This window comes from Mycobacterium sp. NPDC050551 (assembly GCF_040674075.1).
Lineage (GTDB): Bacteria > Actinomycetota > Actinomycetes > Mycobacteriales > Mycobacteriaceae > Mycobacterium.
The window spans coordinates 340,283-394,966 of the sequence record NZ_JBFARC010000002.1; the positions used below are offsets into that span (position 1 = coordinate 340,283).

General features: G+C 67.9%; 57 protein-coding genes and 1 pseudogene (2 of these 58 only partly in view). 26 read left to right on the forward strand and 32 right to left on the reverse strand.

From position 1 onward, the window contains the following. Both AB0K11_RS08260 and AB0K11_RS08265 read right to left on the reverse strand, forming a co-directional pair. On the reverse strand, nucleotides 1-324 hold the 5' portion of the coding sequence (locus AB0K11_RS08260; RefSeq protein ID WP_364974569.1) for a hypothetical protein. The gene continues 1,032 nt to the left of window position 1, outside the view; 324 of the gene's 1,356 nt are visible here — the first part of the coding sequence; it begins with the start codon at nucleotides 322-324; the stop codon falls past the left edge of the window. Nucleotides 325-376: 52 nt separating this feature from the next. Further along, nucleotides 377-1,168 (reverse strand): (2Z,6E)-farnesyl diphosphate synthase, encoded by a 792-nt coding sequence (locus AB0K11_RS08265; RefSeq protein WP_364974572.1) that lies wholly within the window; start codon nucleotides 1,166-1,168, stop codon nucleotides 377-379. Between the two features lie 55 nt (nucleotides 1,169-1,223). Here AB0K11_RS08265 and AB0K11_RS08270 point away from each other — a divergent pair, with 55 nt between their 5' ends. Continuing rightward, nucleotides 1,224-1,961, forward strand: coding sequence for a hemolysin III family protein (locus tag AB0K11_RS08270; RefSeq protein ID WP_364974574.1), 738 nt, complete (start codon nucleotides 1,224-1,226; stop codon nucleotides 1,959-1,961). A gap of 39 nt (nucleotides 1,962-2,000) precedes the next feature. Here the strand turns inward: AB0K11_RS08270 and AB0K11_RS08275 are convergent, their stop codons facing one another. The 7 genes and pseudogenes from AB0K11_RS08275 to mca form a co-directional block, all read right to left on the reverse strand. After that, nucleotides 2,001-2,795, reverse strand: a complete 795-nt coding sequence (locus AB0K11_RS08275; RefSeq protein WP_364974577.1) for a secretion protein EccK — start codon at nucleotides 2,793-2,795, stop codon at nucleotides 2,001-2,003. Nucleotides 2,796-4,291: 1,496 nt separating this feature from the next. Then, nucleotides 4,292-5,497: a hypothetical protein gene (locus AB0K11_RS08280; protein WP_364974580.1), complete on the reverse strand. Its 1,206-nt coding sequence runs from the start codon at nucleotides 5,495-5,497 to the stop codon at nucleotides 4,292-4,294. A gap of 31 nt (nucleotides 5,498-5,528) precedes the next feature. After that, a complete protein-coding gene (locus AB0K11_RS08285) occupies nucleotides 5,529-6,320 on the reverse strand; it encodes a type VII secretion target (RefSeq protein WP_364974582.1) in 792 nt (263 codons plus the stop codon). Nucleotides 6,321-6,548: 228 nt separating this feature from the next. After that, the gene (locus AB0K11_RS08290; protein WP_364974585.1) at nucleotides 6,549-6,920 is read right to left on the reverse strand and encodes a nuclear transport factor 2 family protein; all 372 of its coding nucleotides are present in this window, start codon (nucleotides 6,918-6,920) and stop codon (nucleotides 6,549-6,551) included. 10 nt (nucleotides 6,921-6,930) lie between these two features. Then, nucleotides 6,931-8,901, reverse strand: a pseudogene (locus AB0K11_RS08295) (thioredoxin domain-containing protein); the annotation flags it as partial. Nucleotides 8,902-8,905: 4 nt separating this feature from the next. Then, nucleotides 8,906-9,181: a hypothetical protein gene (locus tag AB0K11_RS08300; protein ID WP_364974588.1), complete on the reverse strand. Its 276-nt coding sequence runs from the start codon at nucleotides 9,179-9,181 to the stop codon at nucleotides 8,906-8,908. After that, nucleotides 9,178-10,050: a mycothiol conjugate amidase Mca gene (mca, locus tag AB0K11_RS08305; RefSeq protein WP_364974590.1), complete on the reverse strand. Its 873-nt coding sequence runs from the start codon at nucleotides 10,048-10,050 to the stop codon at nucleotides 9,178-9,180. Before mca ends, AB0K11_RS08300 begins: the two co-directional genes overlap by 4 nt. A 114-nt stretch (nucleotides 10,051-10,164) precedes the next feature. Here mca and AB0K11_RS08310 point away from each other — a divergent pair, with 114 nt between their 5' ends. From AB0K11_RS08310 to AB0K11_RS08320, 3 genes are all read left to right on the forward strand, one after another. Beyond that, a complete protein-coding gene (locus AB0K11_RS08310) occupies nucleotides 10,165-10,587 on the forward strand; it encodes a DUF4307 domain-containing protein (protein WP_364974593.1) in 423 nt (140 codons plus the stop codon). 232 nt (nucleotides 10,588-10,819) lie between these two features. Continuing rightward, entirely contained in the window at nucleotides 10,820-11,314 is a 495-nt protein-coding gene (gene greA / locus AB0K11_RS08315; protein WP_364974596.1) for a transcription elongation factor GreA, read from the forward strand. Between the two features lie 60 nt (nucleotides 11,315-11,374). Then, a complete protein-coding gene (locus AB0K11_RS08320) occupies nucleotides 11,375-12,037 on the forward strand; it encodes a GPP34 family phosphoprotein (protein WP_364974599.1) in 663 nt (220 codons plus the stop codon). Here the strand turns inward: AB0K11_RS08320 and AB0K11_RS08325 are convergent. Next, nucleotides 12,029-13,180 (reverse strand): cystathionine gamma-synthase, encoded by a 1,152-nt coding sequence (locus tag AB0K11_RS08325; RefSeq protein WP_364974602.1) that lies wholly within the window; start codon nucleotides 13,178-13,180, stop codon nucleotides 12,029-12,031. The genes AB0K11_RS08320 and AB0K11_RS08325 overlap by 9 nt on opposite strands. Nucleotides 13,181-13,236: 56 nt before the next feature. Between AB0K11_RS08325 and AB0K11_RS08330 the strand changes: the two genes are divergently transcribed. Then, nucleotides 13,237-14,403, forward strand: coding sequence for an acyl-CoA dehydrogenase family protein (locus tag AB0K11_RS08330; RefSeq protein WP_364974604.1), 1,167 nt, complete (start codon nucleotides 13,237-13,239; stop codon nucleotides 14,401-14,403). Nucleotides 14,404-14,413: 10 nt separating this feature from the next. Here AB0K11_RS08330 and AB0K11_RS08335 read toward each other — a convergent pair whose 3' ends face one another. The 4 genes from AB0K11_RS08335 to AB0K11_RS08350 all read right to left on the reverse strand — a co-directional run bounded on the left by AB0K11_RS08335 (nucleotide 14,414) and on the right by AB0K11_RS08350 (nucleotide 18,545). Beyond that, on the reverse strand, nucleotides 14,414-15,232 hold the full coding sequence (locus AB0K11_RS08335; protein ID WP_364974607.1) for an RDD family protein: 819 nt from the start codon (nucleotides 15,230-15,232) through the stop codon (nucleotides 14,414-14,416). Nucleotides 15,233-15,245: 13 nt separating this feature from the next. Then, nucleotides 15,246-15,911: an RDD family protein gene (locus tag AB0K11_RS08340; protein WP_364974610.1), complete on the reverse strand. Its 666-nt coding sequence runs from the start codon at nucleotides 15,909-15,911 to the stop codon at nucleotides 15,246-15,248. 157 nt (nucleotides 15,912-16,068) lie between these two features. Then, entirely contained in the window at nucleotides 16,069-17,463 is a 1,395-nt protein-coding gene (locus AB0K11_RS08345) for a cystathionine beta-synthase (protein ID WP_364974613.1), read from the reverse strand. Between the two features lie 29 nt (nucleotides 17,464-17,492). Then, nucleotides 17,493-18,545, reverse strand: coding sequence for an alpha/beta hydrolase (locus AB0K11_RS08350; protein ID WP_364974615.1), 1,053 nt, complete (start codon nucleotides 18,543-18,545; stop codon nucleotides 17,493-17,495). A gap of 193 nt (nucleotides 18,546-18,738) precedes the next feature. Here AB0K11_RS08350 and AB0K11_RS08355 point away from each other — a divergent pair, with 193 nt between their 5' ends. Together AB0K11_RS08355 and AB0K11_RS08360 are read left to right on the forward strand one after the other, a co-directional pair. Continuing rightward, nucleotides 18,739-19,701 carry an SGNH/GDSL hydrolase family protein gene (locus AB0K11_RS08355; protein WP_364974618.1) on the forward strand — a complete coding sequence of 321 codons (963 nt, stop codon included), beginning with the start codon at nucleotides 18,739-18,741 and terminating at the stop codon, nucleotides 19,699-19,701. Between the two features lie 33 nt (nucleotides 19,702-19,734). Next, on the forward strand, nucleotides 19,735-20,952 hold the full coding sequence (locus AB0K11_RS08360) for an acetyl-CoA C-acetyltransferase (RefSeq protein WP_364974620.1): 1,218 nt from the start codon (nucleotides 19,735-19,737) through the stop codon (nucleotides 20,950-20,952). Nucleotides 20,953-21,022: 70 nt separating this feature from the next. Here AB0K11_RS08360 and AB0K11_RS08365 read toward each other — a convergent pair whose 3' ends face one another. Both AB0K11_RS08365 and AB0K11_RS08370 read right to left on the reverse strand, forming a co-directional pair. Then, nucleotides 21,023-21,868: a DUF559 domain-containing protein gene (locus AB0K11_RS08365; RefSeq protein WP_364974622.1), complete on the reverse strand. Its 846-nt coding sequence runs from the start codon at nucleotides 21,866-21,868 to the stop codon at nucleotides 21,023-21,025. A gap of 164 nt (nucleotides 21,869-22,032) precedes the next feature. Continuing rightward, nucleotides 22,033-22,872 carry a Bax inhibitor-1/YccA family protein gene (locus AB0K11_RS08370; protein WP_364974624.1) on the reverse strand — a complete coding sequence of 280 codons (840 nt, stop codon included), beginning with the start codon at nucleotides 22,870-22,872 and terminating at the stop codon, nucleotides 22,033-22,035. A gap of 172 nt (nucleotides 22,873-23,044) precedes the next feature. Here AB0K11_RS08370 and AB0K11_RS08375 point away from each other — a divergent pair, with 172 nt between their 5' ends. From AB0K11_RS08375 to AB0K11_RS08390, 4 genes are all read left to right on the forward strand, one after another. Beyond that, nucleotides 23,045-24,094 carry an enoyl-CoA hydratase/isomerase family protein gene (locus tag AB0K11_RS08375; protein ID WP_364974626.1) on the forward strand — a complete coding sequence of 350 codons (1,050 nt, stop codon included), beginning with the start codon at nucleotides 23,045-23,047 and terminating at the stop codon, nucleotides 24,092-24,094. After that, nucleotides 24,091-24,867: an enoyl-CoA hydratase gene (locus AB0K11_RS08380; protein WP_364974629.1), complete on the forward strand. Its 777-nt coding sequence runs from the start codon at nucleotides 24,091-24,093 to the stop codon at nucleotides 24,865-24,867. The genes AB0K11_RS08375 and AB0K11_RS08380 overlap by 4 nt, the downstream gene beginning before the upstream one ends. Nucleotides 24,868-24,876: 9 nt before the next feature. Continuing rightward, on the forward strand, nucleotides 24,877-26,577 hold the full coding sequence (locus tag AB0K11_RS08385; RefSeq protein ID WP_364974632.1) for an alpha/beta-hydrolase family protein: 1,701 nt from the start codon (nucleotides 24,877-24,879) through the stop codon (nucleotides 26,575-26,577). A 101-nt stretch (nucleotides 26,578-26,678) separates the two neighbouring features. Further along, a complete protein-coding gene (locus AB0K11_RS08390; protein ID WP_364974635.1) occupies nucleotides 26,679-27,881 on the forward strand; it encodes a hypothetical protein in 1,203 nt (400 codons plus the stop codon). Here the strand turns inward: AB0K11_RS08390 and AB0K11_RS08395 are convergent. Then, nucleotides 27,878-28,252 carry a rhodanese-like domain-containing protein gene (locus tag AB0K11_RS08395; RefSeq protein ID WP_364974638.1) on the reverse strand — a complete coding sequence of 125 codons (375 nt, stop codon included), beginning with the start codon at nucleotides 28,250-28,252 and terminating at the stop codon, nucleotides 27,878-27,880. The genes AB0K11_RS08390 and AB0K11_RS08395 overlap by 4 nt on opposite strands. Before the next feature lie 2 nt (nucleotides 28,253-28,254). Beyond that, nucleotides 28,255-28,809 (reverse strand): cysteine dioxygenase family protein, encoded by a 555-nt coding sequence (locus tag AB0K11_RS08400; protein WP_364974640.1) that lies wholly within the window; start codon nucleotides 28,807-28,809, stop codon nucleotides 28,255-28,257. Between the two features lie 287 nt (nucleotides 28,810-29,096). Here AB0K11_RS08400 and AB0K11_RS08405 point away from each other — a divergent pair, with 287 nt between their 5' ends. The 3 genes from AB0K11_RS08405 to AB0K11_RS08415 are packed head-to-tail and all read left to right on the forward strand — an operon-like array spanning nucleotide 29,097 to nucleotide 30,931. Beyond that, the gene (locus AB0K11_RS08405) at nucleotides 29,097-29,369 is read left to right on the forward strand and encodes a hypothetical protein (protein ID WP_364974643.1); all 273 of its coding nucleotides are present in this window, start codon (nucleotides 29,097-29,099) and stop codon (nucleotides 29,367-29,369) included. A gap of 47 nt (nucleotides 29,370-29,416) precedes the next feature. After that, complete coding sequence (locus tag AB0K11_RS08410) at nucleotides 29,417-29,848, forward strand: lipoprotein LpqV (protein WP_364974645.1); 432 nt, start codon at nucleotides 29,417-29,419, stop codon at nucleotides 29,846-29,848. A 33-nt stretch (nucleotides 29,849-29,881) separates the two neighbouring features. Beyond that, a complete protein-coding gene (locus AB0K11_RS08415) occupies nucleotides 29,882-30,931 on the forward strand; it encodes a patatin-like phospholipase family protein (RefSeq protein WP_364974647.1) in 1,050 nt (349 codons plus the stop codon). On the opposite strand, the gene AB0K11_RS08420 is transcribed toward AB0K11_RS08415, so the two are convergent. Then, complete coding sequence (locus AB0K11_RS08420; protein WP_364974649.1) at nucleotides 30,928-31,782, reverse strand: patatin-like phospholipase family protein; 855 nt, start codon at nucleotides 31,780-31,782, stop codon at nucleotides 30,928-30,930. The two genes, AB0K11_RS08415 and AB0K11_RS08420, sit on opposite strands and share 4 nt — an antisense overlap. Before the next feature lie 39 nt (nucleotides 31,783-31,821). Between AB0K11_RS08420 and AB0K11_RS08425 the strand changes: the two genes are divergently transcribed. Next, nucleotides 31,822-32,862 carry a zinc-binding dehydrogenase gene (locus tag AB0K11_RS08425; RefSeq protein WP_364974652.1) on the forward strand — a complete coding sequence of 347 codons (1,041 nt, stop codon included), beginning with the start codon at nucleotides 31,822-31,824 and terminating at the stop codon, nucleotides 32,860-32,862. Nucleotides 32,863-32,871: 9 nt separating this feature from the next. Here the strand turns inward: AB0K11_RS08425 and AB0K11_RS08430 are convergent, their stop codons facing one another. Further along, nucleotides 32,872-33,927 (reverse strand): dihydrodipicolinate reductase, encoded by a 1,056-nt coding sequence (locus AB0K11_RS08430; protein ID WP_364974655.1) that lies wholly within the window; start codon nucleotides 33,925-33,927, stop codon nucleotides 32,872-32,874. 80 nt (nucleotides 33,928-34,007) lie between these two features. On the opposite strand from AB0K11_RS08430, the gene AB0K11_RS08435 reads away from it, so the two are divergent. Further along, nucleotides 34,008-35,198: a lipid-transfer protein gene (locus AB0K11_RS08435; RefSeq protein WP_364974658.1), complete on the forward strand. Its 1,191-nt coding sequence runs from the start codon at nucleotides 34,008-34,010 to the stop codon at nucleotides 35,196-35,198. 18 nt (nucleotides 35,199-35,216) lie between these two features. On the opposite strand, the gene AB0K11_RS08440 is transcribed toward AB0K11_RS08435, so the two are convergent. Then, entirely contained in the window at nucleotides 35,217-36,848 is a 1,632-nt protein-coding gene (locus AB0K11_RS08440; protein ID WP_364974661.1) for a long-chain fatty acid--CoA ligase, read from the reverse strand. Between the two features lie 153 nt (nucleotides 36,849-37,001). On the opposite strand from AB0K11_RS08440, the gene AB0K11_RS08445 reads away from it, so the two are divergent. Continuing rightward, on the forward strand, nucleotides 37,002-37,322 hold the full coding sequence (locus tag AB0K11_RS08445) for a hypothetical protein (RefSeq protein WP_364974664.1): 321 nt from the start codon (nucleotides 37,002-37,004) through the stop codon (nucleotides 37,320-37,322). A 9-nt stretch (nucleotides 37,323-37,331) separates the two neighbouring features. Here the strand turns inward: AB0K11_RS08445 and AB0K11_RS08450 are convergent, their stop codons facing one another. Together AB0K11_RS08450 and AB0K11_RS08455 are read right to left on the reverse strand one after the other, a co-directional pair. Further along, nucleotides 37,332-37,658: a hypothetical protein gene (locus AB0K11_RS08450; protein ID WP_364974666.1), complete on the reverse strand. Its 327-nt coding sequence runs from the start codon at nucleotides 37,656-37,658 to the stop codon at nucleotides 37,332-37,334. Between the two features lie 101 nt (nucleotides 37,659-37,759). Continuing rightward, a complete protein-coding gene (locus AB0K11_RS08455) occupies nucleotides 37,760-39,139 on the reverse strand; it encodes a cation:dicarboxylase symporter family transporter (protein WP_364974668.1) in 1,380 nt (459 codons plus the stop codon). Between the two features lie 104 nt (nucleotides 39,140-39,243). Between AB0K11_RS08455 and AB0K11_RS08460 the strand changes: the two genes are divergently transcribed. Genes AB0K11_RS08460 through AB0K11_RS08470 form a run of 3 tightly spaced genes read left to right on the forward strand, consistent with a single transcriptional unit; the run spans nucleotide 39,244 to nucleotide 42,402 of the window. Then, nucleotides 39,244-40,146, forward strand: coding sequence for an alpha/beta hydrolase (locus AB0K11_RS08460; RefSeq protein ID WP_364974671.1), 903 nt, complete (start codon nucleotides 39,244-39,246; stop codon nucleotides 40,144-40,146). 58 nt (nucleotides 40,147-40,204) lie between these two features. After that, on the forward strand, nucleotides 40,205-41,716 hold the full coding sequence (locus AB0K11_RS08465; RefSeq protein ID WP_364976685.1) for an ATP-binding protein: 1,512 nt from the start codon (nucleotides 40,205-40,207) through the stop codon (nucleotides 41,714-41,716). After that, nucleotides 41,713-42,402: a response regulator gene (locus AB0K11_RS08470; RefSeq protein ID WP_364974673.1), complete on the forward strand. Its 690-nt coding sequence runs from the start codon at nucleotides 41,713-41,715 to the stop codon at nucleotides 42,400-42,402. The genes AB0K11_RS08465 and AB0K11_RS08470 overlap by 4 nt, the downstream gene beginning before the upstream one ends. A 6-nt stretch (nucleotides 42,403-42,408) precedes the next feature. On the opposite strand, the gene AB0K11_RS08475 is transcribed toward AB0K11_RS08470, so the two are convergent. The 3 genes from AB0K11_RS08475 to AB0K11_RS08485 form a co-directional block, all read right to left on the reverse strand. Further along, a complete protein-coding gene (locus AB0K11_RS08475) occupies nucleotides 42,409-43,464 on the reverse strand; it encodes a YncE family protein (RefSeq protein WP_364974675.1) in 1,056 nt (351 codons plus the stop codon). Nucleotides 43,465-43,911: 447 nt separating this feature from the next. Further along, nucleotides 43,912-44,796: a peptidoglycan-binding domain-containing protein gene (locus AB0K11_RS08480; RefSeq protein ID WP_364974677.1), complete on the reverse strand. Its 885-nt coding sequence runs from the start codon at nucleotides 44,794-44,796 to the stop codon at nucleotides 43,912-43,914. Between the two features lie 57 nt (nucleotides 44,797-44,853). Then, complete coding sequence (locus tag AB0K11_RS08485) at nucleotides 44,854-45,153, reverse strand: hypothetical protein (RefSeq protein WP_364974679.1); 300 nt, start codon at nucleotides 45,151-45,153, stop codon at nucleotides 44,854-44,856. 159 nt (nucleotides 45,154-45,312) lie between these two features. On the opposite strand from AB0K11_RS08485, the gene AB0K11_RS08490 reads away from it, so the two are divergent. After that, nucleotides 45,313-45,993, forward strand: a complete 681-nt coding sequence (locus AB0K11_RS08490) for a VTT domain-containing protein (protein WP_364976687.1) — start codon at nucleotides 45,313-45,315, stop codon at nucleotides 45,991-45,993. Here the strand turns inward: AB0K11_RS08490 and AB0K11_RS08495 are convergent. Together AB0K11_RS08495 and AB0K11_RS08500 are read right to left on the reverse strand one after the other, a co-directional pair. Next, nucleotides 45,970-46,425 carry a cupin domain-containing protein gene (locus AB0K11_RS08495; protein WP_364974682.1) on the reverse strand — a complete coding sequence of 152 codons (456 nt, stop codon included), beginning with the start codon at nucleotides 46,423-46,425 and terminating at the stop codon, nucleotides 45,970-45,972. The genes AB0K11_RS08490 and AB0K11_RS08495 overlap by 24 nt on opposite strands. Before the next feature lie 56 nt (nucleotides 46,426-46,481). Beyond that, a complete protein-coding gene (locus tag AB0K11_RS08500; protein ID WP_364974684.1) occupies nucleotides 46,482-47,117 on the reverse strand; it encodes a cutinase family protein in 636 nt (211 codons plus the stop codon). An 89-nt stretch (nucleotides 47,118-47,206) separates the two neighbouring features. Here AB0K11_RS08500 and AB0K11_RS08505 point away from each other — a divergent pair, with 89 nt between their 5' ends. Next, nucleotides 47,207-47,470, forward strand: coding sequence for a hypothetical protein (locus AB0K11_RS08505; protein ID WP_364974686.1), 264 nt, complete (start codon nucleotides 47,207-47,209; stop codon nucleotides 47,468-47,470). Between the two features lie 11 nt (nucleotides 47,471-47,481). Here AB0K11_RS08505 and AB0K11_RS08510 read toward each other — a convergent pair whose 3' ends face one another. After that, nucleotides 47,482-48,807, reverse strand: coding sequence for an MFS transporter (locus tag AB0K11_RS08510; protein WP_364976689.1), 1,326 nt, complete (start codon nucleotides 48,805-48,807; stop codon nucleotides 47,482-47,484). A gap of 210 nt (nucleotides 48,808-49,017) precedes the next feature. Between AB0K11_RS08510 and AB0K11_RS08515 the strand changes: the two genes are divergently transcribed. Next, nucleotides 49,018-49,515: a hypothetical protein gene (locus AB0K11_RS08515; RefSeq protein ID WP_364974688.1), complete on the forward strand. Its 498-nt coding sequence runs from the start codon at nucleotides 49,018-49,020 to the stop codon at nucleotides 49,513-49,515. 19 nt (nucleotides 49,516-49,534) lie between these two features. Here AB0K11_RS08515 and cynS read toward each other — a convergent pair whose 3' ends face one another. Further along, nucleotides 49,535-49,972, reverse strand: coding sequence for a cyanase (cynS, locus tag AB0K11_RS08520; protein ID WP_364976691.1), 438 nt, complete (start codon nucleotides 49,970-49,972; stop codon nucleotides 49,535-49,537). An 8-nt stretch (nucleotides 49,973-49,980) separates the two neighbouring features. After that, nucleotides 49,981-50,847: a formate/nitrite transporter family protein gene (locus tag AB0K11_RS08525; RefSeq protein ID WP_364974690.1), complete on the reverse strand. Its 867-nt coding sequence runs from the start codon at nucleotides 50,845-50,847 to the stop codon at nucleotides 49,981-49,983. A 172-nt stretch (nucleotides 50,848-51,019) separates the two neighbouring features. Here AB0K11_RS08525 and AB0K11_RS08530 point away from each other — a divergent pair, with 172 nt between their 5' ends. Beyond that, nucleotides 51,020-51,820 (forward strand): M15 family metallopeptidase, encoded by an 801-nt coding sequence (locus tag AB0K11_RS08530; protein WP_364974693.1) that lies wholly within the window; start codon nucleotides 51,020-51,022, stop codon nucleotides 51,818-51,820. On the opposite strand, the gene AB0K11_RS08535 is transcribed toward AB0K11_RS08530, so the two are convergent. Beyond that, nucleotides 51,807-52,082, reverse strand: coding sequence for a hypothetical protein (locus AB0K11_RS08535; RefSeq protein WP_364974695.1), 276 nt, complete (start codon nucleotides 52,080-52,082; stop codon nucleotides 51,807-51,809). The genes AB0K11_RS08530 and AB0K11_RS08535 overlap by 14 nt on opposite strands. Before the next feature lie 210 nt (nucleotides 52,083-52,292). Between AB0K11_RS08535 and fucP the strand changes: the two genes are divergently transcribed. Both fucP and AB0K11_RS08545 read left to right on the forward strand, forming a co-directional pair. Beyond that, nucleotides 52,293-53,624 carry an L-fucose:H+ symporter permease gene (gene fucP / locus AB0K11_RS08540; RefSeq protein ID WP_364974698.1) on the forward strand — a complete coding sequence of 444 codons (1,332 nt, stop codon included), beginning with the start codon at nucleotides 52,293-52,295 and terminating at the stop codon, nucleotides 53,622-53,624. Beyond that, nucleotides 53,621-54,684, forward strand: partial view of an ABC transporter substrate-binding protein gene (locus AB0K11_RS08545; RefSeq protein ID WP_364974701.1) — the 5' portion only. The gene runs 205 nt beyond the window's last position; the window shows 1,064 of its 1,269 coding nt (coding positions 1-1,064); its start codon is at nucleotides 53,621-53,623; the stop codon falls past the right edge of the window. The genes fucP and AB0K11_RS08545 overlap by 4 nt, the downstream gene beginning before the upstream one ends.

Consider the following 54,684-nt stretch of genomic DNA (forward strand, 5'->3'; position numbering starts at 1 on the left):
GTCGGCGCCGACGAAGGCGAGCGCGGTGATCACCGTGACGGCGGCGAATTCACCGGCGCGGCCGCGCCAGGTCTCGATCGGGCGGGACAGTTCGACGAGAACAGCGAACCAGGCGATGCCGGGCAGGGCGACGAGGTAGATCTCGATGCGGCCGAGTAGTTCGGAACCGGTGACGACGCGGACAGCGTCGAGGGCGACGACGACGGCGAAGCTGGTGAGGCCGAGGGCGGCGAGCACGAGAACCGGCTTGCGGGGGTCGCGGGCGAGCAGGTACAGACCCAGCCACCAGCTCAGCGAGAAGACCACTGCCGACAGCGCAGCCATGTGATCAGTGTGTCACGGCGATGAGCGCCTGCGCGAAGAGCGGACCGCCGGGTTACTTGCCGTAGCGGCGGTGACGCTGGGTGTAGTCGCGCAGGGCGCGCAGGAAGTCGACGCGGCGGAAGGCCGGCCAGTAGGCCTCGGTGAACCACATCTCGGAGTAGGCGCTCTGCCAGAGCAGAAAACCGGAGAGCCGCTGTTCGCCGGAGGTGCGGATGACGAGGTCGGGGTCGGGCTGACCGGAGGTGTAGAGGTTCTCGGAGATGGCGTCCGCGGTGACGGCCTCGACGAGTTGTTCGCCGTGGGCGCCGTTGGCGAGTGCCTTGCCGAGCAGGGCGCGCACGGCGTCGACGATCTCCTGGCGGCCGCCGTAGGCGACGGCGACGTTGACGTGGAAGCCGCTGCCGTTGCCGTTGGTGGATTCGACGGCGTCGCGCAGGCGGCGGGCGGCGTCGTCGCCGAGCAGTTCGAGGTCGCCGACGGTGCGGACGCTCCACTTGTTGGCGGGCGCGCAGATCTCCTCGACGACGTCGGTGATGATCCCGATGAGCTCGCCGAGCTCGTCGGGATCCCGTTGGAGGTTCTCGGTGGAGAGCAGGTAGACGGTCGTCATCTCGATGCCTGCGGCCTGGCACCAGCGCAGCATCTCGGCGATCTTGGCGGCGCCCATGCGGTAGCCGTAGCTGACGTCATCGTGACCCTCGTCACGGGCCCAGCGGCGGTTGCCGTCGCACAGAACGGCGATGTGGCGGGGCAGTTGGGATTTGGACCGCGCCAGCTCCTGGCGCAACCGCATCTCGTAGACCCGGTAGGCCGGCTCCTTGAGACGCGGGGGAATGATGTCCACGACGATCAAGACTACTGTGACGTTCGGGTACTCCAATGGCATTGGTGGAGGTGAGATGGCTCAGATCGATACCGCTGACGAAGCCCAGCAACAGCCGCCGCGGGTGTACGCGGAGGACTTCCCTGAGGCTGTCGTCGATCATGTCGCGCAGTTCTTCGGGAAGCCGAGGGCGCGCGGGTGGATCCACGTGTACTCGGCGATCGTGGCGCTCATCGCCGGAGCGGCGCTGGTATCGGTGTCGTGGTCGGTGGAGTCGCAGCGGGCCGGGATCGCGACGCTGATCTACACGTTCACGATCGTGGCGATGTTCGCGGTGAGTGGGACGTATCACCGGGTGAACTGGACGTCGCCGTCGGCTCGCAAATGGATGAAGCGCGCCGACCATTCGATGATCTTCATCTTCATCGCGGGCAGCTACACGCCGTTCGCGATGCTGGCGCTGCCTGAGCGCAGTGGCGTGGTGCTGCTGGCGATCGTGTGGGGCGGGGCGCTGGCCGGGGTGCTCTTGAAGATGTTCTGGCCGTCGGCGCCGGCGTGGGTCGGGGTGCCGCTGTACATCCTGTTGGGCTGGGTGGCGGCGTGGTTCATCGGGCCGATCATGGACGGCGCGGGGGTGGCGGCGGTGGTGCTGCTGATCGTCGGCGGAGCGCTGTATTCAATCGGTGGGGTGCTCTACGCGGTGAAATGGCCGAACCCTTGGCCGACGACGTTCGGGCATCACGAGTTCTTCCATGCGTGCACGGCCGTGGCCGCGATATGCCACTACATCGCGATGTGGTTCGCGGTCTTCTAGGGAGCGGCTAGGGCTTGCGCAACCTGTAGTCCGCCGGGGTCACGAGGGCTGAAGTTCGGACAGAGCATCCGACGTAAGCACACCGAGGTGCTGCCAGTAGATCCAATCGGCGATCGCGGCGCGCAATGTTGTGGCGTCAGCGGCGGTGTGCGCCGCGTATAAAGCTCTCTCCTGTGAGTAGTTCGCGTACTCGATGAAGGCCTTCAGGTGGAATTGCCCGCGCTCGTCGGACTGGCTCATCATCGGCTTCATCACGTTGAACCACTTCTGGAAGGTCTCGTCGGCAGGAGGTGTCCGGTCGGCCGGCGCGACGGGCAACAACTCAGGAAGGTCCGCGTCGCTGACCGCCGCCAACTGCGCCGCCGCTTGAGGCGCGATCACTTCGAGGCGCGAGCGGCCCTGCATCTGTCCGTTCTCGGGGATGTCGTCGGGTTGCAGAATCATCTTTGCCGCACCGGGGTCGAAGCCCTGGAACTGTGACTCAGTCGCGATGACCATCCGCAGAGTCGTACTGTGCTGCTCTGCCCAGCCCTTGAGGGTCAACATCGGATAGGTCGCCCACTTGCCGCGATCGACCGCCGGGATCGACTCGTCGGCGCTGGCCATTTTCACCTGGTCGGGCAGGTTGACGCCCTCGGGGATGTAGCCGATCCCGTAGCTGTTCGCGACCACGACCGTCCCGTCGACCGTCAGTGCCGTCACCCAGTAGAAGCCGAAGTCTTGCGTCGGAATCGCGTTGAGCGCAGCAGCGATTCGCATCGCGCCTTGGGAGGGGTCGCTGCCGCGGCGACTAGCCGCTGCGATGGCGTCGCGTTCGCGCCGAGCGGTCGACACCGGGATGGGCGCGGCAGCCGCGGCTCCGGCCGGTGCCGCAGGGGCCGGCGCGACGGGTGGCGGAGCCATCGGCGGCGGCGCAGCGGGTGAGACTGTAGGAGGTGGCGCGAGCGGCATACCGCCCATACCGCCACCAGACATCGGCGAGCCAGCGTTCAGAGGCGCGGCAGGTGCCGACTGATTAACGGGTGCAACGTTGCTCGGCTGGCTGGCCGACGGGTTGTGTCCAGCCGCTTGCGTCGAGGTGTTCGTCAGATCTGGCGCAACTGGTGCGGCCTGAGCGACCGGTGCGGTCGGGGAACTGCCCGCCGAGGCAGGGTTCATCGACGGCTCTGCCTCCGCGTACCCCTGCATGAATGCTTCGACGGGATTCGTCGGCGTATGCGCGGCTTGGCTTGCGTTGGACGATGATTCCGCGGTTGAAGATTCGGGCCCTGTTGCGGTATCGGACCAAGAAGCGTCAGGTGTCTGGCTTCCACTAACTGACGTGCCGCCCGCATTAGTGGCGGCTATGCCCGGATTACTTGGCGTTGCGGGATTAGACCCGTTCCCCGCCGCCGAATCTCCGGAGACGGATACCGGCGGAGGTGAATTCCTAGCAGGATTTGATCCGGCCGTTTGTTGCCCAGCCGCGGGAGCTACGATCCCGGGCGTCATTTGGGTCTGGTCGGTTCGTGTTACTTCTACTGCAGCGTTCGGCTGGGATTCTTCTGTTGTGACAGAAACACCAGTCGTCCCCCCGGAGGATTGATCAGTTCGAACTGAGTTTGAAGCTGTAACAATTTCGCCCTGCCCGTCCGGCGCGCCTGGGGGCGTCGAGAAAGCTGCGTCCGCGACATCCAAGCCTGGCTTATCGCCGATCGCCCCAGCGGGCTGATCCGTTCGACTCATAGTCGAAAACGGCGCGCTTTCACCGGCATCATTCGCTGCCGCTTCATTCGAGTCGGCGTCGTCCGGGTACGGCGGTGCTTGAGGTTCACCGGTCCGCCCTCCAAGGCTCACTGCCGCGTTATCAACAGTGCCCTTGTTGGCCGCCCATGTTTCGTTGACGATGGCGTGGATGGCGTCGGTTGGATCCGCTTCATCCTCTGCGGCGTTGTTTCGGACCGTGTTTATACGGTTCTGCGCGCCTTGGACGGCGCTCCAAATTGCATCCTTCGCGTTAGAGATGGTAGTTGCTGCGTTCTCGCAGGAGGCAATAGCCCCTTCAAGTTGGGTTTTGTGCTTTGACAGAGCCTGAGAGACTGCGCTGACAACCCCCGCGGCGCTGACGGAGCTTGGCCCGGACCAAACGTAGGAACCATTAAAAATTAGAGCCTGTTGGGCGCTCCACGAAGACATTGCAGCATTGAGTTTCGTCAGATTTGCCCTATGCTGATCTGCTTGTTTTTGGAATGCTGACTCGTCCGCTTCGGGCCAAGCGCCCGCACTCGTCATATCGTCTGCGTACTCGCCCGACGGCTTCTCGCCGTTCGCACGCGAAATTCCGGCACCGATCATTGTGCCGCCCTACATGACCAGTCGATTGTCTTCGCTAGAAATACTGAGGTCTCTGATAAGAAGTTGTCCGTTGCAGCATAGTCGGGAATTGCGACGGCAAATCCGCGACGATACTGTGCGGCAAGCAATGCGATGTCCTCCACAAGGGGATTTCCGCTGTCGCGCGCTAGGCGCTCCATCTCGTCAGCGTTCGCCGACATCACCGACGCCGCCGCGTTGTTAATGTTGCGCTGTTCTGTCGTCCACTGGCTTGCTGGGATTTTAGGATCCAAGGCACGCCACGCCGCCGTGTCCTCGCTGAAACGGACACCCAATTGCTCCCACTCGCCGCAGACTGTGTTCTGCCCCTGAAGCAACGGCTCCACGTCATCGGTGTTGCTGGGCGGAGGAACAGTCGCGGGACCTTCCGCAGCGGGAATCAGAGGCGCAACCGCATCAGCCGAATTACTATTGATCGCCGAGCATGCATTAGCGAGAGCGTTGGCTATCGAATGAGCCACGTCTGATAACGGTCCATCCGCGGGAGTGTACGACGGAATTTTTTCGATGAAAGCCCGCGAATAGACAATGAATTGTTGATATAGTTCACGCACTGTACGATGTGGAGTCTGCTGAGCAAGGCGAACGGTAGAAGCGGCGGCCTCCGATAACGCAGTACTGGCCGTCTCGTACATTGCTCTTTGTTCTGGCGACCAACTGCTGGCCGGCACAGACTGGTCTCGGTCAATCCATTTCACCGCTGCGGTCTTTTCGGCGTAAGCCCGGGCGATTTTTAGCCAAGCCGCACAAGTCGGGTCTTCCGTAATGATGTTCACCGGCCCGGTGTCGTCCGCGCTCGCAAACTCCGAGTCGCCGTTCTGCTGCGTCGGGTCACCATTACCACCGCCACCGTCGGCGGGACGCACGACGAGCACCGTGATCACCACCGCCAGAGCGATCGCCAACACGACAGCGATACCCCCGAGGATCCACTTCCCCTTGCCGCCCTTCGGCGGCTGGCCACCCTGTCCACCCGCGCCGCCCGGCCACTGCTGCTGCGGTCCCCACTGCCCCTGTGGCGGCGGGCCATAGCCGCCGCCGAACCCCTGCGGTGGCACCCCGCCCTGCTGACTCACCCACTGCGGGGGCACCCCACCGCCCGGCTGGCCTCCGCCTTGCGGCGGCTGCGAACCGTACGAATCCGGCGGGGGAGGCAACGTCATCGGCACACCTTCTCGTCGATCGGCATCACGGTCACACGATTATTGGAGCATCCGAGCCCGCCGGGCGGGTCGGCGCCGGTTTGGGCGGCGGAGCCGCCTCGGGCACGGCACCCTGCTGCGGCGCGCCCTGCCGAGGACTCGGCTGCGGGTCTCCCACCGGCGCTTTCTCCGCACCTGGCTCTCCAGGCGCACCCGCCTGCGGATCCTTCTTCTCTTTGTCCTCGTCGCGATCGCCTCGGCGCTCGTCCTCGGACCGCTCGTCGCCGGGTGCCGCACCTTCCGCGCCGGGCAATTTGCCCGCCTCGCCGAGGTCGCCGCCGCCCTTGCCGCCTGCACCGGCAAGCTGACTGATCTGCTGCATCCCCTGCGACACACCCTGCGCAATTCCCTGGGGAATCGACACGGCCATCTGCGCCATCTGCGCACCCATCTGGCCGGCCATCTGCGCCATCTGCATCGGCATGCTCATCATCTGACTGAGCTGGCCTGACGCGTCACCACCCGCCGGCGACGACCCACTCGAGGCGGTCCCCGACGACGCCTGTTGCACGCCCTCGGCGCCCAGCTGATCTGCCTGCTCGTACAGGCCTGCGGCCCTGAGGATGTTCTGCGCGGCCGTACGCGCCTCTTCCTTGGTGCGCGGCAGATTCTCCGCAATGGGCGCTTCGAAGCCTTGGACATAACTGGTTGCGGCAGTCGACAGCGCATCGCTTCCACCACCACTGAACTGCGGCAGCGGGTCCGGGATGCCGTCCGCGGCGCTTTCCAGTCCGGTGGCCCCGTTCCTCAGCTCCCCCGGGTTGACCCTGAGCTCACCGGACACCGATAGTCCTCGCCTTCAGTCCGCGACTGACCGATGCCACGCCCGTCGACACCGAACGCTTCGCTGACACGGTCAGACGCCTCCCATCGCCGTCGCGCGAATAGGCCTCAGCCGACGCGAAATCGCGCATGACCAGCCCTTCACCAGTTCGATAGCAAATGCTACCGGAGCTGATCAGCCCTCAAGGTCGGCAATTTCGGCGCCACAAGCGTCCCAGGCGCACCACAGCTAGAGCTGCTTCATGTGCTCCTGCGTCCAGTACGCCTTCATGGCCTGGATCTTGCCCTCGTCGTTGAACACCATCACGTCGATGGGGTCCAACTGCATCTGCGTCTCGCCGAAGTCCAGCGTCAGCCGGAAATGGAACGCCGCCTCATGGCCGGCCACCCGCAGCGTCAGCAGCTCGGCCTCGGCTTTGACACCCTCGACGGCACCGTAGAACCCGCGAATCGCCTGCCTGCCGATGTGCACCTCGCCGCCCACCGGGTCCTCCACCGTTGCGTCGTCGGCGTACAGCTCCGCCACGGCGTCGGCGTTGCCCTTGGCCACCAATTCGAGGTAGAGGTTGACGATTTCGGTGATGTGCTCGGCACTCGACATGGGCTCGAAGCTACACGGGAACACCCAGCGCAACAGCCAGTTCCGCGGTCGTCGTGATCGGCAGGTCGCACACCTGCCCCCGGCACACGTACGCCGCGTCGGCGTCGCGCACCCTGCCCCGTCCCGCCAGCAACTCCGACGAATCCTCAGGCCCGCCGACCACCACCGCTCCGCCCGGCGCGATCCTGCGCGCGGCACGCAACAGCTCCGACGACGCCGGATCGCACGCCACCGCGATCTGGATCGGCCCGCGCACCGCCGCCTCCGCGACCGTCAGCCAGTGCCCACCGGCTCGCGGCGCCCTCGCCAGAATCGGCGTCGCCGACGCCACGGTTGCCGAGGCCGCCTCCAGATACGACGACGAACCCGTCAGATGCGCGGCCAATTGCAGCGCCTCCGCCATCGACGACGCACCCGATGGCGTCGCCCCGTCCATCGGGTCCGACGGCCGCACCATCAGCTTCTCCGCGTCGTCGGCCGTGTCGAACCACCGGCCGGGAACCTCCGGATCCGCGAAATGCTCGATCGCCACGTCCAACAGCCGCTCGGCCTCCCGCAACCACGACGACTCCGCCGTCACCGTGTACAGCGTCAGCAGACCCGTCGCGAGCATCGCGTGATCCTCGAGGATCGCCGCACTCTCCCCCACTCGGCCGCCGAGGCTGGCCCGACGCAGCCGGCCGTCCACCACATGCAGGTCCACCAGACGCGAGGCGCACTGCACCGCTGCGTCCAGGAGGTCCGAGCGCTCGAGGGCCACCGAGGCCTCTGCCAGCGCCGTGATCGCCAACCCGTTCCACGCGGTGACCACCTTGTCGTCGCGGCCGGGCTGCGGCCGCTCCGAGCGCACAGCCGCCAGCGCCGCCCTCACCCGTGCAAATCGCTCGACGTCCTCCGGATCGCGGAGCAACTGCAGCACCGACGCGAAGTGCTCGAATGTCCCGGCGGCCGTCACGCCCAGAACGTCGGCCGCCCACGCCCCGTCCTCGGGGCCGAGCGCCTCGGCCAACTGCGCCGGCGTCCACACATACGTCAGCCCCTCGACGCCGTCGGTGTCCGCATCCAATGACGACGTGAACATTCCGTCGTCACCCAGCGCGTCGATCAGGAAGCCGGCCGTTTCCGCCGTGACCCGGGCGGCCAGTGCCGAACCGGTCCGACGGGCCCAGTGCGCATACAGCCGCAGCAGCAACGCGTTGTCGTACAGCATCTTCTCGAAGTGCGGCACCACCCACTCGGCATCGACGCTGTATCGCGCGAAGCCGCCGCCCAACTGGTCATAGATCCCACCGCGGGCCATCGCCTCACACGTCCGCTCCACCGCGGCCAGCGCCTCGGCCGACCCCGTGCGTTCGTGATGCCGCAGCAGCGCCTCCAACAACGCCGACGGCGGAAACTTGGGTGCGCCGCCGAAGCCGCCGCGCACCGCATCGAAGTCCGCCAACACCGCGGAGGCCGCGGCGTCGCACAGCGAGGCCTCCACCACAGGACCACCGCCCGGCAGTCCCGCCGCCATCGAACGCAGTTCACCCGTGATGTGGTCGGATGCCTCCTCCACCTCGGCGCGCCGCTTCCGCCACGTCTCGCCGACCGCCGCCAGCAGCTCGAGGAAGCCGGTCTTGGGGTAGTACGTGCCGCAGAAGAACGGCCTGCCGTCCGGGGTCAGGAAGCACGTCATCGGCCAGCCGCCCTGACCGGTCAGGGCGACGGTGGCATTCATGTAAACCGCGTCGAGGTCGGGCCGTTCCTCCCGGTCGACCTTGATGCAGACGAATCCGTCGTTCATCGCGGCGGCCACCTCGTCGTCCTCGAACGACTCGTGCGCCATCACGTGGCACCAGTGGCAGGCCGCGTAACCGATCGACAGCAGGATCGGCACGTCCCGCTCGGCCGCCTCCGCCAGCGCGTCCTGCGTCCATTCCCGCCAGTGCACCGGGTTGTCGGCGTGCTGGCGCAGATACGGGCTGGTCGCGTCGGCGAGGCGGTTAACCGGGAGGCTCCTGGGTGCGCGGCTGACCCTCCGGGCCGAGGTCGACGGTGCCCTCGTCGACGGCCTGGTCGGGTTCGGGGTGCTCGGGGTCGAAGGACTCCGGCAGCCGCTTGAGGTGCTTGTTCATCGACCACACCAGCAGGAACGTGCCGATCAGCAGCAGCACGACGACGATCAGGCCGAAGGGGCTGGCCTTGCCGAAGTCCGGCCCGGTCTCCCGTGGCTGCTCCTGGGCCAGCAGCGTCATGGCGAGCAGCAGGGTGTCGGTCATCCGTCCGTCTCGATCCCGGCGAACAGATCCGTCTCCGGCAGCTCGACCGGGATGCGTGAGCGGGCCAACTCGTACTCCTCGGTCGGCCACAGCTCCTGCTGCCACTCCATCGGGGTGGCGAAGAAGAAGCTCGTCGGGTCGATCTGCGTCTGGTGGGCGCGCAGCGCGTCGTCGCGCAGAGGGAAGTACTTCGCGCACTCGACGCGCGTGGTCACCCGGTCGGCGAAGACGTCCTTGTCGACGTCCCAGTGCTCCAGCCACTTGGCGAACGGCCCCTCGAGCCCCCGCTTGGCGAACTCGTCCTGCAGCAGCTGCATCCGCTGCCGCAGGAAGCCGTGGTTGTAGTACAGCTTCGACACGGCCCACGGCTCGCCGGCGTCGGGGTACAGCCGGTAGTCCGCGGCCGCCTCGTACGCCGCGACCGACACCTCATGGCAGCGGATGTGGTCCGGATGCGGATAGCCGCCGGTCTCGTCGTAGGTGGTCATCACGTGCGGCTTGAACTCGCGGATCACCTTCGTCAGCGCCTCGGTGGGCCCGTCCAGGGGTATCGCCGCGAAACAGCCCTCGGGCAGCGGCGGCAGCGGGTCACCCTCGGGCAGACCGGAGTCGACGAATCCCAGCCAGTGGTGCTCGACCCCGAGGATCTCCGCGGCGCGGGCCATCTCGTCGCGCCGGATCTCGGCCATCCTGCCGTGCACCTCGGGCAGGTCCATCGCGGGATTGAGGATGTCGCCGCGCTCGCCGCCGGTCAGCGTGACCACCAGCACGCGCGCGCCCTCGTCCGCATAACGCGCCATCGAGGCGGCGCCCTTGCTGGATTCGTCGTCGGGGTGCGCATGCACCGCCATCAACCGCAGTTCACTCATCTCATCTCATCTAACTACGGCGCCGGCGAACCTATGCCGCGGTGTCGATCACTCCTGTCGCCCTATAGTTCCAGTTCTGATTGTTCTCTCCGACCGACGGGCTGCCAAAACGAGATGATCGAACGTCCCGCCGACCGCTACGGGCTGCAGCGGTCGCCGCGCCGCAACCGCCGCTGGCTCGGCGTCGCGGCGTTGGCCGGGGCACTCGTGGTCGGCGTGATCGTCGCTCTGGTGGCGTTTGCCCGGTTCGGATCCAACGAGGTGGAGGGCGAACTCAGCGCCTACCGGCTGATCGACGACGAAACCGTCGAGGTGACGATCGGCGTCACCCGCCCCGATCCGTCGCTGCCCGCGGTCTGCATCGTGCGGGCCCGCGCCAAGGACGGCGGCGAGACGGGCCGCCGCGAGGTGCTGATCCCGCCATCGTCGCAGGCCACGGTGCAGGTGACGACGATCGTCAAGTCGACGCGCACGCCGGCGGTCGGCGACGTCTACGGCTGCGGCACCGACGTCCCGCCCTACCTGAAGGCGTCTTAGAGCACCGCCGATCGGGCGCCGCAACAAACGCCAACCAGCGAATTCGTGAAAACCGCGAGTCGCGCCGGTGGTATGCTCGGTCGGTACACGGTTCCCGCTGGGACCGTGTATTGCTGCATTTGCGGGGGGAATCTCGAGTCCGCGAAACGCTGCGATACGCGTCGTGAATCCCGGCGAACCCACAACTTCGTATGCGAACAGCGCGAGACAACGACGACAGGAGCGCGAGGACATGACTGACACCCAGGTCACGTGGTTGACCCAGGAGTCCTATGACCGGCTCAAGGTCGAGCTTGACCAGCTCATCGCCAACCGACCTGTGATCGCGGCCGAGATCAACGACCGCCGCGAAGAGGGCGACCTGCGCGAGAACGGCGGCTACCACGCCGCACGCGACCAGCAGGGCCAGGAAGAAGCTCGCATCCGCCAGCTTCAGGAGCTGCTCAACAACGCCAAGGTCGGCGAGGCCCCCAAACAGTCCGGCGTCGCGCTGCCCGGTTCGGTCGTCACCGTCTACTACGACGGCAACAAGTCCGACGAGGAGACGTTCCTGATCGCCACCCGGCAGGAGGGCGTCAACGACGGCAAGCTCGAGGTGTACTCCCCGGTGTCGCCGCTGGGCAACGCCCTGATCGACGCCAAGGAGGGCGAGACGCGCTCCTACACGGTGCCGAGCGGGAAGACCGTCGAGGTCACCCTCGTCAAGGCCGAGCCCTACCACTCCTGACGCCGCCGGCGCATCCGCTCGGGTGCGCGGCACGCATGCGCACCGGGTTACCCTCCGACCGTGGCGCAGATCGCCGAGGACCTCTTTCTCCTGCTTCTGGACAATGCGTCCGGTCAGCCGGGGCTCGACCGTGCGCGCCGTGAGCGGGTGTTGACGGCCGCCGTCCTGCTCGACCTGGCGTATGCCTGCCACATCCGGCCAACCATGCCCGGCGACGCAGTGGAAGAGGGCCGGCTGATCGCACTGACGTCTGACGCTCCGCTCGATCCGGTCGGCGAACCTGCCTTCCGGCTGCTTCAGCAGCGGCCGATGCGCCCGACGGCCGTGGTCGCCAAGCTGCGCAAGCACACCGAGGACAACCTCGCCGGATACCTGCACCGCACCGGGCAGATCGGTCGGGTCGAGTTGCCCGCCAAGAGGTTCGGGCACGCCTACGCGTGGCCGCTGCTCAATCGCGACCGGGTGGGCCATGCCAGGGCGGCGGTCCTGTCGGCGTTGTTCGACCGCACTGCACCGGCGCCGGCCACTGCGGCGATCATCTTCCTGCTGCACGCCGTCGACGGTCTCGGCGCCCTGTTGAGTCTCAATGACCGCGGCTGGCGCTGGGTGCACGGCCGTGCCGGCGAGATCGCCCTGGGCAGCTGGACCGAGGAATCCTCCTCAGAGCTGCCCGAGATGAACCTGGCCGTCACCGCGTCGGCACTGCGGGCGGCGTTAACCTAGCGCCTGCTCCAGATCGGCAAGCAGGTCGGCGGGATGCTCGATGCCGACCGACAGCCGCACCAGATCATCGGGCACCTCCAACTGCGAGCCGGCGGTGGACGCGTGCGTCATCGCGCCGGGGTGCTCGATCAGCGACTCCACGCCTCCGAGCGACTCGGCGAGGATGAAAAGCTCTGTGCGCGCGCACAAGTCACGCGCCGCCTGGGCGCCGCCGCGCATCCGCAGTGACACCATCCCGCCGAATCCGCTCATCTGCCGGGCCGCGACCTCGTGCCCGGGATGGCTGGGCAGCCCCGGGTAGAGCACGGTCTCGACCGCCGCGTGGCTGTCCAGGAACTCCGCGACCAGCGCGGCGTTCTCGCTATGCCGCTGCATGCGCAGCACCAGTGTCCGCAGGCCGCGGATCGTCAGGTAGGCGTCGAACGGCCCGGGCACGCCGCCGGCACCGTTCTGCAGGAACGCGAATGCCGCGTCGAGTTCCTGGTCGTTGGTCAGCAGCGCGCCGCCCACCACGTCGGAGTGCCCGCCGAGGTACTTGGTCGTCGAGTGCAGCACGATGTCGGCGCCCAGCGAGAGCGGCTGCTGCAGTGCGGGTGAGGCGAACGTGTTGTCCACCAACACCTTAATTCCCGACGGGGAAGCCAGCTCCGCGATGCCCGCGATGTCGGCGATCGACAGCAGCGGGTTGGTCGGCGTCTCCACCCAGATCACCCGGGTCTGCGGCGTCACCGCCGCCCGCACCGCGTCGAGGTCTGACAGCGCCACCGCGGTGTAGCTGATCCCCCACTTGGTGAACACCTTGTCGATCAGCCGGAAGGTGCCACCGTAGGCGTCGTCGGGGATGACGAGATGGTCACCCGGCTTCAGCAGCGACCGCAGCGCGCAGTCGGTGGCCGCCATCCCCGAACTGAACGCCCGCCCGTACGCCGCGCCCTCGACCGCGGCCAGCGCCGCCTCCAGCGCCGCGCGGGTCGGGTTGCCGGTCCGGGCGTACTCGAAGCCTTCCCTCAGGCCGCCGACGCCGTCCTGGGCGAACGTCGAGCTGGCGTAGATGGGGACGTTGACGGCGCCGGTCCGGGCATCGGGCCGCACCGCGTGAATAGCCGTCGTGGCCAGGCCCTGCCACTTGCTGTGTGCACTCATAACGGGTCGAGCCTATCCCCGTCCACACGCGCGGCAAGCGGGTGTAGACATGGATCATGACGACTCGGATCGACGACCTGCTCGACATCGACCAGATGCTGGAACCCGAAGAACTGGCGATCCGGCAGACCGTGCGTGAGTTCGGTGAACAACGGCTGCGCCCGCACATCGCGGAGTGGTTCGAGGCCGGCGAGGTGCCGGTGCGTGAGCTGGCCACCGAGTTCGGCAAGCTCGGCCTGCTCGGCATGCACCTCACGGGCTACGGCTGCGGCGAGTCCAGCGCCACCGCCTACGGCGTCGTGTGCCAGGAGCTCGAGGCCGTCGACAGCGGTCTGCGCAGCATGGTCTCGGTGCAGGGCTCGCTGGCCATGTTCGCGATCCATCGGCACGGCAGCGAGGAGCAGCGCCAGCAGTGGCTGCCCGGCATGGCCACCGGCGACACTATCGGCTGCTTCGGCCTCACTGAGCCGGACTTCGGGTCCAACCCGTCCGGGATGCGCACCACCGCTCGCCGCGACGGCTCCGACTGGATCCTCAACGGCTCGAAGATGTGGATCACCAACGGCTCGGAGGCCGACGTCGCGATCGTCTGGGCCCGCGCCGAGGAGGGCATCCTCGGGTTCATCGTGCCGGGCGGAACCGAAGGATTCACGGCGCGCAAAATGTCGCACAAGCTCTCGCTGCGGGCGTCGAACACCTCGGAACTGAGTCTCGACGACGTGCGCCTGCCCGACGACGCCCGGCTGCCCGGAGCGCGCGGGCTGTCGGGTCCGCTGGCCTGCCTTTCGGAGGCCCGCTTCGGCATCGTGTTCGGCAGCGTCGGCGCCGCCAGGGACTGTCTGCAGACCGCGATCGACTATGTCGGCACCCGCGAGGTGTTCGACAAGCCGTTGGCCGGCTACCAGATCACCCAGGTGAAGATCGCCGACATGGCCGTCGAACTGGGTAAGGCGCAGTTGCTGGCGCTGCACCTGGGTCGACTCAAGGACGCCGGCCGCATCCGGCCCGAGCAGATCAGTTTCGGCAAGCTCAACAACGTGCGGGAGGCCATCGAGATCGCCCGGCAGTGCCGGACCTTGCTGGGCGCCAACGGGATCACGCTGGAGTATCCGGTGTTGCGGCACGCCAACAACCTGGAGTCGGTGCTGACCTACGAGGGCACCTCAGAGGTGCACCAGATGGTCATCGGAGAGGCGCTGACGGGCGTCAGCGCCTTCCGATGAACCGTATTGATTACTGCTGAGGTCCGCCGTACTGCTGTCCGCCGTGCGGGGGCAGCGGCTGCGGGTTGAGTTCCTGACCCGACAGCGGCAGCGCGACGTGGTTCAGGATCTTGTCGACGAGCGTCTGCCGCTTCTGATCCCACAGCGGGAACAGCACGGCGACGATCCAGACGATGCCGCAGACCGCAGAGGCCACCCAGTACAGCACCTCACGCAGGAACGACATGCCGAATCCGACAGGCTGACCGGTGCTTTCGCCCACGATCTTGAACTTCATCCTGCCCTTGCCGATGCTGGATCCCGTCGTCCCCTGCTTGTAGCCGAGGTTCCAGATCCAGTAGGCGATACCGGCTATCCAGGTGAGGGCCAGCAGGGCGAAGCCGATGCCGGAGAACTCGGATGTGCAGCCGCCGCCGTAGCCGTAGGTGTCGCCGTAGCAGTTGTTGTCGGCGGTGGCGAAGGCGACGCCGTAGCCGATGCCCAACAGGATGAGCAGCGGGATGTAATCGATCAGGTAGGCGAGCACGCGGGTGCCCCAGGAGGTGTAGGCCTCCGCAGGCATGGCACCGACTCCTAGCCCGTGCTGTGCCGGATATCCCTGCGGCCCACCGAATCCGCCCTGCGGACCCTGGTAGCCACCACCCTGCGGGGGCGGCGGGTAACCGCCTTGCGGCGGAGGCGGCGGGTAGCCACCACCCTGCGGCGGGGGCGGGTATCCGCCCTGCTGCGGCGGCGGCGGGTAACCACCGCCCTGCGGCGGGGGCGGGGGCGGGTATCCGCCACCGCTCTGAGGGGGCGGCGGGTAGTCGCCGGGTGTCTGGTCGCTCATCTGTCCTCCGGGATCAGTAGGTGGGTTGGCCGGGCGTGTGGTCGAGCGGTACGCATACGGTGGTCATGATCTTGTCAGCAAGAGATTGCCGTTTGGTGTCCCACAGCGGAAAGAGGACGGCGACGAGCCAGACGACGCCGCACGCCGCCGACGCCACCCAGTAGATGATCTCGCGAACCAGTGACAGCCCGAAACCGATGGGCTGCCATGTCTTTTCGCTGACCACCTTGAACTTCATCGCCGACTTGCCGATGCTCGACCCGGTGGTGCCCTGGCGGTATCCGTAGTTCCAGACCCCGTAGGCCAGCGGCAGCAGAACGCCGAACAGGCCGAAGGACAACTGGCCGAGAGTCGACGCGCCTTCGGCGCAGAACTCGCCCATCTGGTAATCGGAGCTGTCGGTGATGCACGCGGTCTCCCGGGTGCCCATCAGCAGCCCGTAGCCGATTCCGGTCAGGATGATCACCGGCACGTAGTCGATGAGCCACGCCAGCACGCGAGTTCCCCAGGACGTGTAGGCCTCCTGCGGCAGCACCGAACCCTGCGCCGAGGGATAGCCGGACCCGCCCTGCGGAGGCGGATAGCCACCGCCCTGCGGCGGCGGTGGAGGTGGGTAGTTTCCACCCGGCGGTGGCGGAGGAGGGAGGTTTCCAGTGGGCGGCGGCGGTTGTTCGCTCATGAACACCTTCCAGGTGAGGTAGCCGACGACAAGCGAGCTAACAGTACCTGAGATGTCGCTTTGAGCAGCGTTTCTCGCAAGATCTTGAAGATGCTGCTATAGCAGGCCACGGCCACCGGGTATCGGTTTGCCGGGCTTGAGATCCGGGCGGCGAAGCCTACCTGCGGCCGCTGCCTTCGGACAGGAAACCGAGCAGATCGTGACGCGTCAGCACGCCGATCGGCTTGCCGTCCTCGACGATCATCACCGCGTCGCATTCCCGCAACGTCTTGGCCGCCGTGCTGACGAGTTCTCCGGCGCCGATCAGCGGGAGGGGCGGCCCCATGTGGTCGGCGACTGCGTCGGCGAGCTTTGCCCGACCCTCGAACACCGCCGACAGCAATTCGCGCTCGGAGACGCTGCCTGCCACCTCGCCCGCCATCACCGGCGGTTCGGCGCCGACCACCGGCATCTGCGAGACGCCGTACTCGCGCAGGATGCCGATCGCGTCGCGCACGGTCTCCGACGGATGGGTGTGCACCAGATCCGGAAGCGCACCCGACTTGCGGCGCAACACATCTCCGATCGTCGACTGTTCGATCGATCCGTCGAGCCTGCTGCGCAGGAAGCCGTAGGACGACATCCAGGCGTCGTTGAAGATCTTGGACAGGTAGCCGCGGCCGCCGTCGGGCAGCAGCACCACCACGAGGGCATCGGGGCCCGCCTGCTCGGCGACCCGGATCGCGGCGACCGCCGCCATGCCACAGGATCCCCCGACCAGCAACGCCTCTTCGCGGGCCAGTCGGCGGGTCATCTCGAACGAGTCTGCGTCGGAGACGGCGATGATCTCGTCGGGCACCGCAGGGTCGTAGGCCGACGGCCAGAAGTCCTCACCGACGCCCTCGACCAGGTAGGGCCGGCCGGTGCCGCCGGAGTACACCGAGCCCTCCGGGTCGGCGCCGATGATCTTCACCTTCCCGCCGGAGACCTCCTTGAGGTAGCGGCCCGCGCCGGTGATGGTGCCACCGGTGCCGACGCCGGCGACGAAGTGCGTCACCTTGCCGTCGGTGTCGGCCCAGATCTCCGGGCCCGTGGTCTCGTAGTGCGACTCCGGACCCATCGGGTTGGAGTACTGATCGGGCTTCCAGGCGCCGTCGATCTCCGTGGTGAGCCGGTTGGACACGCTGTAGTAGCTGTCGGGGTCGTCGGGCGCCACCGCCGTCGGGCAGACGACGACGTCGGCGCCGTATGCGCGCAACACGTTTCGCTTGTCCTCGCTGACCTTGTCGGGACAGACGAAGATGCACTTGTAACCGCGCTGCTGCGCCACGAGCGCCAGGCCGACGCCGGTGTTGCCGGAGGTGGGCTCGACGATGGTGCCGCCGGGCTTGAGCTCGCCGCTCGCCTCGGCGGCGTCGATCATCTTGATCGCGATGCGGTCCTTGGAGCTGCCGCCGGGGTTGAGGTACTCGATCTTCGCGGCGACGGTGCCTGCGCCGTGAGGGACGACGGAGTTCAGCTGTACCAGAGGGGTATTGCCGATGAGCTCACTGACGTGCCGGGCGATGCGCATGACTCCATCGTGTCAGGCTCGCGATCAGCTCACCACGTGGCCTCACGGATGTACTCGCCGATCTGGCGCAGCGACCGCGTCGCCTCCTTCACCATCGGCGACGCAATTTGGAAAACATGCATCTGACCAGGCCAGACGCGGATCTCGACCGGGATGCCCGACTCCGCGAGCAGCCGTGCGGCCTTTCGCGCATCGCTGATCAGAACCTCTGAGCCGGACACGTGGATCAGCGTGCGCGGCAGGCCGGGTTCGATGTGGTCGAGCGGTTCGTAGATCTCCGGCGCCGCACCGTTGACCGGATTGCGCCGGTTGGCGTGCTCGATGAGGTCGACCAGCGCCCCGAACGCATGCGCCGGGAACATCGCGTCGCTGCGCACGTTCGGGTGGTCGGCACGGCGCTGGTTGTCGATCTCGAACAGCGGCGACATGGTGACCATCGCCGCGGGCTCCTCGCCCTCCGCGAGCAGGCGCTGGGCCAGCGTCAGCGACAGGTAGCCGCCCGCGGAGTCGCCGGCCAGCACGATCTGGTCGGGCTCGTAGCCCTTGAGCCGCAGCCACTGGTACGCGTCGTAGCAGTCGTCGACAGCCTGGCCCACCGAGTGCTTGGGGATCATCCGGTAATTCACCACCAGCACGGGGCTGTCGGCGTAGCCGCTCAGTGCGTTGACGATGCGGTGGTGGGAGTTCACCCCGCAGGTGATGAATGCGCCGCCGTGCAGGTACAGGATGACGCTGCGCTTGCCGTCGGCGGGCAGTACACCCGGGGCCCGCACCAGCTGGGCGTTGCAGTGGGTCAGCCCGATCGTCGCCCGGACGGTGCCCGGCGGCGGCCGCAGGACTCTGCATGCGAAATCAACGATTCCCCAGGGCCATGGCATCTTGGGGGCGTAGCTGCCAATGGCCAGAGTTGGCTTGATAGTGGCCATCGCGGCCAGTGCGACCAGCCGTCCGCCGAGGCTCGGGCCGTCCTCGACCACCTCGACCGGAGCCCCGTCACTGACGGGAAATCTGCGCGGTTTGTTGGCTCTGGCTGCATGAATAGCAGCACGAGGGGTGCTCGGAACCTTACTAGGTGCGGTCATCGCCACCACTTCCTACGCCGTTGTAGTGCCCCGGGTGCATGTTGTTTCAGCCAACCTCGGTAACTTAGCTTGACACCTGTATCCGGTTTCCTAGTCTGTTAAACCATTTTCGTACCGGAGTTGATACCGCACCGTGACTGCCGGTTGGCGCCGCCACGCGGTCGATGACCGTTTGGGCACCTAAACTGGCCGCGTGGGCATACGTGCACGCCGCAAGTCGACCGTCGCTCTCGCCGCTGCGGCCACGCTGGCGTCAACGGGATCTGCCTACATCGGAGCGCGAAACCTGCTGGTCGGGCAGGCCGACCAGGCGCGTCAGACCATCCCGAAGGCCTTCGACATCCCGCCGCGCGCCGACGGCGTCTACTCGGCCGGCGGCGGACCCGTCGAGAAATGGACCCGCGGGGTGCCGTTCGACATCCATCTGATGATCTTCGGCGACTCCACCGCGGTCGGTTACGGCTGCCGGGTCGCCGACGAGGTGCCAGGGGTGCTGCTGGCACGCGGGCTGGCCGAAGCCTCGGGGAAGCGGATACGGCTGAGCACGAAGGCCATCGTCGGCGCGACGTCGAAGGGTCTGCAGGGCCAGATCGACGCGATGTTCGTCGCCGGCCCGCCGCCGGACGCCGCGGTCATCATGGTCGGCGCCAACGACATCACCCGCCCCAACGGCATCGGGGCGTCGGCCCGCCGGCTCGGCGCGGGGGTGCAACGGTTGCGGACCGCGGGCGCCGTCGTCGTCGTCGGCACCTGCCCGGACTTCGGCGTGCTGACCGCGATTCCGCAGCCGCTGCGCATGGTCACCCGCGCTCTCGGACTGCGGCTGGCGCGCGCCCAGACCGACGCGGTGCGGGCTGCCGGGGGCGTGCCGGTGCCGTTCGCCGACCTGCTGGCGCCCGAGTTCCTCAAGGCGCCGGACCAGATGATCTCCGACGACATGTTCCATCCGTCGGCCGAGGGATACGCGTTGGCGGGCAATCAGCTGCTGCCGGCGTTGTGCACTGCGCTGGGCGTCTCCGCCGCCGACACCGACGCCGCGCTGGAGCCGCGAGCACCCGAGGGCAGTTCGCTGCTCGAGCGGATCGGCGGCATCTCGCGGCTGTGGCGCCGGCCCACGACCGGGGTGCCCGCGCCCATCGTCGGGCCCGCCAGCTAGGTTCTTCGGTGACCAGCAAGTTGAGGAGCCGTCATGCCTGAAGCCGTCATCGTCGCCACCGCCCGCTCGCCGATCGGCCGCGCCAACAAGGGGTCGCTGGTCGACATGCGACCCGATGATCTGGCCGCCCAGATGGTCCGCGCGGCGCTGGACAAGGTTCCGTCGCTCGACCCGCACGACATCGACGACCTGATGATGGGCTGCGGCCAGCCCGGCGGCGAGTCCGGCTTCAACATCGGCCGCGCCGTGGCCGTTGCGCTCGGCTACGACTTCCTGCCCGGCACCACCGTCAACCGCTACTGCTCCTCGTCGCTGCAGACGTCGCGGATGGCGTTCCACGCGATCAAGGCCGGCGAGGGTCACGCCTTCATCTCCGCGGGCGTCGAGACGGTGTCGCGGTTCGCCAAGGGCAACGCCGACGGGTGGCCCGACACGAAAAACCCGCTGTTCGCCGAGGCTCAGGAGCGTTCCAACCAGGCCGCTGCCGGTGGCGACGAGTGGCACGACCCGCGCGAGGACGGCTCGCTGCCCGACGTGTACATCGCAATGGGTCAGACCGCCGAGAACGTCGCGCTGCACACCGGCATCAGCCGCGAGGACCAGGACCACTGGGGTGTGCGGTCGCAGAACCGGGCCGAAGAGGCCATCAACAGCGGCTTCTTCGAGCGCGAGATCTCCCCGGTCACGCTGCCGGACGGCAGGGTCGTGTCCAAGGACGACGGCCCACGCGCAGGCACCTCCTACGAGAAGATCAGCCAGCTCAAGCCGGTGTTCCGGCCGAACGGCACGGTGACCGCCGGAAACGCCTGCCCGCTCAACGACGGCGCCGCGGCGGTCGTCATCCTGTCGGACGAGAAGGCCCGCGAACTGGGCCTGACGCCGCTGGCGCGCATCGTCGCCACCGGGGTGTCGGGTCTGTCACCGGAGATCATGGGACTCGGGCCGATCGAGGCGTCGAAGAAGGCGCTCGCCAACGCGGGCATGAGCATCGGCGACATCGACCTTTACGAGATCAACGAGGCGTTCGCCGTCCAGGTGCTCGGCTCGGCGCGTGCGCTCGGGATGGACGAGGAGCGTCTGAATGTGTCCGGCGGCGCCATCGCGCTGGGCCATCCGTTCGGCATGACCGGTGCGCGGATCACCGCCACGCTGCTGAACAACCTGCAGACCCAGGACAAGCAGTTCGGCCTGGAGACGATGTGCGTCGGCGGCGGCCAGGGCATGGCGATGATCGTGGAGCGCCTTTCCTGACGTTGCCGTTGAGGCGTTGAGTTTGCACACAGATCGCCGAATCACGTGAATTGGCGATCTGTGTGCAAAGTCAACGCGTTCGCATGCGCCACGCCCGCTGAATGCGGTCCAGCACGTCGACCTCACGGGTTCGCGCGGCCACTCGCATCACCAACCACCCGAGCTCGCGGATGTCTTCGGCACGCTGTATCTCGTAGGCGTACAACTCTTTTGACGTCCGATGGTGGTCGCCGTCGTACTCCACGGCGAGCTTGAGGTCTTCCCATCCCATGTCGAGGTAGTACTTCTGCCATCCAATTGGGCTGAGCACCGGAATCTGTGTGCGCGGTCGCGGATATCCGGCGCGCTGCAGCAGGAGGCGCAGCCAGGTTTCTCTCGGCGACTCGGCGCCCGCATCCACCAGGTCGAGCACCGCCGCTAGTCGGCGCAGACCTCGCGTGTGCGGGTGGCGCCCGGCGACGTCCTCGACCTTCGCCAGGTCGAGATGCGTCGCCCGTGCGAGAGCGTCCAGTCGTGCGACGGCATCGTCGATCGTGCCGCGCCTGCCGAGATCGAAGGCCGTCCGTTCCGGTGTGGTGACCGGCAGGCCTGCGACGACGTCGCACTCCTCGGGCTCCACGGCCATCGCGTAGGTCCGTAGGCCCGCAGGCCGACGCGCACAGCTGAAGACCAGTTCGATGGGCTGGGAGGAATCGACCCACTTGGCGCCGAGGAGGGCAGACGCCGTCACGCCCGCGAGAACACCGCGGCGCCCCGACCACAACCACGCGGCGTAGGCGCGCTGTCGGATGTCGAGTGTGGCGTCCCTCGGTGCGTAGACGTTGGGAAAGATGCTGCGGAAATGGGACCGCAGGCGGTGCTTGGGAACTACGCCCGCCGCGACCGCCTCGGACCCGAGGAATGGAGTGCCGTCCATGCCCGCAGCCTCGTCGCGGCTCCCGACGGCGGACGCGTTGACTCTGCGCTCAGATCGCGATCTGTGGACGAATCGCGATCTGTGAACAAAGTCAACGCGAAAGGCCTCGAGAACGCAGAAAGCCCGACACCTCGTCCGGTGCCGGGCTTCCCTCGCGAAGGCTGCTAGTCGTTCTGGAAGTAGCTCAGCAGCCGCAGGATCTCGATGTACAGCCAGACCAGCGTGACGGTCAGGCCGAGGGCGATGCCCCACGCAGCCTTCTCCGGCGCGCCGGCGCGGATCATCTGGTCGGCGGAGTCGAAGTCCAGCAGGAAGCTGAACGCGGCGAGGCCGATGCACACCAGCGAGAAGATGATCGCCATCGGGCCGCCGTCGCGCAGCGGGCCTGCGCCGTCGGTGAACATCGCGAACACGAAGTTGCCGAGCGCGAGCACGACCACGCCGATCATCCCGGCGACCAGCATGCGGGTGAACTTCGGCGTCACACGGATCGCGCCGGTCTTGTAGACGACCAGCATGCCGAAGAACACGCCGAAGGTGCCGAGCACCGCCTGCGAGATCAGCCCGCCGGCGCTGGCGCCCTGGATGTTGAAGGTCAGCAGGAACGACACCGCGCCGAGGAACAGGCCCTCGAGCACCGCGTAGCTCAGCACGATCGCCGGGTTGTCCTGCTTGCGACCGAACATCGCGACCATGACGAGCGCCAGGCCGCCGAGGCCGCCGATCAGGGTGAGCGGCGCGGCCAAGCCGATGTTCTGGGTGACCAGGAAGAAGGAGACCACGGCCGAGACCGTCAGCACGGCCAGCGTGATGCCGGTGCGGGTGACGACGTCGTCGATGGTCAGCGGCCGGGCGACGCCCGTCTGCTCGGGGTACTGAGTGGTATAGGGCTCAGCGTGTGTCTGCTGGGCACCGTAGCCGGCGGCTCCGGTACCGAATGACGCGTATCCGCCCTGCTGCCCCTTGGGCAGCGAGCGGAATACCGGGTTGCTGCTCTCGCGCACCGTCGGATCCTCTCCTGTGCTGTGGTTCGAGTGACGAACACACTCTCAACGATCACCGGCGGCGAGTTGGTTCCCGAGATGGCAAGGGATCCTGGGAACTTCCTGTGGCCGGTTCGTGTCAAAACATTACCCGTCGGACCAGAGAGTCGGGCGACGATCTAGATTGCTACCCATGGAGGAAAACGAGGATGTCCTAGTAACCGTCGAGAACGGCGTCGGCCTCGTCACCCTGAACCGGCCGAAGGCGATCAACTCGCTCAACCACGGCATGGTCACGGCCCTGGCCGAGGCGCTCGACACCTGGAAAGGCGACGACGACGTACACACCGTCCTGCTGACCGGCACCGGCGAGCGAGGCCTGTGCGCCGGTGGCGACGTCGTCGCGATCTATCACAGCGCCAAGGCCGACGGTTCTGAGGCGCGGCAGTTCTGGTACGAGGAATACCTGCTCAACGCGGTGATCGGCCGGTATCCGAAGACGTATGTCGCGGTGATGGACGGCATCGTGATGGGCGGTGGAGTCGGCGTCAGCGCGCACGGCGACGTCCGCGTCGTCACCGACACCACCAAGATGGCGATGCCCGAGGTCGGCATCGGCTTCATCCCCGACGTCGGCGGCACCTATCTGCTCGCCCGCGCGCCCGGTCTGCTCGGCCTACACGCCGCCCTGACGGGTGCACCGTTCTCCGGCGCCGACGCCATCGCGATGGGCTTCGCCGACCACTATGTGCCGCACGAATCGCTGAGAGCCTTCACAGAATCGGTCGTCGCCGACGGGGTCGAGGCCGTGCTCGAGACCCATGCCGTCGAGCCGCCGGCGAGCACCCTGCTCGAGCAACGCGACTGGATCGACGAGTGCTACGCCGGGGACACCATCGCCGACATCGTGGCGGCTCTGCGCGGCCACGACGCCAAGCCGGCCAACGACGCAGCCGACCTCATCGTCGGCCGCTCCCCCGTCTCGCTGGCCGTCGCGCTCAAAGCCGTGCGCCGCGCCGGTGAACTCGCCACCCTGGAGGACGTGCTGCGCCAGGAGTTCCGGACGTCGTGCGCGTCGCTGCGTTCGCACGACCTCGTCGAGGGCATCCGCGCGCAACTGGTGGACAAGGACCGCAACCCGAAGTGGTCGCCACCCTCGATCGACGCCGTCACCGAAGAAGAAGTCGACGCCTATTTCGCCCCCGCCGACCCCGACCTGACCTTCCCGGAGGAGACACCGTGACGTCCTACGAGACCATCCTCGTCACCCGCGACGACCGCGTCGGCACCATCACCCTGAACCGGCCGAAGGCGCTCAATGCCCTCAACAGCCAGGTGATGGCCGAAGTCGGTTCTGCGGCAACCGAACTCGACCAGGATCCGGGCATCGGCGCGATCATCGTCACCGGCAACGAGAAGGCCTTCGCCGCGGGCGCGGACATCAAGGAGATGGCGACCCTCGAGTTCGCCGACGTCTTCGCGGCCGACTTCTTCGCTCCCTGGGGCACATTCGCGGCCACCCGCACCCCCACCATCGCGGCCGTCGCCGGCTACGCACTGGGTGGCGGCTGCGAACTGGCGATGATGTGCGACCTGCTGATCGCCGCCGACACCGCGAAGTTCGGCCAGCCCGAGATCAAGCTGGGCGTGCTGCCCGGTATGGGTGGCTCGCAACGGCTCACCCGCGCGATCGGTAAGGCCAAGGCGATGGACCTCATCCTCACCGGCCGCACGATCGGCGCCGAGGAGGCCGAGCGCAGCGGCCTGGTGTCGCGACTCGTCCCGGCCGACACGCTGCTCGACGAGGCCAACGCCGTCGCCAAGACCATTGCGGGCATGTCCCTCAACGCCGCGCGGATGGCCAAGGAGGCCGTCAACCGCGCGTTCGAATCGTCACTGTCCGAAGGCCTGCTCTACGAGCGCAGGCTCTTCCACTCCACCTTCGCCACGGCGGATCAGAAGGAGGGGATGGCGGCGTTCAGTGAGAAGCGCCCGCCGAACTTCACCCATCGCTAAAGTGCTCTGGTGACCGAGACCGCGGAGGCCGAACCGCAGGCGCCCCCGCAGGAGGAACCGCCGCCCGCCAAGCGACCGTGGTGGCTTCGCCGCTACACGTTCTTCGGCACCGCCGTCGGTCTGCTGTTCCTCTGGTTCTCGATGACCCCGTCGCTGCTGCCCCGCGGACCGCTGTTCCAGGGCCTCGTCAGCGGCGGCGCAGGCGCATTCGGTTATGCGCTCGGTGTGTTCGGGGTGTGGTTGGTCCGCTTCATGCTCTCCAGGAACTCCAGCCCGCGCGCCCCGCTGTGGGCATGGCTCGGACTGCTCGTGGTCGGCGTCATCGGCCAGGTGCTGATGATCGTGTACTTCCACGTGTGGCAGGACCAGGTCCGCGACCTGATGGGGGTGCCGCGGCTCGGATTCTGGGACCATCCGCTGACCGCGGTGCTGTCCCTCGTGGTGCTGTTCGCCCTCGTGGAGATCGGCCAGCTCATCCGGAAGCTGATCCTGTTCCTGATGCGACAGCTCGAACGCGTTGCCCCACCGCGTGTTTCGGCCGTCGTGGTGGTGGCCCTGCTGCTGGTGCTGACGATCGCGATCCTCAACGGCGTGGTCGTCCGCTTCGCGATGAGCACGATCAACAACACTTTCGAGGCGGTGAACGACGAGACCGACCCCGATTTCGCGGCGCCCACGTCGGCGCTGCAGTCCGGCGGGCCGCAGTCACTGGTGAGCTGGGAGTCGCTGGGCCACCAGGGCCGGGTGTTCGTTTCGGGTGCGACGACGACCGAGCGGCTCACACGGTTCAACGGCGCCCCGGCCGTCGAGCCGATCCGCGCTTACGCGGGCCTGAATTCCGCCGACGGCATCAAGGCCACCGCCGCACTCGCGGCGCAGGAACTGCTGCGCACCGGTGGCCTGGACCGTGAGGTGGTCGCGGTGGCCACCTCGACGGGCACCGGCTGGATCAACGGCGCCGAGGCCGCCGCGCTGGAGTACATGTTCAACGGCAACACCGCGATCGTGTCGATGCAGTACTCGTTCTTGCCGAGTTGGCTGTCGTTCCTCGTCGACAAGGAGAACGCCCGCCAGGCCGGGCAGGCGCTGTTCGAAGCCGTCGACGGCCTCATCCGGGCGATGCCCGAAGCGCAACGGCCCCGGCTGGTGGTGTTCGGTGAGAGCCTCGGCTCATTCGGCGGCGAGGCGCCGTTCCTCGCGCTGAACAACCTCGTCGCCCGCACGGACGGCGCGCTGTTCAGCGGGCCGACGTTCAACAACACGATGTGGACCGACCTCACTGTCAACCGCGACGCCGGCTCGCCGGAGTGGCTGCCGATCTACGACAAGGGTGAGAACGTCCGGTTCGCCGCCCGGCCCGAGAACCTCGACCGGCCCGCCGATCCGTGGGGTGTGCCGCGGGCGGTATACCTGCAGCACGCCTCCGACCCGATCTCGTGGTGGAATCCGGAACTGCTGTTCGCTCGGCCCGACTGGCTCGAGGAACCACCCGGCTACGACCGCACCCCCCGGATGAAATGGATCCCGGTCGTGACGTTCCTGCAGGTGTCGGCCGACATGGCGGTGGCAATCGACGTGCCCGACGGACATGGCCATGTCTACGTCAGGGACGTCGCCAACGCGTGGGCGGCGATACTGCAGCCACCGGGCTGGACGCCGGAGAAGACCGAACGGCTGCGGCCGACCCTGCGTTCCGGCGAGAGCAGCTAACAAGATCGATCAACGATCTCCCGAGCAAATCTGCGCAAATGCCCTTATTCCCCGGGTCGAGGGCTATGTTCGCGTCATCGGCGTCAATTTGAGGAGCAATCATGACGCGTGTCTCGCGATCCATCGCCACCGGAGTCGCCGTCGTCGGAATCAGTGCGCTCGTCGCCGCGCCCTCTGTGACACCGCCCGTACACGAAACAGTCGCCGTGCAGTACGTGGCCGACGTCAGGCCTGCCGCGCAGACGAGCCAGTTCCCCGAACTGTACGAGTGGTGGCAGCAGACATTCTGGCCCAGCGCGTCCCGTCCGGTACCGCAGCCGCCGCAGCCCGAGCCAGTGCCGACGCCGGGCTCGGTGGCCAGCAGTCTAGAAGCGGCCTATCACGCCATCGAGCCGTGGGTTCGGTACGGCTTCGAACTCGGCGAGTACGCCGTGGGATGGATCCCGTATGTCGGATGGCTCGCACCGCAGGTGATGATCCTCTACAACTTCGGCGAGCGCATCGTTCATGCGATCGTCCACAACACGCTCGACTGGATCGACGGCGACGGCAGCTTCGGGCAGAACCTCGCCGAGGGGCTGTCGTGGAGTCTGGACGCGCTGATCCAGCTGGGAATCGACGAGCTGAACTTCTTCCTGCCGAATCTCCCTCCGCTTCCGCCGTTTCCCGGGTCGACGGAGTTCGGCGAGGGCTATGAGGCCTTCCGTGCGTCGGCGCGTGAGTTCCTCCGCAATCTGTCCGATCTGCTTCCGTACCACGACGAGGAGCGGCCACCGGTGGGATCGACCACGTTGGTCGACGTGAGTCTGGCGAAGACCGAGGTGGTGCCGGAGGCGAAAGAAGGCGTAGAGATCGGTCCGGCCGATCCGACCGCGGCCGACCCAGGGACAGTGGTCGAGGCGCGAACCGACAACAGCATCGAAGGGATCGTCGACACGGTCACGCCGAAGCCGGCGGCTGCGGTCGACCCGCAGCTCGAGACGGGCGCCGCCGTGGTCGATACCGCGACCGTCGACGTCGAACCCGCTGAGCAGACCTCGGCGCCGAAGGCGGAAAAGCGGCTTCTGCGCCCATTCGGTGCGCTTCGCGAGATCAGGGGCAATCTGAAGCAGGCGAGGGACGAGCGTGCCGAGGCGACCGAGTCAACGTCGGAGACTCCGCGGAAAAGCCTTCGAACGCGAATCCAGGACCGCGTCGAGAAGGCCACGGACCAGATCCGGTCCAGGACCGATCGTGCGACGTCGGACTCCGCTCCGGCCGCAGACCAGAAGAAAAAGAAGAACGAAGCCGACGCGGAGAGCTAGACGAGGACGCCTTCGGCCTTCAACGCGTGGTAGCCGCCGATGACGTCGGTCGACCGGTGCAGCCCGAGATCGAGCAGCGCAGCAGCGGCCAGGCTCGAGGTGTAGCCCTCCGAGCACAGCACCACCCACTCGACGTCGTCGTCGACGGCCTGGGCGATCTTCGCGTCACTGGTCGGGTCGCAGCGCCACTCCAGCACGTTGCGTTCGATCACCAGCGCGGCAGGCACCTCGCCCTCGCGCGCCCGTTGCGCCTGCGGACGGATGTCCACGAGCAGCGCGCCACGCTCGAGCGCCACGGGCACCTCGCGCGCCGGCATCCGGTCGAGGCGCGATCGCGCACCCTCGAGGATGCGATCGATACGGCTGGGCATGCTCATCCCTCCGGGTGTTCGGTGAGTTCGGTGCGGTTGCGCCGCAACGTCTGCCGTTCGGTGACCTCGTAGTACGACATCGCCGTCAGCGGCGGCGAGTAGGCGTGCACGCTGAGCGTGGGCGTCGGCACCGGGTCGGGCGCCCACACCACATCATGCACCCAGCCCAGCGGGAAGCCGGCCTGATCGCCCGCGGACAACCGACGGCGCCGCAACGCCTCGCCGTCCCAACGGGTTTCGGACAGCGAGCCCGACACGACGGTGAGCGCACCGAGCGAGCCGCCGTGATCGTGCAGCTCCGTCGACCGGTCGGGCACCCAGCTGATCAGCCAGATGTCGAGTTCGTCGTCGCCGTACATGCGGGTGAACCAGCGGTCGTCGCGCGGAACGCCGCGGGCCGGCAGCAGGTGGTCGTAGCGGCCGCTGAGAACCTCGTCCGCGCCGGCGTCGGTGGCGTGCAGCAGGTCGGGCAGCCGGAGCCGGGTGGGCGCCGAGACGGCGGGGGCGACCGCGACGGGCGGCAGCGTGAGGGGACGCGTGGAAACCGCGGAAACCATGGAGGAGCTCCAAAGGGGTGTGACGGGACGGATCGGGGGCGGGCGTCAGGCCCGACAACACTCCAGACGGTCAGTCGTCTTCGTCACAGCGCCAAGTGTTCCACAGCCCGGGACCGCCCGGTAGCCGCCGGCTTTAACCTCAGGATGAATCTTGAAATGCGCTGGTCGGGTCGCGAGCGCAGGCGCGGCCAAACCGGTGCGGACAGGTGTCGAAGCGTTGGTTCGACGCCGCCATCCGGGGGTAAAGTCGGGTTCGGGCCGTGGGGAGAAGCTGCAGGAGGCCTGCAATGAAGATCAGACATCTGGCAGTCGCCGCGGCTGCCTCGTTCGCTCCGCTGTTGTTCGTGACCGTCGCGACTCCCGGTGTGGGCAATGCCGCCGAGTGCGGCCCGGGCACGGTGTACGACGCGCCGTCCAACTCGTGTGTCGGCGCACCCCCGCCGCCGCCACCCCCGCCTCCTCCGCCACCTCCGCCGCCTTGGAACGGCGACCCGACGCCCGGGTTCTCCATCGGGGTGTGCGCGCCGATCCCCTTCGTCTCGCTCTGCACCGGCATCTGACGCGGGCGGCGGCGGGCCGCTGCGCGGGGTTGCCTAGATTGAGCGGTATGCGCAGCTACTCCGCAGTGGTGATCACGGCCGCCGGTGTCCTGGCCCTCGCCGGCTGTTCGTCGGGCGGCGACGACGCCGTCCCCGCCAGTTCGCCGCAACCAAGCCCGTCGACGACGGCCACGTCGGAGACCCGCACGGCGGCGCCGGGCGCGCAGGAGGTGACGCCGGGCGGGGTGACCACCGCCGTCGGCTCGCCCGCGGAGTCCACCGAGGAGGAGTACTTCCAGGCGTGCAACGCCGCCAAGACGTGGATGACCGAGAAGGGCGGCGACCTTGCGTCGCAGATCGAGCCGTACCTCGGCGAACTGCAGCGCTCGGACTCGGCGGGACCCGGGACGTTCGGGACGCCGTGGTCGAAGCTGGCACCGCCGCGGCAGGCGGCGGTGATCGTCGCGGTCGAGGCGGCCGCCGGTGGACTGTGCGGCTGACCGCGCCGATTCGAGAGGGCGCACAATAGCGCCATGAGCAAGCGGGTCGCTCTGGTGCTGGGCAGCGGCGGAGCCCGCGGCTACGCGCACATCGGGGTGATCGACGAGTTGCGCGACCGCGGCTACGAGATCGTCGGAGTGTCGGGGTCGTCGATGGGGGCGCTCGTCGGCGGTCTGCACGCGGCGGGAAAGCTCGACGAGTACGCCGAGTGGGCGAAGGGCCTGACGCAGCGGGCGGTGCTTCGGCTGCTCGACCCGGCGATCACCGCCGCCGGAGTGCTGCGTGCCGAGAAGATCATCGACGCGGTCCGCGAGATCCTCGGCGAGGTGGCGATCGAGGACCTGCCGATCCCGTACACCGCGGTGACGACGGATCTGATCGCGGGCAAATCGGTGTGGTTGCAGCGCGGTCCGCTCGACGAGGCGATCCGCGCCTCCATCGCCATTCCCGGTGTGATCATGCCGTACGTGCTGGACGGCCGGTTGCTCGCCGACGGCGGCATCCTCGACCCGCTGCCGATGGCGCCGATCTCGGCCGTCAACGCCGACCTGACGATCGCGGTGAGCCTGAGCGGCAGCGAGTCCGGCGGGCGCGCCGAACCCGACGGCGACCAGTCGGGGGTCAACTCCGAATGGTTGAACCGCCTGCTGCGCAGCACCTCCGCGCTGCTCGACACCAAGTCGGCCCGCACGGTGCTCGACACGCCCGCGGTGCGGTCGATGCTCAGCCGGTTCGGCACCGCCGAAGACCCGGAGGACGGCACAGACGGCCAGGACGGCATCGTCGAGGACCCTCCGGACGGCGCAGCCGAGGACGGCTCCGACGAGGTGGACGACGTGGTGGTGCCCCGGCTCAGCAGCTTCGAGGTGATGAACCGCACCATCGACATCGCGCAGGCGGCGCTGGCCCGACACACGCTGGCCGGCTATCCGCCGGATCTGCTGATCGAGGTCCCGCGAACGGTTTGCCGCAGTCTCGACTTCCACCGCGCCGCCGAGGTCATCCAGGTCGGCAGAGAGCTGGCCGCGCACGCGCTCGACGTGCTGGAGGCGCCGGGGTTCACCCCGACGCTGACCCCCTAGCCGAGGAACGCCGCGATCTCGGCGGCCACCCGGCGGCCCTGCGTGCGCCCGGCATGGGCGGAGGGGACGCGGCAAGCCGGGTCAAGCGGGTTGGCACCGAACGCCGCCAGCGCGTCGTCATCGGCGAACACCCCGAGCACCCGGTCGCCCTGTGCGGCGATCTCTTCTGCGGCGCCACCGCCGAACGGCGACGGCGAGTCCCGGCCGGACGGCACCAGCACCACGACGACGTCGCAGTCGTCGACGAATCGCAGGTTGATCGTGCTGCCCACGCCGCCGTCCATGTAGCGGCGCCCGTCGATGGTCACCGGAGGCCATGCGCCGGGCACCGCGCAACTGGCGGCCACGGCATCGACGAGGCCGACACCGGCGGACCGGTCGAACGCCACGAGTTCGCCGGTCGCCGTGTCGATCGCGGGGATCCGCAGCACCCGGTCGGGCCACTGGTGCGACGGCAGCCGGGCGGCGATGACGTCGCGCCGCACCGGCTCGGCGACCGTCGGGGTGGACACCGCGATCTCGCCGATCCGCTGCAGCTTCTCTGTGGTGGTCAACCCGGGCTGGGCCATCGCGCCGACGAACAGTTCGACGATGCCGTCGATTCCGACGGCCGGACTGAGTTCCGCCGACGCCGTGGCCAGTTGACGGTCGAACAGCGCGTCGAGTCTCGTGCCGCTGCTGATCTGCGCGGCGACCGTTGATCCGGCCGAGGTGCCCAGCAGCACGTCGGCGTCGAGAAGTGCCTGCGCCGTCGACGGCGACTCGTCGGCGATGCCCCGCAGAATGCCGGTCTCCCAGGCGATGCCCGCGATCCCGCCGCCGGCGAGGACCAGTGCCGTTTTCGTTGTCACGGGTCCCGAGTGTGCCAGCCGTCGCCTACCGTGAGTCCGATGGCCACCATGCGCGCTCAGCGCTTCTACGCCGACACCAGGACCGTCGCGGTGGAGGACGTCCCGATCCCCCAGCCGGGTCCGGGTGAGGTGCTGGTCAAGGTCGCCTTCTGCGGCATCTGCCATTCCGACCTGAGCCTGATCAACGGGACGTTTCCCTCGCAGCTGCCGGTGGTCACCCAGGGCCACGAGACGTCGGGCACCGTCGCGGCCATCGGGCCCGGCGTCACCGGCTGGGCGGAGGGCGACCGCGTGGTGGTGGCCGCAGGCAAGCCGTGTCTGGAATGCGTCAACTGCCGCCGCGGCGACATGTCGAACTGCCTGCGGATCCGGTTGATGGCGTTCGCCTACGACGGCGGCTGGGCCGAGTACACGGTGGCCCAGGCGTTCGGGCTGACCAGGATTCCCGACAACGTGCCCCTGGAGCAGGCCGCGATCCTGGCCGACGCCGTCTCCACGCCGTACGGCGCGGTGGTCCGGACGGCCGGGGTCGGTATCGGCGAGTCCGTCGGCGTATGGGGTGTCGGAGGATTGGGCACGCACATGATCCAGCTCGCCCGGCTGGTCGGCGCCGCGCCGATCATCGCGGTCGACATCAAACCCGCCATCCTCGACAGGGCGCTGGCCGTCGGCGCCGACCATGCGTTCGACGCGCGCGACCCCGACCTCGCGGGCAAGATCGCCGAGGTCACCGGCGGTCGCAACCTCGACGTCGCGTTCGACGCGGTCGGCCTCGGATCGACGTTCGAGCAGGCGCTGAACAGCCTCACCGTCGGCGGCAGGCTCGTCGGTGTCGGGATGAGCGCCGACGCTCCCACCATCGGCCCGACCTCGATCTTCAACCTGTTCAAGCGCCAGGTGCTCGGCCACCTCGGGTACCAGAACTCCGACATCGGCACACTGGCCCAACTGGTCTCACTCGGCCGGCTAGACCTGTCGCGCTCGATCAGTGCCGTCGTACCGCTCGAGGACGTCGCGCTCGGCATCGAGAAGCTCGAGAACGCCGACGGCGATCCGATCCGAATCCTGGTGCAGCCGTAGCTCGTCGGCTCAGCGCAGTCGCGGCGCCGCCTTGGCGCTGATCAACGGCAGATCGAGATAGGTGGCGATGCCCGGTGCGGCCGCACACACCGCGGGCACGGAGTTCACGCAGTGCGCCGCGGTGGCCACGATGCCGTTGTTGCACTCCAAGCCTTCCGCCACGCTCTCGGGCTGAAAGCCCTTGATGGTGACCGCGAAGTCCGGGTTGCCCTTCGCCTCCATCTCGTAACGCTCGCCGGCCGGCCCGAAATCCCATGGCGGATCGAGATTTTCCTGTCCCATCAACCAGTTGACGGTGACTCGGACGACGACCTCGTCGCCGACGAGCGCCTCCCAGTGGAACCTGCGGCCCGCGACCTGGCCGGGTTCGATGGCGCCCATCGGGGAGTCGATGGGCGCGGTCGCGACGGCGATCTCCTGGGTGGCGCGGATCTGCGGGTCGGCGTTGAAGCCCATGGTGTCGACGATCATCTTCACCGACTGGATGAAACCACCGTCGAGCAGCTTCTGCATCGGCCCCGTGAGCGCCTTCTCGGGGGTGTCGCCGAAACCCATCACGTAGCGCAGCACGTCCGGCGCGTCGTAGGTGCGCAGATCCGAGAACTCCTCGGCGCGAACGAATGTCACTCCGGTCGACATGATCGACATCATCAGCGGGAACTTGTCGGTGATGCCGCCCGGCGCAATGCCGGTGCCGTGCAGCGTGACGCCGCCTTCGACGGCGGCGGTGCGCAGCGGTGTGCTCTCCTTCTCCCCCGGGTAGAACCAGCCGACCGGCGTGACGACGTTCTTGCCAGAGCGCAGCAGCGCCTCGACCTCCTGGGGGTTGGGCAGCAGCGGCGCGTAGATCACCGCGTCGGCGTCGAGCGCCAGGATCTCCTCGACACTGTTGGTCGCGGCGACGCCGATCGGGTCGACACCCACCAGCTCCCCGACGTCACGTCCGGCCTTGTCGGGAGAGTGCACCCAGCAGCCGGCGAGCTCCAGATCGGGGTGCTCGAGCACACCCTTGATCGCGGCCACACCGACTCCGCCCGTCGCCCACTGCACGACCCGTAGGCCCACGTCACCCTCCTTGTCGGCGAATTAGAACGCGTTCTATTGTGGTCTACACCACTTGCGGTGATAAGCGAAGGGCCACAGCCATGCCTGAGAAAGTGTTCGTCGTCGGCGTCGGGATGACGAAGTTCGAGAAGCCCGGTCGCCGCGAGGGGTGGGACTACCCGCAGATGGCCAAGGAGTCGGGCACCAAGGCGCTCGAGGACGCCGGCATCGACTACTCCGAGGTGCAGCAGGGTTACGTCGGCTACTGCAGTGGCGATTCCACGTCGGGCAACCGCGCGCTCTACGAGCTGGGCATGACCGGCATCCCGGTGGTCAACGTCAACAACAACTGCTCGACCGGGTCGACGGCACTGTTCCTGGCCGCCCAGGCCATTCGCGGCGGCCTGGCCGACTGCACGATCGCGCTCGGCTTCGAGAAGATGCAGCCCGGTGCGCTGGCCGGCGGCGCCGAGGATCGCGAGTCGCCACTGGGCCGCCACATCAAGGCGCTGGCCGAGATCGAGGAGTTCGCACTCCCCGTGGCGCCGTGGATGTTCGCCGCCGCGGGTCGCGAGCACATGCGTCAACACGGTTCCACCGCAGAGCATTTCGCCAAGATCGGGTACAAGAACCACAAGCACTCGGTGAACAATCCATACGCGCAGTTCCAGGAGGAGTACAGCCTCGACGACATCCTCGGCGCGCGGATGATCTCCGATCCGGTGACCAAGCTGCAGTGCTCCCCCACCTCCGACGGTTCGGGCGCGGCGATCCTCGCCAGCGAGGCGTTCGTCGACAAGCACGGGCTGGCGGGCCAGGCCGTGGAGATCGTCGGCCAGGCGATGACCACGGATTTCGAGTCGACGTTCGACGGCAGCGCCAAGAACGTCATCGGCTACGACATGAACGTGCAGGCGGCGCGCCAGGTCTACGACCAGTCCGGTCTCGGCCCCAGCGACTTCCAGGTGATCGAACTGCACGACTGCTTCTCGGCCAACGAGCTGCTGCTCTACGAGGCGCTGGGCCTGTGCGGCGAGGGTGAGGCGCCGAAGCTGATCGACAACAACGACACCACCTACGGCGGCCGCTGGGTGGTCAACCCGTCGGGCGGGCTGATCTCCAAGGGTCATCCGCTGGGCGCCACCGGGCTGGCGCAGTGCGCGGAGTTGACGTGGCAGCTGCGCGGCAACGCCGACAAGCGTCAGGTCGACAACGTGACCGCGGCGCTGCAGCACAACATCGGGCTCGGCGGCGCGGCCGTCGTCACGGCCTACCAGCGCGCCGAGCGGTAGTCACGCTCGCGGCCCGATCTAGTCCCGCAGTTCGATGACGTCGTAGGCGCCGTCGGCGTGGCGGGCGCGGATGGTCTTCTTGTCGTACTTGCCGACGCTGGTGCGCGGCACCTCGTCGACGAAGGTCCAGCGTTCCGGCAGCCACCAGCGAACCACCTTGTCGGCGAGAAACTCCCGTAGTTCGGCGGGATCGGCGGCCGCGCCCTCGTTGAGCACCACCGCCGCCAGTGGGCGCTCCTGCCAGCGTTCGTCGGGCACGCCGACGACGGCCGCCTCGAGCACCGCTTCGTGGGCGATCAGGTGATTCTCGAGTTCGACCGACGAGATCCACTCGCCGCCCGACTTGATGACGTCCTTCGCCCGGTCGGTGAGCGTGACGAAGCCCTGCGGATCGACGCGGCCGACGTCGCCGGTGCGCAGCCAACCGTCGTCGAACTTCTCGGCGTCGCGGCCGCGGTAGTAGCCGCCGGTGATCCATGGCCCGCGAACCTCGATCTCGCCGACCGCCTTGCCGTCGTGCGGCAACGGGTTGCCCTCGTCGTCGACGATCCGCACCTCGACCCCGCACGCCGGGCGACCCTGCGACGCGCGCTGCGTCCACCGCTCGTCGTCGCTCACGCCGGGGATCGGGTGCGCCACGGTCGCCAGCGGTGACGTCTCGGTCATCCCCCACGCCTGCACGATCTGCACGCCGAGCCGCTCGTAGGCCCGCATCAGCGACACGGGTACCGCCGAACCGCCGCTGGTGATCAGTCGCAGCGACGAGATGTCATGGCCAGGAGACGCTTCGATCCGGTGCAGGATGTCGTTCCAGATGGTCGGCACCGCGCCGGCCACCGTGGGCCGTTGCGACTCGATCACGTCGATCAAGGAGGCCGCATCCATGAAACGGTCGGGCAGTACCAGGTCGGCACCGGCCATCAGCGCCGCGTACGGCAGGCCCCAGGCGTTGGCGTGGAACATCGGCACGATCGGCAGCACCGAGTCGCTGCAGCCGATGCCCGACGCGTTGGCGGTGCAGGCGTTCATCGAGTGCAGGTAGCTCGAGCGGTGGCTGTAGACAACGCCTTTCGGATTGCCGGTGGTGCCGCTGGTGTAGCACATGGCCGCCGCCGAGGTCTCGTCGGTCTCCGGCCAGTCGAAGTCCGTACGTTCACCGGCGATGACGTCGGCGTAGCGCAGCACCCTCATGTGCGGCGAATCGAGCGCGTCGAGGTCACCGTCGCCGACGGCGATCACGGTGTGCACCGTGTCCAGCAGCGGCAGCACGGGCGCCAGCTGGGCCACCAGCGAGACGTCGGCGATGATCACCTTGTCCTCGGCCTCGTTGGCGATGAACGCGATCTGTTCGGGCGACAGCCGGATGTTGAGGGTGTGCAGCACCGCCCCCATCGACGGCACCGCCAGGTAGGCGGCCAGGTGTTCGGCGTTGTTCCACATGAACGTGCCGACGCGTTCGTCGCCGCTGACACCGATCCTCCGCAGCGCGTTGGCCAGGCGCGCGGCCTGGTCGCCGAGTTCGCGGTAGCTCGTCGTGCGGTAGCCGCCCCCGCCGGTGGCAGTGGTGACGGCGCGGTCGCCGTTGACGGTCGCGGCGTGCCGCATGATCGCCGCGATCGTCAACGGACAGTCCTGCATGGTGCTGTGCATCGGACGCCTCCCCTTCGGTTGGGCGCGATGCTAATGCCGGCGCGGCGGTGGAGTCCGTCGATTGGTGCTGTCGAACGTCCGGCGTCAGGAACGTTTGGGCTTCCGCCGGCGATGTATTCAGAGGATGGTTGAGGTGAACCAGGAGGTTCGGTCATGAATGCGAAGACAGCACTGGGCGCTGTGACGCTGGCGATGTGTGGGGTGCTGGCCGTACCCGCTGGTCTCGCGTCGGCCGAGGAAACGGCGCTGGAGACCATCACCCGCTATGAGGACGCCGGTTACACGGTCAACATCGACCGGGTCGGTTCCGCACCGCTCGACCAATGCACCGTCACCGGGATCCGCAATCCCCAACAGACCACACGGCTGGTACCCAACAACGGTCAGTACCGATGGTGGGACGACGACTACGACGACAGGTTGATCGAGGTCGTCGTCCGCAGTATCTCGGTGTCGCTGAACTGCTCGCGCTGAACCGACCGCTCACCGTGAGCAGTCCACCGAGACGGTGATCGTCTGGCGTCGGTTGTTGCCGGTGGCGAATGGGTTGTCGCCGTCCTCGTCGCGCAGGACGAATCCGGTCTGCCTGCGCGGGTTCCTGATGTCGGTGACGACGCACTCGTCGATCGGCGCGCTGCCCAACCGGTTGACCCTCACGTCGAAACCCTGTGCTTCGAGAACGGCGATGGTCTGGTCCGCCGATTCGGCGGCCGCCTCGGCCACCGTCCCCGGTGCGAGGATCGCCGCGCAGGCCGCGGCCGCGATGCCGGTGGAGATCAGCAGGTAGGTCTTCATGGTCGTGCCCTTCATTCGTCGTTGTGCTTCAGGAGGCTCGACGGGCGAGGCACCGAAAAGGTTCACCGCACGAAAAAGCCCGGCCGAACGCGTCGGCCGGGCTCTTCGCGTCTCGGTCAGGCGGTGACGGTCTGCCGCCTCTCGGCGTGATCGTCGTCGACCATGGTGAGTTCGTCGAACGGATCCTCGCCGCGCAGAACGGAGTCGACCCTGCCCTTGTCGATCGTGTGGGTCCACGAACCGACGAGGATGGTGGCGACGGCGTTGCCGGAGAAGTTGGTCAGCGCGCGGGCCTCGGACATGAACCGGTCGATCCCGACGATCAGGCCCACCCCGTCGAGCAGGTCCGGGCGGTGCGCCTGCAGGCCGCCGGCCAGGGTGGCCAGGCCGGCGCCGGTGACACCGGCCGCACCCTTGGACGCGACGATCATGAACACCAGCAGTCCGATCTGTTCGGTGACCGACAGCGGGTCGCCGAGCGCTCCGGCGATGAACAGCGAGGCCATCGTCAGGTAGATCGCGGTGCCGTCCAGGTTGAACGAGTAGCCGGTCGGGACAACGACTCCCACGGTGGTGCGGTCGACGCCGAGGTGCTCCATCTTGGCGATCAGCCGCGGCAGCGCCGATTCCGACGACGACGTCGACACGATCAGCAGGTACTCGCGGGCCAGGTAGCGCACCAGCTTGAAGATGGACACGCCGGACACCACCCGGAGAATGACGCCGAGCACACCGAACACGAAGATGATGCAGGTGATGTAGAAGCCCAGCATGAGGCCGAGCAGCTGCGTGACCGCGGACCAGCCCGTCTGACCCACCACGTTGGCGATGGCGCCGAACGCGCCGATCGGGGCCAGCCACAGGATCATCACCAGGACCTTGAACACCAGCTTCTGCAGCGAGGCGATGGCCCGCAGTGCCGGCTCGCCCGCGGTGCCCATGCCCTGCAGCGCGAACCCGACCAGCAGGGCGACGAACAGCGCCTGCAGCACGCTGCCTTCGGTCAACGAGGAGAACAGCGTCTCGGGGATGATGCCCTGGACGAAGTCGAGCATGCCGCCCGATTCGTGCGCCTTCTCGGCCAGCTCCGCACCCTTCCCTGCTGAGCTCTCGGACAGGTTCAGCCCGCTGCCGGGATGCAGGATGTTGCCGACCACCAGGCCGATGGCGAGGGCGAAGGTGGACATCGCGAGGAAGTAGACGAACGCCAGCCCGCCGACCTTGCCGACGGTGGCGGCCTTGCGTACCGACCCGATGCCCAGCACGATCGTGCAGAAGATGACGGGGGCGATCATCATCTTGATCAGGTCGACGAACATCGTGCCCAGCACGCCGACGCTCTTGCCGACCTCGGGGGCGAGTAGGCCCACCACCACACCGGCCAGCACCGCGACGACCACGGCGATGTACAGCCAGTGCGTGCGGTCGCGGCGCTTGGGCGGCGCAGGCGTGGGATCGGGTTGCGACGGCGGGGGCGGGTCCAGGGTCACGCTCATGGCTCTTCTCCAAGGTCGACAGTGAATGTGATCTGCAAGTAGGTTCGGCGAGGACGTGAGCCAGGTCACGCTTTAGTTCATTAAGTGCAGCGGGAGGCGGTGGGGTGGTCGACGGCACGGACGGCGCCGACGGGCAGGTGATGACGCCGGACGGCCGCACCCTGAGCTATCTCGACGTGGGAGACCCGGGTGGGCCCCTGGTGCTACACAACCACGGCGGGCCCAGCAGCAGGCTCGAGGCGCGCCTGTTCGCCGACGCGGCGGCGGCCCGAGGCTTGCGGCTCGTCTGCGTCGACCGTCCCGGCTTCGGGCGCTCCACCCGGCAGCGCCACCGCACCTACCGCGGCTGGACCGAGGACCTGATCACTGTCGCCGACGCACTGGGCCGACACGAGTTCGGCGTGACGGGCTGGTCGGAGGGCGGCCCGTGGGCACTGGCCGCCGCGGCCTACCTCGATGCCGGACGGCTGCGGCACGTCAGCAGCCTCGCCCCGGGCAGCTACGGCGCCTTCGGCGACAACTGGGCGGCCGGCCGGCTGTCGAGAGCCGACGCGTTCGGCGGCACCCTGGCGCTGCGCTTCCGGCCCGGCTTCCACCTGATGTACGCGGCGGTCGGGTTCACCGCCACCCGGTTCCCGCGCAGCTACCTCAACGAAGTGCGCAAGGCCGTCAACGATTACGACCGAGAGGTCCTGCAGCAGGCGGACAACGCGGCCGTGTTCGCCCGCGCGGGTGCAGAGTGCTTCGCGCAGGGCAGTGAGGGTCTGGTCCTCGACGCCGATCTGCTGTACCGGCAGTGGGCGTTCGACGTGACGGCGATCGAACGCCCGGTGCATCTGTGGCAGGGGCTCGACGACCGGTTGGTGCCTGCGTCGATCAACGAGACCGTCGCCGAGCGGATGCCCGGCGCCGTGTGGCATCCGGTGGCGGAGGCCGGACACTTCGTGGCCGTCGGCTGCGCGGACGAGGTGTTCGCCATCGCCGCAGCGGATCTCGGCGCGGATTAGGCGGCGCCCGGTGCGGTGGAGGGCCTGGCCGCGGTCGCTGGCCGGTCAGGCGATCGCGATGCAGATCGTGGTGATCGCCGTGATCGTGCTGGCCGGCAGCGTGCTCGCGCTGCTCGACGCGCGCCGCGACGGCGACGAGGCCGCGCGCCAGCAGGTGGTCGCCATCGCCGCCGCGCTGGCCGACGCACCGTCGACGGCGTCGGCGATCGAATCCGGCACGGCGACAGCGACTCTGCAGCCGGTCACCGAGGCGGTCCGGATGCACACCGACATCGCGTTCATCACGATCATGGCCCCCGACGGCATCCGTTACACCCACACCGATCCCCGCCAGATCGGCGGGCGCTACCTCGGCACGACCGAGCCGGCACTGCGCGGCGAGACGTTCAGCGAGGTGTACACCGGCACGCTGGGTCCGTCGATCCGGGCGGTCGCGCCGGTGCGCAACGGCGCCGGCGAGATCGTCGGGCTGGTCTCGGCCGGGATCACCCAGCAGACCCTCGCGCAGCGGTGGCGCGGCCAGGTCCCGACGATCGTCGCGCTGAGTGTTGCGGCGCTGGCGGTGTCGTCGGTCGGGCTGTTCCTGATCCGGCGCCGCCTGCTCCGGCAGACCCACGGGCTGCGGCCCGACGAACTGCGGGTGATGTACGAGCATCACGATGCGATCCTGCATTCGGTGTCGGAGGGCCTGATCGTGCTCGACCGCAATGGCGTCGCGCTGGTCAACGACGAGGCCCGCCGATTGCTCGGGCTGCCGCCCGGCCCGGTGGACGCCTCGGCGCTGCCCGCCTTCCTGCGCGCTCACGACCCGGGGGTGCGCGACGAGGTGCACGTCACCGACGAACGGGTGCTGGTGGTGAACCGGTCCCGTGTCGCCGACTCGGACTCCGAGGTGGTGACGGTCCGTGACCGCACCGAATTGCAGGGCGCGCTGGGCGAACTCAGTTCCCTGCAGGTGCTCGCCGACTCGTTGCGCGCGCAGGCGCACGAAGCCGCCAACAAGCTGCACACCGTCGTCACGATGGTGGAGATGGGCAGGCCCGAGGACGCGGTGACGTTCGCGACCCGCGAGTTGGAGCTGTCCCAGCGCCTCGTCGACCGTCTCTCGGAGGCCGTCGGCGAGCCGGCGCTGGTGGCGCTCCTGCTGGGTAAGACCGCGCAGGCCGACGAGCGGGGCATCGCACTGACCGTCACTGAGGACACCCACCTGCCGTCGGACGCCGACGACGTGCCGCTGAGCGGTCAGGAGATGGTCACCGTACTGGGCAATCTGGTGGACAACGCGATGGACGCGTGCGACCGCGACGACCCGTGGGTGGAGGTGACCGTGACCCTGGACGACGACACCCTGCTGCTGCGGGTGGCCGACAGCGGGTCCGGGATGGACACGCAGACGTTCCGGCGGGCGATGCAGCGCGGGTATTCGACGAAGTCCGGCACCGACGCCGGCCAGCACGGCCTCGGCCTCGCGTTGGTGGCGCAGGTGGTCAACCGTCATCGGGGCACGCTGACCGCCGACGTCACCTACGGTTCGGTGGTGACGGTGACCGTGCCGCGGGAGGCACCGTGATCTCGGTGCTGATCGTCGAGGACGACCCTTTGATCGCCGAGGCGCATCAGGTGTATCTCGGCCGGCTGCCCGGATTCACCACGGCGGCCGTCGCGCACACCGCACGCGACGGCATGCGGTTGGCGGCCGAGGCGGCGGCGTCGGACAGTCCGATCGACCTCGTGCTGCTCGACATCGGCCTGCCCGATGCGAGCGGGATCTCGCTGGCGTCAGCGCTTTCGGGGTTGCGGCCCGCGCCGGACATCATCGCGATCACGTCGGAACGGGACCTGGAGATGGTGCGCGCGGCGGTGTCCCACGGCGCACTGGCGTACCTGCTCAAGCCCTTCACCTTCGCCGCGTTCCGCGACCGCCTCGAGCGCTATCGCCGCTACCGCGACGCGCTGCCCGCGGGCACCGATGCGGCCAGTCAGGTGGAGGTCGACCGCGCGCTGGCCGAACTGCGCATCGCCACCGACAGGTCGGTGACACCCAAGGGTGCGGCGGCGGGCACCACCGATGAGATCGCCCGCGTCGTCCGCGACGCCGCCGAAGGTCTGACGGCCGACGAGGTGGCCAGGCAGATCGGGGTGTCACGGGTGACGGCGTGGCGCTACCTCGAGCGGCTCGCGGACGACGGCACCGTCACCCGCACCACCGACTACGGCAAGGCCGGCCGCCCCAAGACCCGTTACGAGTGGGGCTGACCCCGGTCAGACGGCGACGAGTTCGCGCGCCTGCGCCGGGATGCGGTCGGTGGCCGCGGTATGGGAGTACACCAGCGGCTGCATCGCCGCGACGGCGAATGCGGTCACAGTGCCTGCGTAGTCGGCGACGTAGAGCCGGCTGCCGTCGACGCTGAGCGCGATGCACGACGGGCGAGCTCCCACCTGCACGGTGTGAAGCACCTCGTTGGTCCGGGTGCAGAGCACGGCGACGTGGTTGTAGTCGACGACGTACGCCCGGCTGCCGTCGGCGCTGAGCGCGAGCTGCACCGGTGCACGGCCGATCTCGACGGTGTCGGTCACCCTGTTCGTCGACAGGTCGACGATCTCGATCGCGCCGCCGAGGGTGCGGTGAGACGTGAGCACGTGAGCGGTGCCGTCCTCGCCGAGCGCGAGGTCACGGATGGGCGCGCCGATCCTGATCGTCGCCACGATCTGGGTGGTCTCCACGTCGACCACCAGGAGGCGACTGCTTTCGCTGTCGGAAGCCGCGACGTAGAGACGCTTGCCCGCCGCGTCGACCCGCAGCGCGTCGAGGTTGATCCCGGGGTCGGTGGCCACGTCGATGGTGCCCGCCCGCTCCGCCGTGATGTCGATGACGGCGACATCGACGTGGTCGTAGCCGGTGCGGCCCGCGAAGACCTTCTTGCCGTCGGGGCTGACCGCGATTGCGGTGACGCCGAACGCCAGCGGGTATTCGGCCAGCACCGAGGCGCCGACCGTGTCGATCACCGCGACGCCGTCGGTGGTCGAGGACATCGTCGTCACGTATGCGCGGTCACCGGTCGCCGCTACGGCGAACGGCTCCCCCGGCGCCCGGACGAGAGCCGTGACGGCCGCCGCATCGGCGTCGAGGACCGACACCGCGCGCACGCCGAGGTGCGTCGCGACGACCGCTCCGCTGTCGGGGTCGACGGTCAGATCGCCGATGGGTCGGCCGATCGCCACCGATCCGATGACGGTGAGGTCATGGTCGGTGGTGATGACGTCGTCTACCGACTCGTCGTGGGCCGCGCGGCTTGCGCGGGTGAAGATATTTGCCATGGTGTTGGGCACCTCCGCCGGCATGGCTGTGCGCCGGCTCTCGATTGCAGCTGTCTCTGCGCCTCCTGGGCGCGGTCTCGGTCGAGTGTAGCGACGTGAATTGGGCGGATAAGTCACCGACTTCACGCGATCGCGACAGTAACGTTCTTTGCTCTCAGGCCATGCTTAAGAAATCGGTCGTTATCGAGTTGTTACCCTTCCTCGGCGAATCATTGTGGCTTTTCCACCTGATGAATCGACGCCACAGCAAATCTTGCTTGATCAATTTGTTCGAGCACGCGACTAAGGGTTTCTTAGTTTCGACCGGTGAAGTGAGGGCTAAATCACAGCCTCCGCACTCAGCAAACTTTTGACAGGAACCGCCACTGTTCGGGTCGGCGCCGTGGACGTGGTCCGGGCGACGCCGTACCGCGGTCGCAGGTGTTCGCTGGACGATCGGCGGGCAGGTCAGACCCCCGCGTCGGCCGCCGAGGGTGCGCGTACTTCGGGGACGATCCGCAGCCGGAGGGCGGCCGCCGTGGCCGGTCCGACCACACCGTCGACGACGAGGTCAGGCGTTCGTCGCTGGAATTCCCTGACCGCTGCCTCGGTCTGTTCGCCGTACAAGCCGTCGACCGCCAGGTGACCGCCGTAGGCGGCATAGCCGTGCTTCAGTCGGCGTTGAAGTTCGGCGACCTGTGCGCCCGTCGAACCGCGAAACAGCAGGATGTCGGCGTATCGACCGATCGGCACACCCGGCGTGGGCGTCGGCGCCGGCGATGGCACCACGCCGATGCGGGCCTGCACGTCGCGGCGAAACAGGTGCATGTCGATGGCTCCGGGATCCCACTTGCCCTGCGCCCGGCCCGCGTACTCCTTGTGGCCGATGGTGCGGTCCGCCGTCTGCGCCAGCCGCCGGTTGATCGCGGCACAGCAACGGACCAGGGCGGAGTACTGCGCGTCGGGCCAGTTCGTGCGGTGCGGCGCGGACGGGCCGGTGCCGCTGTTGGCGCACTCGATGCCGATCGTGTGCCAATTGCCCATGTTGGTCGGCAGCCACGTGTACATCCCGACACCCGCATGCCACGCCACGCCCGCGGCGACGACCGTGACGGTGCCGTCGCGGGCGATGTGCAGCTGTGACAGCGGGCCGGGCAGATCGGGCCGTCCGCGCGCGATGGACCCGGCATCGGCACTATCCGACCCCGTGTGGTGGACCATCACGCCGCGGATGTCCCGGAAGTCACCATGCCCGCGCGATCGCCAACCGGGGTATTCGACCGGGCGCACGCCTTCTCCACGCAACACGTCAACCAGCCACACCGGGTCACCGGACCGGGAAGTCTGAGGCATCGGTACGAATCTACCGGGGCGATTGAGCTGTCCTGCAGCCGAATTGCCCGCCGGGGCTCACTGCAGGAAACGGTGCGGCGAGTCGAGCAGCAGCAGGTCGGGGAAAGCGAATGCCGGGACGCCGAGTAGCGCGGCGAGCTGCCTGGCGTACCCACGGGCAATAGTCAGGCCGTCGTGCTGCTCGTCGAAGGTCCCGGTGAGGTCGACGGCGATGCGGCAGCCGAAGGTGTCGGTGACCGAACGGTCGTCGACGACCGCCTCGAGCACTCCGTCGGGCAGCGGCAGTTCGGTCACCGCCGCACGCACCGCGGCTGGACTGGCCGCCATGTCGACGTAGACCGATGCGAAAGCCTCCACCGGCCCATGATCCCCGCTGCCGGGCCAACCCACACGTCGATAACCCTGTCGCTACGCCGTGTTCACCCGCCGGCCACATCGCGCCGAATTCGTGCGCGGCGACACTTCCGCCGCCGTTCGCCGACCCGAAACCTCGCAGCGGTAGCTTCGCCGAGTGTGATGCTCGTGGCGGGCCCGGAGTTCCTCGATCCGATGTACTGGCTCGGCGAGGGCGGACTGTTCGCGTCGGCGATCGTGGCCGGCGTCATGGTCATCGTGTTCGTCGAGTGCGGGCTGTTCTTTCCCTTCCTGCCCGGCGACACCCTGTTGTTCACTGCCGGAGTGATCGCCGCACAGGCAGCGGCCGACGTCAGCATCTGGACACTGATGCCGTGCGCCACCGCGGCCGCGATCGCGGGCAGCCAGTGCAGCTATCTCGTCGGGCGGCGGATCGGGCCGCGCCTGTACGAACGCCCGGATTCCCGGATCTACAAGCGCCGATACCTGGCGGAGTCCCATGACTTCTTCGCCAGATACGGTTCGAAGATCCTCATCATCACACCGTTCATCGGCGTGGTCCGCACCTTCACACCCGTGGTGGCAGGGATCGCGGGGATGCGCCATGCGGTGTTCACGGCTTTCAACGCGATCGGTTGCGTCATCTGGGGATTCGGGTTGCCGGCGGTCGGATACCACCTCGGCACCGTCGCCTTCGTCTCGCGGCACCTCGAACTGCTGGTGCTGGCGATCGCGTGCCTGTCGTCGCTGCCGGTGATCGTCTCGGTCACCCGGGTGGTGCTGGCGCGACGTCGCCGCGCCGCCGACCCCGATACCGGCTCACTTCCTGCAGACGTCGGGTGAGTCACCGCGCGGAGGCGCGCCGGCGGGCAGGGTGTAGTTGACGACCACGGTGGCGTCGACGGGGCCGTCGTTGCCGACGCGGTGCGGGACCCCGGCCGGGATGAACACCGCCTGGCCCTGGCCGTACCGCACGACGGAGCAGCCGGGTGCCTGCTGCAGCGCGACGCTGCCCGCGGTGATGACCGAGAACTCCGTCCCTTCGTGGGTGTGCCAGCCGCTGCCCGCCCCCGGTTTGAGCACGAGATTCTGCACGATCAACGTCGTCGGCCTGCCGGCCTCGGTGACGATGGACACGGGCGCGTCGGTGACGCCCTTGGCCAGGTCGGTGCGGACCACGTCACCTTCAGGCGGAGTGGCCGCCGCCGAGGCGCTGAACGCCGCGCCGCAGCCGATCGCACCGATCGTCACTGCGCAAAGTCGTTGGATCTTCATGCTTTCCTCTCCCCCGGAACGTGCGAAGAATCGTAAAGCAGGCTCCCGGCTGAGGACTAGATCCGACCGGCGGCGAAGGATGCGGCCTGGTTCACCAGGCCGTTTCGGACGTATGCCGTGTGTGCACCCATGTCCCAGCCGCCCTGGAAACAGATCGGGTCGTTCGGCACGCACAGGTCGATGAGCTTGCCGGCGTAGGCCGGTGCGATGACCGGTGACGGACCAGCGGCCAGATTGTCGGCGAATGTGCTTCTCGGCCCGCCGAAATCGGCCACCGCGGCGACACGGTCGGCCACCTCGGGCGGCAGTTCGCCTGTGGCCATGTCGATGACCGCAGCGCCCTGGGAGTACCCGCCGAGCACCATCCTGGTGTTCGGGCAGTTCGCCGCCGTCGTCCGGATGTGGTCGGCGGCGTCGCGGGCGCCCGCGGGTGTGCTGGAGTCGAAATCGTTGCTCGCCGGGTAGTTCACCGGGTACACGCCGAGCGAACGGGGTCCGAGTTGCGAGCGCAGCGCCTCGACGAATGCCCCGCCGGTGCCGCCCACTCCGGGTGGCTCCGTGGTGCCGCGGGCGAAGACCACCTCCACGTCCGGGCACGGCGCGGCGACCGCTGTGGGCGTGACGGTGGAAGTCAGCGCAAGCACGGCAGCCGGCGCCAACACGTATCCGAGAATCCGGGGCTTCGAGTTCATGCTGATATGTCGCGCGATGCGTGCGGAATGTGACAGTTCTTGCGAAATCCACAATAGGCGAGCGCTTCTGGCGGGCGTACGCTTCCCGCATGATGGGAACGATCATCGTCGTCGGCGCCGCCGCGGTGGTGATCGCCGTGGCGATCATCGTCTATCGGTTTCTTGCCCGCAGAGGTGCAGGGGATTCCGGCGATTCGGGATTCTGGGGTGCCGGCGGCGGCGACCACGGTGGTCACGGCGGCTGCGGAGGCGGCGGCGCGAGTAGTGGCGGCGGGGGCGGCGGCTGCGGCGGCGGCGGCGGCGCGAGTGGTGGCGGAGGCGGCTGCGGCGGCGGCTGCGGCGGCGGAGATTGAGCCGGCGTACGTCAGCGGCTGACGTGTGCTCCGGCGTCGCGTGGTAGCCGAATCGTCTCGACGAGCGTGACGGCCAGCACCGCCCCGAGCACCAGATATGTCGTCTGGTAGGACGCGAGAAGGCTGAGCAGCAATGCCGCGACGGCGATTCCGAGCCCGGCGGCGAGCTCCTGGACCGATGCGTTCAACGTGTTCCCGTGGGTGAGGTCGTCGCCTTCGACGTCGGAGAAGGCCAGCGTGGCATAGGCCGTGAAGCCGATCGAGCGCAGCGCGCCACTGATGAACAGGATCATCGCGATCATCGCGACGGGTAGTCCGGGTTGCATCGTCGCCAACACCGCGAACCAGCCGACCGAGGCGATTCCGTTGACCAGCAGCACCTGTCGGATGCCGAATCTGCGCATCAGCGGGGTGGTCGCGGGCTTGATGCCGAGATTGCCGGCGAACAATGCGGCGACCATGAGACCGGCGGCGACCGGCGACCACCCGAAGGCGAGCTGGAACTGCAGCGGCAGCAGGAACGGCACCGCGGTGATCACCATGCGGTACAACGATCCGGCCGTCACGGTGACCCGCAACGTCTGCACGCGCAACACCGCGAGTCGCACCAGCGGTTCCGGCACACGCAGAAGATGGCGCAGCGCCCAACCCAGCAGCACCACGGCCGCCGCACCGCCGATCCCGACGAACCACCAGTCGGTTCCGCTCACCCGGATGTGTTCGAGGGAGATCAGCGCAGTCGCGATTCCCGCACCGATGATCAACATGCCGCGCCAGTCCAGCGACCTCGACGACGACGTCGGGCCGCCCCGGACGAGGCGCAGCGCCAACACGAATCCGGCGATGCCGATCGGGATGTTGATCAGGAAGATCCATCGCCACGAGCCGTAGGTCGCGATGGCGCCGCCCAGCGCCGGCGCCAGCACCGGCGCCGTGAGCGCGGGCCAGGTGAGCAGCGCGATCGCCCGTACCCGGTCGGCCTTGTCGGACCGGCGCAGCACCGCCAGCCGCCCCACCGGCACCATCATCGCGCCGCCGACCCCCTGCAGCACCCGCATGCCGACCAGCATCGGCAGGGTCGTGCTGACCGCACACCCGACGGAGGCCACCGTGAACACCGCGATGGCGGTGATGAACACCCGCCGCACGCCGAACCGGTCGGCCATCCATCCCGTGGCGGGGATGAGTACGGCGACCGTCACCAGGTAGGCCGAGATGGCGACGTTGACGTCGACGGCCGCAACGCCGAACGAGTCGGCGATCAGCGGGATGGCCGGAGCGATGATGGTGGCGTCGAGGATCTCCATGAAGAACGCGCCGGCCACCAGCAGGGCCATCCCACGCGGAAAGTCGGACGGCGTGGACATCGCGGTCAACATAGTGGGTGTGCCGGGGCGCAGCGAGCCGATTCGCGGTCCGGGTCCGCCCGGTCACCGTCGACGCGGTGCGATTGTCCACGCTCAGCCGGCCGCGCGACGCGGTGTCGTCGGAGCGGCCGCGTTTCAGTTCTCGGTGAATGTATGTGCTGCGCCGCTTACCGTGGGCGCGTGAGCGGTTTCTACTGCACGGTGATCCCGACCGATCCGAGGTGGGCGCCAGACGATCCGCACGAGTCGGCTGCCGTGGCGCTGTTCGCCGATCAGATGTACCCCGATCCGGGCCACCGCGAAGTGAGGGCCGACCGTTCAGATGGCGTGACACTCTTCACCGGTGGGGTGCATCTCGAGCGCCTGGTGTGTCCCCGTTGCGCTGAGGTGCTCGGCCAACCCGTAGGGCCGGTGTCGATGGAGTGGTTCGTCGAACAACTCGACCGATGCCACACCGAGCAGGACGGCTACTGGCCGCTCCAGGTCATCGCGCCGTGCTGCGGGGCAGAGATCTCCCTCAACGACCTCAACGACGAGTCCGCCGAAACAACGATGGGCTTCGCGCTGTGGTCGATGGAGGCCTACAGACCTCAGACGGACAACCTCGGTGGTGAGGAACAGCAACAGCTCGAGGCGGTGCTCGGCCATCCCGTCCGGGTCATCTGGGTCCGGATCTGAACGGCTACAGGAGAACCCGTCACCAGCGGTAGTCGAGGAACTTCCCGTCGAAGGTGACCACCACCCGGTCACCGTCGGGGTGTGGCCGCCGCCCGAACTCGATGTTGAAGTTGATGGCGCTCATGATGCCGTCGCCGAACTCCTCGTGGATCAACTCCTTGAGCGCGGGTCCGTAGACGGCGAGGGCCTCCTGGAACCGGTAGATCGTCGGGTCGGCGAGCGCCGCCGGGTCGATGCCGCGGCTGGGTTGACGCTGAAGGCTTTCCGACACCGATGAGTCGAGTTCGAGCAGCGCGCAGATCGTGTCGGCCTGTGCGGCCTGCATCGGGTGCTGGCCGAGCAGCGCGGCCACCGTCCAGACCAGGGGCGCGTCGATCTCGGCGGCGACGTCCGCCCAGCTGAGTTTCTTGCGGATACGGGCCGCCACCACGAGTTCGGCCGCCTCGGACTTCGGCATGATCGGTGTCACGAGCGCGCCCCGTTCGTTTCGAGCGCCACGGCGACCTGCGCGGGCACGTCGGGCCCGACGGTGCGGGGCGCCGCAGTGCGCGCGTGGGTCGCGAACAGCGTGAGTCCGACGAACGTCACACCACCGACGATGTTGCCCGCGATCGTCGGGATCTCGTTCCAGATCAGGTAATCGCCGATCGAGAAGTCGCCGCCCAGCATCAGCCCGGACGGGAACAGGAACATGTTGACCACGGAGTGTTCGAAGCCCATGTAGAAGAACAGCATGATCGGCATCCACATCGCGATGACCTTGCCCGAGACGCTGGTCGACATCATCGCCGCGACCACTCCGGTGGACACCATCCAGTTGCACAGCACCGCGCGGATGAACAGGGTGAGCATCCCCGCGGCACCGTGTGCGGCATACCCGACGGTCCGGCTGTGACCGATCTCGCCGAGTTGCTGCCCGACGGCGTTGGGATCCACGCTGAAGCCGTAGGTGAAGACGATGGCCATCAGCAGGGCGACCAGCAGTGCCCCGCCGAGGTTGCCCAGGAACACCAGGCCCCAGTTGCGGAACATCGCCCGGACGGTGACGCCGCGGCGCTTGTCCAGCAGCGCGAGCGGCACCAGCGTGAACACACCGGTGACGAGGTCGAATCCCATCAGGTAGAGCAGGCAGAAGCCGACCGGGAAGAGCACCGCGCCGAGCAACGGATTGCCGGTCTGGACGGTGATGGAGACGGCGAATGCCGCGGACAGCGCGAGCACGGCGCCCGCCATGAAGGCGCGGATGAGGGTGTCCCGAGTGGACATCAGCGCCTTGGTTTCTCCGGCTTCGATCATCTTGCCGACGAAGTCGGGCGGACTGACATAGGACATGACTGACCCTTCCGGGAGGAGACGGTTTCCAGCAGCGTCGCGCAACGCTATTTCCGGAAGGGAACGTCACTGCTGCGCCGATGTTGCGGGGTCCGCACAACGCAGACCCGCGGACTGTGAGTTGCGGCCGCATTACCGCGACGGCTCGCCGCGTCGGTGCTGCAATGGCGGGATGAAGATTCTGATGACGGGCCTCGCCTGTGCCGCCCTCGTCGTGGCCGTCACCACGGCACCCACCGCGTCTGCCGTGGATCCCGCCGCTCCGCCGGACTTCGTTTCACTGAGTGATGTCGACCCGACCATCCTGCTGGACATCCGCTACGTGACGCCGCACAACTTCACCGGGGATCCGGTGGACGGGTACCGCGCGCCGATGTGCATCCTCACCCGCCCGGCGGCCGAGGCGCTGCGAAGGGCGCAGCAGCAGTTCCTCGAGGACGGCTACTCGCTGAAGATCTACGACTGCTACCGGCCGCAGCGCGCCGTCAACGACTTCGTCGCGTGGGCCAACGATCCGTTCGACCAGCGGATGAAGGCCGAGTTCTACCCACGGGTGGACAAGTCACAGCTGTTCGCCGATGGCTACATCGCCGACAAGTCGGGCCACAGCCGGGGCAGCACAGTGGATCTCACGCTCGTCGCATTGCCCGCGCAATCGACACCGCCGTACGTTCCCGGTCAGCCACTGGTCGACTGCACCGCCCCCCAGCCCGAACGGTTCGCCGACAACACGATCGACATGGGTACGGGCTACGACTGCTTCGACACGCTCGCCCACACTACGGATCCGAGGATCCAGGGCGACCAGCTGAAGAACCGGCTCCGCCTGAAGGACGGCCTGGCAGCGCAGGGCCTGGAGAACTACCCGAACGAGTGGTGGCACTTCACCTTCAAGCCGGAGGCCTACCCGGACACGTTCTTCGACTTCGTCGTCGACCCGTCCTCACTGGCGGGCCAGGTCACTGCTCGATGAGGCCTGCCGACCGGGCGGAGCCGACGATGCGTTCCCACCCGATCATGCCGACCGCGATCAGCGTGATGGCGGTGGCGAAGCCGGCCAGCGAGGCGACCACGTTCGCCCACTGCCCCGTCGCGTAGACGACGGCGAGCAGCATCGCCATGAAGGCTGCGGCCAGGGCGGTCCTGGCGGCCGGATTGTGTCGCCACCATCCGCGACGGCCGTTGCTGGAGGCGGCGCCGGCGGCCCTCCGGCGGGGTTCGATCGAAGCGGTCATGACCCCACTGTCCGCGCGCGGACTGAGGAAGCCCGAAGGGTTGTTTGTGGAAATCCTCTGGATTGCTGAGCGGTCGCTGTGGCTCGGCCGGTCGCCGCGCAATCGAACGTCATCGGCAATGTCACCCCGCGGGCACGCCACCTGAGTAGCGTGATCCACATCACAGGTCGAAACCTCGGCTGACTCCTCAGCACCAGAGAGGTACTGATCATGACGACGACCGACCACGCCGATCAGCCCGCCGACGCCCCGGCGGCCAAGCCGGCGAAGGGCGGTCTGGTGTACCCGGGGATGGGCCTGCTGTTCGTGGTCCTGATCAGCTGTTTCACCGCCTGGGGAGTCGCGGCCGACCTCACTACACCGATGGTGGCGGGCTTCAAGCAGATCTTCGACATGAACACCTTCCAGGCGTCCCTGGTGCAGCTGGCGTACTTCGGGGCGTACTTCCTGCTGGCGATCCCGGCGGCATTCATCAATGAAAAATTCGGATACAAGGCCGGCCTGCTCTCCGGTGTGCTGCTCGCCGCGGCAGGAGCGATGGCGTTCTACCCGGCCAGCAAGATCATGACCTACGAGGCGTTCCTGATCGCGCTGTTCGCCATCGCCGCCGGCTGCTCGATCCTCGAGACGTCTGCCAACCCGTATGTGCTGTCACTCGGGCCCGAGGAGACCGCGACCCGAAGGCTCAACTTCGCGCAGGCGTTCAACCCGGTGGGCACCAACATCGGCGTGCTGCTGGCCGCCACGCTCATCCTGCCGAAGCTGGACGAGCCGGTGAACATGGCCAACCTGACCCCGGCTCAGGAACAGACCATCCGCGCCGGCCAACTGGGTGCCGTCATGGGGCCGTATCTCGGCCTGGGTCTCGTCCTCATCGCGATCGGTCTGGTGATCGCGATCAAGAAGTCGCCACCGATCGTCGAGGAGTTCGAGTCGGGCGACCTGGACGGCCGGCGCCCCTTGAAGATCCTGCTGTCGAACAAGCGCTACGTCTACGGCGTGGTCGCGCAGTTCTTCAACGTCGCCGCGCAGGTCTGCACGTGGACGTACCTGATCCAGTACTCGCAGCAGGCGCTCAACGGCTCGCTCGAACTCGGCGGGTATCTGCTGCAGGTCAGTCTGATCGTGTTCCTGATATCCCGATTCATCATGACGTGGGTGATCGGCCGGATCCGCGCGACGAAAGTCCTTCTGGTGCTCGGCGCACTCGCGGTGGGGCTGTGTGTGTTCGCCATGTTCTCGCCCAATGTGGCCGGTGTGACCGCCGTCGTCGCGCTGTCCTTCTGCCTGTCCCTGATGTTCCCGACGATCTACGGTGTGGCGCTGCAAGGCCTCGGTCCGGCAATGAAATTCGGCGCGGCCGGCCTGGTGATGGCGATCGTGGGCGGCGCCGTGATGCCGCTCATCCAGGGCGGCATCCTCGATGCGACGAGCCCGGCGTTCTCGTTCATCGTGCCCGCCTTCTGCTTCCTCGTCGTCACCAGTTTCGCCGTCTTCGACCTGAAGGCGGCGCCGCACCAGGTGGGAGATCGAACAGCATGAGGCGATATTGGATCATCGCGCTGGCATTCGTCCTCGCCGGCTGCGGCGGCGGCCAGCAGGCGAACTTCTCCGAAGCGACCGACCGGTTGGAGGTGGTGTCCTGGTGGGCGTCGTCCTCGGAGCGTCCTGCTCTGGACGTACTGCTCGACGCGTTCACGTCGGCCCATCCCGACGTGGAGATCGTCGACGGCGCCATCACCGGCGGTGGTGGCAGCAATGTGCAGGTCGCCCTCGCCGCGCGGCTGCGCGCCGGTGATCCGCCCGACGTCTGGCAGACCTTCCTCGGCAGCTCGCTGCGTGCCTGGGTGGACGCGGACCGCATCGCCGACGTGTCGGCGGTCTACGAGCGTTCCGGCCTGGATCGCACCATGCCCCAGGCGCTGCTCGACGCGGCGACACACCGCGTCAAGGCCTGGGGTGTGCCGACCGGCTCGCATCGCGGAAATGTGTTGTGGTTCAACCAGCGGATGCTGCGAGACGCCGGAGTGAGGCCTCCCGGCCCCGGTTACACGACGGCTGCCTTCGAGGCGGACCTGGCGAAGGTCTCGGCCGGCGGGAAGACCGCGTTGTGTCTCGGCGCCAAGGACAGGTTCACCGCCACGGAACTGTTCGAGAACACGCTGCTGGGTGTCACCGGCACCGACGGCTGGTCCAAGATCACCGACGATTCGTTCGACTGGCGCGGTACGCAACTGCGACAGGCACTCTCGGCCTTCGCACAGATCGTCTCGCACGCCGACCCGAACGCAGCCGGGCTGACGTGGGACCAGGCGGCCAAGAAGCTGGCCACCGGAGAGTGCGCCTTCCTGTCGATGAACGACTCCGTCTACGGCGAACTCGTCGCCAACAAGTCGGTGGAGGGCAAGGACTTCGGGTACGTGCCCTACCCCGGCACAGCCGAGGCGTACCTCGCGATCGTGGACACCTTCGTGGTGTCCTCCCAGGCCAAGGACGGGGTCAACGCCATGGACTTCGTGGCGACCGTTGCCGACCCCAAGACCTCGCTGGAATTCAACAGGGCGAAGGGCTCGGTGCCGATCCGCGACGACGTCGACGTGTC

What these genes read in the sequence shown, in the direction of transcription:
- AB0K11_RS08270 (WP_364974574.1), top strand. Translation starts at nt 1,224, where the DNA reads ATGGCTCAGATCGATACCGCTGACGAAGCCCAGCAACAGCCGCCGCGG.
- AB0K11_RS08280 (WP_364974580.1), bottom strand. Translation starts at nt 5,497, where the DNA reads ATGACGTTGCCTCCCCCGCCGGATTCGTACGGTTCGCAGCCGCCGCAA.
- AB0K11_RS08290 (WP_364974585.1), bottom strand. Translation starts at nt 6,920, where the DNA reads ATGTCGAGTGCCGAGCACATCACCGAAATCGTCAACCTCTACCTCGAA.
- AB0K11_RS08300 (WP_364974588.1), bottom strand. Translation starts at nt 9,181, where the DNA reads ATGACCGACACCCTGCTGCTCGCCATGACGCTGCTGGCCCAGGAGCAG.
- mca (WP_364974590.1), bottom strand. Translation starts at nt 10,050, where the DNA reads ATGAGTGAACTGCGGTTGATGGCGGTGCATGCGCACCCCGACGACGAA.
- AB0K11_RS08310 (WP_364974593.1), top strand. Translation starts at nt 10,165, where the DNA reads ATGATCGAACGTCCCGCCGACCGCTACGGGCTGCAGCGGTCGCCGCGC.
- greA (WP_364974596.1), top strand. Translation starts at nt 10,820, where the DNA reads ATGACTGACACCCAGGTCACGTGGTTGACCCAGGAGTCCTATGACCGG.
- AB0K11_RS08325 (WP_364974602.1), bottom strand. Translation starts at nt 13,180, where the DNA reads ATGAGTGCACACAGCAAGTGGCAGGGCCTGGCCACGACGGCTATTCAC.
- AB0K11_RS08330 (WP_364974604.1), top strand. Translation starts at nt 13,237, where the DNA reads ATGACGACTCGGATCGACGACCTGCTCGACATCGACCAGATGCTGGAA.
- AB0K11_RS08335 (WP_364974607.1), bottom strand. Translation starts at nt 15,232, where the DNA reads ATGAGCGACCAGACACCCGGCGACTACCCGCCGCCCCCTCAGAGCGGT.
- AB0K11_RS08340 (WP_364974610.1), bottom strand. Translation starts at nt 15,911, where the DNA reads ATGAGCGAACAACCGCCGCCGCCCACTGGAAACCTCCCTCCTCCGCCA.
- AB0K11_RS08345 (WP_364974613.1), bottom strand. Translation starts at nt 17,463, where the DNA reads ATGCGCATCGCCCGGCACGTCAGTGAGCTCATCGGCAATACCCCTCTG.
- AB0K11_RS08350 (WP_364974615.1), bottom strand. Translation starts at nt 18,545, where the DNA reads ATGACCGCACCTAGTAAGGTTCCGAGCACCCCTCGTGCTGCTATTCAT.
- AB0K11_RS08360 (WP_364974620.1), top strand. Translation starts at nt 19,735, where the DNA reads ATGCCTGAAGCCGTCATCGTCGCCACCGCCCGCTCGCCGATCGGCCGC.
- AB0K11_RS08365 (WP_364974622.1), bottom strand. Translation starts at nt 21,868, where the DNA reads ATGGACGGCACTCCATTCCTCGGGTCCGAGGCGGTCGCGGCGGGCGTA.
- AB0K11_RS08375 (WP_364974626.1), top strand. Translation starts at nt 23,045, where the DNA reads ATGGAGGAAAACGAGGATGTCCTAGTAACCGTCGAGAACGGCGTCGGC.
- AB0K11_RS08390 (WP_364974635.1), top strand. Translation starts at nt 26,679, where the DNA reads ATGACGCGTGTCTCGCGATCCATCGCCACCGGAGTCGCCGTCGTCGGA.
- AB0K11_RS08395 (WP_364974638.1), bottom strand. Translation starts at nt 28,252, where the DNA reads ATGCCCAGCCGTATCGATCGCATCCTCGAGGGTGCGCGATCGCGCCTC.
- AB0K11_RS08400 (WP_364974640.1), bottom strand. Translation starts at nt 28,809, where the DNA reads ATGGTTTCCGCGGTTTCCACGCGTCCCCTCACGCTGCCGCCCGTCGCG.
- AB0K11_RS08405 (WP_364974643.1), top strand. Translation starts at nt 29,097, where the DNA reads ATGAAGATCAGACATCTGGCAGTCGCCGCGGCTGCCTCGTTCGCTCCG.
- AB0K11_RS08410 (WP_364974645.1), top strand. Translation starts at nt 29,417, where the DNA reads ATGCGCAGCTACTCCGCAGTGGTGATCACGGCCGCCGGTGTCCTGGCC.
- AB0K11_RS08415 (WP_364974647.1), top strand. Translation starts at nt 29,882, where the DNA reads ATGAGCAAGCGGGTCGCTCTGGTGCTGGGCAGCGGCGGAGCCCGCGGC.
- AB0K11_RS08425 (WP_364974652.1), top strand. Translation starts at nt 31,822, where the DNA reads ATGGCCACCATGCGCGCTCAGCGCTTCTACGCCGACACCAGGACCGTC.
- AB0K11_RS08435 (WP_364974658.1), top strand. Translation starts at nt 34,008, where the DNA reads ATGCCTGAGAAAGTGTTCGTCGTCGGCGTCGGGATGACGAAGTTCGAG.
- AB0K11_RS08440 (WP_364974661.1), bottom strand. Translation starts at nt 36,848, where the DNA reads ATGCACAGCACCATGCAGGACTGTCCGTTGACGATCGCGGCGATCATG.
- AB0K11_RS08445 (WP_364974664.1), top strand. Translation starts at nt 37,002, where the DNA reads ATGAATGCGAAGACAGCACTGGGCGCTGTGACGCTGGCGATGTGTGGG.
- AB0K11_RS08450 (WP_364974666.1), bottom strand. Translation starts at nt 37,658, where the DNA reads ATGAAGGGCACGACCATGAAGACCTACCTGCTGATCTCCACCGGCATC.
- AB0K11_RS08455 (WP_364974668.1), bottom strand. Translation starts at nt 39,139, where the DNA reads ATGAGCGTGACCCTGGACCCGCCCCCGCCGTCGCAACCCGATCCCACG.
- AB0K11_RS08465 (WP_364976685.1), top strand. Translation starts at nt 40,205, where the DNA reads ATGCAGATCGTGGTGATCGCCGTGATCGTGCTGGCCGGCAGCGTGCTC.
- AB0K11_RS08475 (WP_364974675.1), bottom strand. Translation starts at nt 43,464, where the DNA reads ATGGCAAATATCTTCACCCGCGCAAGCCGCGCGGCCCACGACGAGTCG.
- AB0K11_RS08480 (WP_364974677.1), bottom strand. Translation starts at nt 44,796, where the DNA reads ATGCCTCAGACTTCCCGGTCCGGTGACCCGGTGTGGCTGGTTGACGTG.
- AB0K11_RS08490 (WP_364976687.1), top strand. Translation starts at nt 45,313, where the DNA reads ATGCTCGTGGCGGGCCCGGAGTTCCTCGATCCGATGTACTGGCTCGGC.
- AB0K11_RS08495 (WP_364974682.1), bottom strand. Translation starts at nt 46,425, where the DNA reads ATGAAGATCCAACGACTTTGCGCAGTGACGATCGGTGCGATCGGCTGC.
- AB0K11_RS08500 (WP_364974684.1), bottom strand. Translation starts at nt 47,117, where the DNA reads ATGAACTCGAAGCCCCGGATTCTCGGATACGTGTTGGCGCCGGCTGCC.
- AB0K11_RS08505 (WP_364974686.1), top strand. Translation starts at nt 47,207, where the DNA reads ATGATGGGAACGATCATCGTCGTCGGCGCCGCCGCGGTGGTGATCGCC.
- AB0K11_RS08510 (WP_364976689.1), bottom strand. Translation starts at nt 48,807, where the DNA reads ATGGCCCTGCTGGTGGCCGGCGCGTTCTTCATGGAGATCCTCGACGCC.
- cynS (WP_364976691.1), bottom strand. Translation starts at nt 49,972, where the DNA reads ATGCCGAAGTCCGAGGCGGCCGAACTCGTGGTGGCGGCCCGTATCCGC.
- AB0K11_RS08525 (WP_364974690.1), bottom strand. Translation starts at nt 50,847, where the DNA reads ATGTCCTATGTCAGTCCGCCCGACTTCGTCGGCAAGATGATCGAAGCC.
- AB0K11_RS08530 (WP_364974693.1), top strand. Translation starts at nt 51,020, where the DNA reads ATGAAGATTCTGATGACGGGCCTCGCCTGTGCCGCCCTCGTCGTGGCC.
- AB0K11_RS08535 (WP_364974695.1), bottom strand. Translation starts at nt 52,082, where the DNA reads ATGACCGCTTCGATCGAACCCCGCCGGAGGGCCGCCGGCGCCGCCTCC.
- fucP (WP_364974698.1), top strand. Translation starts at nt 52,293, where the DNA reads ATGACGACGACCGACCACGCCGATCAGCCCGCCGACGCCCCGGCGGCC.